Source organism: Neobacillus niacini, from assembly GCF_031456445.1.
Classification (GTDB): Bacteria; Bacillota; Bacilli; order Bacillales; family Cytobacillaceae; genus Neobacillus; species Neobacillus niacini_I.
This window is the reverse complement of sequence record NZ_JAVDUQ010000032.1, coordinates 1-57,671: the sequence shown is the minus strand read 5'-3', so window position 1 is coordinate 57,671 and position 57,671 is coordinate 1. Positions and strand designations below refer to the sequence as shown.

42 protein-coding genes, 2 pseudogenes and 1 riboswitch (1 of these 45 running past the window's edge) are annotated in these 57,671 nt (G+C 38.9%); of the genes and pseudogenes, 29 read left to right on the top strand and 15 right to left on the bottom strand.

Annotated features, from left to right (window positions below; translation table 11 throughout):
* Window positions 1-477 (bottom strand): annotated as a pseudogene (locus J2Y67_RS21445) (transposase); its annotated part reaches 685 nt to the left of the window's first position; the annotation flags it as partial.
* 224 nt (window positions 478-701) lie between these two features.
* Here J2Y67_RS21445 and J2Y67_RS21440 point away from each other — a divergent pair.
* The 4 genes from J2Y67_RS21440 to J2Y67_RS21425 all read left to right on the top strand — a co-directional run bounded on the left by J2Y67_RS21440 (window position 702) and on the right by J2Y67_RS21425 (window position 3,367).
* Window positions 702-1,940: a uracil-xanthine permease family protein gene (locus J2Y67_RS21440; RefSeq protein WP_310177358.1), complete on the top strand. Its 1,239-nt coding sequence runs from the start codon at window positions 702-704 to the stop codon at window positions 1,938-1,940.
* Between the two features lie 164 nt (window positions 1,941-2,104).
* A complete protein-coding gene (locus J2Y67_RS21435) occupies window positions 2,105-2,245 on the top strand; it encodes a hypothetical protein (protein WP_310177355.1) in 141 nt (46 codons plus the stop codon).
* A gap of 368 nt (window positions 2,246-2,613) precedes the next feature.
* On the top strand, window positions 2,614-2,997 hold the full coding sequence (locus J2Y67_RS21430; RefSeq protein ID WP_310177353.1) for a hypothetical protein: 384 nt from the start codon (window positions 2,614-2,616) through the stop codon (window positions 2,995-2,997).
* Window positions 2,998-3,151: 154 nt separating this feature from the next.
* Window positions 3,152-3,367, top strand: coding sequence for a hypothetical protein (locus J2Y67_RS21425; protein ID WP_310177352.1), 216 nt, complete (start codon window positions 3,152-3,154; stop codon window positions 3,365-3,367).
* A gap of 803 nt (window positions 3,368-4,170) precedes the next feature.
* On the opposite strand, the gene J2Y67_RS21420 is transcribed toward J2Y67_RS21425, so the two are convergent.
* Both J2Y67_RS21420 and J2Y67_RS21415 read right to left on the bottom strand, forming a co-directional pair.
* Window positions 4,171-4,317 carry a hypothetical protein gene (locus J2Y67_RS21420; RefSeq protein WP_310177349.1) on the bottom strand — a complete coding sequence of 49 codons (147 nt, stop codon included), beginning with the start codon at window positions 4,315-4,317 and terminating at the stop codon, window positions 4,171-4,173.
* 58 nt (window positions 4,318-4,375) lie between these two features.
* Entirely contained in the window at window positions 4,376-5,503 is a 1,128-nt protein-coding gene (locus J2Y67_RS21415; RefSeq protein ID WP_310177348.1) for a 2-methylaconitate cis-trans isomerase PrpF family protein, read from the bottom strand.
* A 145-nt stretch (window positions 5,504-5,648) separates the two neighbouring features.
* Here J2Y67_RS21415 and J2Y67_RS21410 point away from each other — a divergent pair, with 145 nt between their 5' ends.
* Both J2Y67_RS21410 and J2Y67_RS21405 read left to right on the top strand, forming a co-directional pair.
* The gene (locus J2Y67_RS21410) at window positions 5,649-6,512 is read left to right on the top strand and encodes a LysR family transcriptional regulator (protein ID WP_310177346.1); all 864 of its coding nucleotides are present in this window, start codon (window positions 5,649-5,651) and stop codon (window positions 6,510-6,512) included.
* Window positions 6,513-6,914: 402 nt separating this feature from the next.
* Window positions 6,915-8,231, top strand: coding sequence for a CitMHS family transporter (locus J2Y67_RS21405; protein WP_310177371.1), 1,317 nt, complete (start codon window positions 6,915-6,917; stop codon window positions 8,229-8,231).
* Between the two features lie 66 nt (window positions 8,232-8,297).
* Here the strand turns inward: J2Y67_RS21405 and yyaC are convergent, their stop codons facing one another.
* Entirely contained in the window at window positions 8,298-8,831 is a 534-nt protein-coding gene (gene yyaC / locus J2Y67_RS21400) for a spore protease YyaC (protein WP_310177343.1), read from the bottom strand.
* Window positions 8,832-8,920: 89 nt separating this feature from the next.
* Window positions 8,921-10,063 carry an AbrB family transcriptional regulator gene (locus J2Y67_RS21395; RefSeq protein ID WP_310177342.1) on the bottom strand — a complete coding sequence of 381 codons (1,143 nt, stop codon included), beginning with the start codon at window positions 10,061-10,063 and terminating at the stop codon, window positions 8,921-8,923.
* Window positions 10,064-10,211: 148 nt separating this feature from the next.
* Here J2Y67_RS21395 and J2Y67_RS21390 point away from each other — a divergent pair, with 148 nt between their 5' ends.
* Window positions 10,212-11,084 (top strand): LysR family transcriptional regulator, encoded by an 873-nt coding sequence (locus tag J2Y67_RS21390; RefSeq protein ID WP_310177339.1) that lies wholly within the window; start codon window positions 10,212-10,214, stop codon window positions 11,082-11,084.
* 288 nt (window positions 11,085-11,372) lie between these two features.
* Here the strand turns inward: J2Y67_RS21390 and J2Y67_RS21385 are convergent, their stop codons facing one another.
* From J2Y67_RS21385 to J2Y67_RS21375, 3 genes are all read right to left on the bottom strand, one after another.
* The gene (locus J2Y67_RS21385; RefSeq protein ID WP_310177337.1) at window positions 11,373-11,516 is read right to left on the bottom strand and encodes a YvrJ family protein; all 144 of its coding nucleotides are present in this window, start codon (window positions 11,514-11,516) and stop codon (window positions 11,373-11,375) included.
* Between the two features lie 66 nt (window positions 11,517-11,582).
* On the bottom strand, window positions 11,583-11,801 hold the full coding sequence (locus tag J2Y67_RS21380) for a DUF2922 domain-containing protein (RefSeq protein WP_198312519.1): 219 nt from the start codon (window positions 11,799-11,801) through the stop codon (window positions 11,583-11,585).
* 36 nt (window positions 11,802-11,837) lie between these two features.
* Entirely contained in the window at window positions 11,838-12,056 is a 219-nt protein-coding gene (locus J2Y67_RS21375; protein WP_310177333.1) for a DUF1659 domain-containing protein, read from the bottom strand.
* Between the two features lie 1,143 nt (window positions 12,057-13,199).
* On the opposite strand from J2Y67_RS21375, the gene J2Y67_RS21370 reads away from it, so the two are divergent.
* The 3 genes from J2Y67_RS21370 (at window position 13,200) to J2Y67_RS21360 (ending at window position 18,437) form a co-directional block, all read left to right on the top strand.
* Window positions 13,200-14,030, top strand: coding sequence for a fumarylacetoacetate hydrolase family protein (locus tag J2Y67_RS21370; protein WP_310177332.1), 831 nt, complete (start codon window positions 13,200-13,202; stop codon window positions 14,028-14,030).
* A gap of 923 nt (window positions 14,031-14,953) precedes the next feature.
* Window positions 14,954-15,703 carry an EAL domain-containing protein gene (locus tag J2Y67_RS21365; protein WP_310177330.1) on the top strand — a complete coding sequence of 250 codons (750 nt, stop codon included), beginning with the start codon at window positions 14,954-14,956 and terminating at the stop codon, window positions 15,701-15,703.
* A gap of 213 nt (window positions 15,704-15,916) precedes the next feature.
* Window positions 15,917-16,003, top strand: a riboswitch (cyclic di-GMP riboswitch).
* Between the two features lie 64 nt (window positions 16,004-16,067).
* Window positions 16,068-18,437 carry an EAL domain-containing protein gene (locus J2Y67_RS21360; protein ID WP_310177329.1) on the top strand — a complete coding sequence of 790 codons (2,370 nt, stop codon included), beginning with the start codon at window positions 16,068-16,070 and terminating at the stop codon, window positions 18,435-18,437.
* 209 nt (window positions 18,438-18,646) lie between these two features.
* Here J2Y67_RS21360 and J2Y67_RS21355 read toward each other — a convergent pair whose 3' ends face one another.
* Window positions 18,647-20,416 carry a methyl-accepting chemotaxis protein gene (locus J2Y67_RS21355; protein WP_310177328.1) on the bottom strand — a complete coding sequence of 590 codons (1,770 nt, stop codon included), beginning with the start codon at window positions 20,414-20,416 and terminating at the stop codon, window positions 18,647-18,649.
* Window positions 20,417-20,922: 506 nt separating this feature from the next.
* Between J2Y67_RS21355 and J2Y67_RS21350 the strand changes: the two genes are divergently transcribed.
* The 8 genes from J2Y67_RS21350 (at window position 20,923) to J2Y67_RS21315 (ending at window position 33,452) form a co-directional block, all read left to right on the top strand.
* The gene (locus J2Y67_RS21350) at window positions 20,923-24,252 is read left to right on the top strand and encodes a carbohydrate-binding protein (protein WP_310177327.1); all 3,330 of its coding nucleotides are present in this window, start codon (window positions 20,923-20,925) and stop codon (window positions 24,250-24,252) included.
* Window positions 24,253-25,030: 778 nt separating this feature from the next.
* Window positions 25,031-26,998, top strand: a complete 1,968-nt coding sequence (locus J2Y67_RS21345) for a transporter substrate-binding domain-containing protein (protein WP_310177325.1) — start codon at window positions 25,031-25,033, stop codon at window positions 26,996-26,998.
* Window positions 26,973-28,361 (top strand): sigma-54-dependent transcriptional regulator, encoded by a 1,389-nt coding sequence (locus J2Y67_RS21340; protein ID WP_310177324.1) that lies wholly within the window; start codon window positions 26,973-26,975, stop codon window positions 28,359-28,361. Before J2Y67_RS21345 ends, J2Y67_RS21340 begins: the two co-directional genes overlap by 26 nt.
* Window positions 28,362-28,516: 155 nt before the next feature.
* Window positions 28,517-29,494, top strand: a complete 978-nt coding sequence (locus tag J2Y67_RS21335) for a TAXI family TRAP transporter solute-binding subunit (RefSeq protein ID WP_310177323.1) — start codon at window positions 28,517-28,519, stop codon at window positions 29,492-29,494.
* A 37-nt stretch (window positions 29,495-29,531) separates the two neighbouring features.
* Window positions 29,532-30,626 (top strand): ABC transporter substrate-binding protein, encoded by a 1,095-nt coding sequence (locus J2Y67_RS21330; RefSeq protein WP_310177322.1) that lies wholly within the window; start codon window positions 29,532-29,534, stop codon window positions 30,624-30,626.
* 17 nt (window positions 30,627-30,643) lie between these two features.
* The gene (locus J2Y67_RS21325) at window positions 30,644-31,744 is read left to right on the top strand and encodes an ABC transporter ATP-binding protein (protein ID WP_310177321.1); all 1,101 of its coding nucleotides are present in this window, start codon (window positions 30,644-30,646) and stop codon (window positions 31,742-31,744) included.
* Complete coding sequence (locus J2Y67_RS21320) at window positions 31,708-32,655, top strand: ABC transporter permease (RefSeq protein ID WP_310177320.1); 948 nt, start codon at window positions 31,708-31,710, stop codon at window positions 32,653-32,655. Before J2Y67_RS21325 ends, J2Y67_RS21320 begins: the two co-directional genes overlap by 37 nt.
* Window positions 32,655-33,452: an ABC transporter permease gene (locus J2Y67_RS21315; RefSeq protein ID WP_310177369.1), complete on the top strand. Its 798-nt coding sequence runs from the start codon at window positions 32,655-32,657 to the stop codon at window positions 33,450-33,452. The genes J2Y67_RS21320 and J2Y67_RS21315 overlap by 1 nt, the downstream gene beginning before the upstream one ends.
* A gap of 53 nt (window positions 33,453-33,505) precedes the next feature.
* Here the strand turns inward: J2Y67_RS21315 and J2Y67_RS21310 are convergent, their stop codons facing one another.
* Entirely contained in the window at window positions 33,506-34,147 is a 642-nt protein-coding gene (locus tag J2Y67_RS21310) for a hypothetical protein (RefSeq protein ID WP_310177319.1), read from the bottom strand.
* A 119-nt stretch (window positions 34,148-34,266) separates the two neighbouring features.
* On the opposite strand from J2Y67_RS21310, the gene J2Y67_RS21305 reads away from it, so the two are divergent.
* The 6 genes from J2Y67_RS21305 to J2Y67_RS21280 all read left to right on the top strand — a co-directional run bounded on the left by J2Y67_RS21305 (window position 34,267) and on the right by J2Y67_RS21280 (window position 42,405).
* On the top strand, window positions 34,267-35,676 hold the full coding sequence (locus J2Y67_RS21305; protein WP_310177368.1) for an FAD-binding oxidoreductase: 1,410 nt from the start codon (window positions 34,267-34,269) through the stop codon (window positions 35,674-35,676).
* Entirely contained in the window at window positions 35,669-37,006 is a 1,338-nt protein-coding gene (locus J2Y67_RS21300; protein WP_310177318.1) for a (Fe-S)-binding protein, read from the top strand. The genes J2Y67_RS21305 and J2Y67_RS21300 overlap by 8 nt, the downstream gene beginning before the upstream one ends.
* A complete protein-coding gene (locus tag J2Y67_RS21295; protein WP_310177317.1) occupies window positions 36,960-37,745 on the top strand; it encodes an SDR family oxidoreductase in 786 nt (261 codons plus the stop codon). Before J2Y67_RS21300 ends, J2Y67_RS21295 begins: the two co-directional genes overlap by 47 nt.
* Window positions 37,746-38,461: 716 nt before the next feature.
* Window positions 38,462-40,111 carry a spore germination protein gene (locus tag J2Y67_RS21290; RefSeq protein ID WP_310177316.1) on the top strand — a complete coding sequence of 550 codons (1,650 nt, stop codon included), beginning with the start codon at window positions 38,462-38,464 and terminating at the stop codon, window positions 40,109-40,111.
* A 22-nt stretch (window positions 40,112-40,133) separates the two neighbouring features.
* Window positions 40,134-41,234 carry a GerAB/ArcD/ProY family transporter gene (locus J2Y67_RS21285; RefSeq protein ID WP_310177315.1) on the top strand — a complete coding sequence of 367 codons (1,101 nt, stop codon included), beginning with the start codon at window positions 40,134-40,136 and terminating at the stop codon, window positions 41,232-41,234.
* A complete protein-coding gene (locus tag J2Y67_RS21280; RefSeq protein ID WP_310177314.1) occupies window positions 41,221-42,405 on the top strand; it encodes a Ger(x)C family spore germination protein in 1,185 nt (394 codons plus the stop codon). Before J2Y67_RS21285 ends, J2Y67_RS21280 begins: the two co-directional genes overlap by 14 nt.
* Before the next feature lie 420 nt (window positions 42,406-42,825).
* Here J2Y67_RS21280 and J2Y67_RS21275 read toward each other — a convergent pair whose 3' ends face one another.
* Window positions 42,826-44,874, bottom strand: coding sequence for a sigma 54-interacting transcriptional regulator (locus tag J2Y67_RS21275; RefSeq protein ID WP_310177313.1), 2,049 nt, complete (start codon window positions 44,872-44,874; stop codon window positions 42,826-42,828).
* A 330-nt stretch (window positions 44,875-45,204) separates the two neighbouring features.
* On the opposite strand from J2Y67_RS21275, the gene J2Y67_RS21270 reads away from it, so the two are divergent.
* Window positions 45,205-45,963 carry a gamma-glutamyl-gamma-aminobutyrate hydrolase family protein gene (locus tag J2Y67_RS21270; protein ID WP_310177312.1) on the top strand — a complete coding sequence of 253 codons (759 nt, stop codon included), beginning with the start codon at window positions 45,205-45,207 and terminating at the stop codon, window positions 45,961-45,963.
* Window positions 45,964-46,096: 133 nt separating this feature from the next.
* A pseudogene (locus J2Y67_RS21265) lies at window positions 46,097-47,523 on the top strand (YfcC family protein).
* 192 nt (window positions 47,524-47,715) lie between these two features.
* On the opposite strand, the gene J2Y67_RS21260 reads toward J2Y67_RS21265, so the two are convergent.
* A complete protein-coding gene (locus J2Y67_RS21260) occupies window positions 47,716-49,107 on the bottom strand; it encodes an amino acid permease (protein ID WP_310177311.1) in 1,392 nt (463 codons plus the stop codon).
* Between the two features lie 370 nt (window positions 49,108-49,477).
* Window positions 49,478-51,151 (bottom strand): hydroxylamine reductase, encoded by a 1,674-nt coding sequence (gene hcp, locus J2Y67_RS21255; protein WP_396954116.1) that lies wholly within the window; start codon window positions 51,149-51,151, stop codon window positions 49,478-49,480.
* Window positions 51,152-51,713: 562 nt separating this feature from the next.
* Here hcp and J2Y67_RS21250 point away from each other — a divergent pair.
* Window positions 51,714-53,345, top strand: coding sequence for a glycoside hydrolase family 25 protein (locus J2Y67_RS21250; protein ID WP_310177309.1), 1,632 nt, complete (start codon window positions 51,714-51,716; stop codon window positions 53,343-53,345).
* 102 nt (window positions 53,346-53,447) lie between these two features.
* On the opposite strand, the gene J2Y67_RS21245 is transcribed toward J2Y67_RS21250, so the two are convergent.
* Window positions 53,448-54,218, bottom strand: a complete 771-nt coding sequence (locus J2Y67_RS21245) for a GGDEF domain-containing protein (RefSeq protein WP_310177308.1) — start codon at window positions 54,216-54,218, stop codon at window positions 53,448-53,450.
* Window positions 54,219-54,608: 390 nt separating this feature from the next.
* On the opposite strand from J2Y67_RS21245, the gene J2Y67_RS28075 reads away from it, so the two are divergent.
* Window positions 54,609-54,692 (top strand): hypothetical protein, encoded by an 84-nt coding sequence (locus tag J2Y67_RS28075; protein WP_396954115.1) that lies wholly within the window; start codon window positions 54,609-54,611, stop codon window positions 54,690-54,692.
* 307 nt (window positions 54,693-54,999) lie between these two features.
* On the opposite strand, the gene fabF is transcribed toward J2Y67_RS28075, so the two are convergent.
* Window positions 55,000-56,235 carry a beta-ketoacyl-ACP synthase II gene (gene fabF / locus J2Y67_RS21240; RefSeq protein ID WP_310177307.1) on the bottom strand — a complete coding sequence of 412 codons (1,236 nt, stop codon included), beginning with the start codon at window positions 56,233-56,235 and terminating at the stop codon, window positions 55,000-55,002.
* A gap of 122 nt (window positions 56,236-56,357) precedes the next feature.
* Between fabF and J2Y67_RS21235 the strand changes: the two genes are divergently transcribed.
* On the top strand, window positions 56,358-57,209 hold the full coding sequence (locus tag J2Y67_RS21235; RefSeq protein WP_310177305.1) for a helix-turn-helix transcriptional regulator: 852 nt from the start codon (window positions 56,358-56,360) through the stop codon (window positions 57,207-57,209).
* Window positions 57,210-57,671 lie beyond the last annotated feature (462 nt).

Sequence of the window (57,671 nt, the reverse complement as noted above, 5' to 3'; positions counted from 1 at the left end):
TTCCTTCGCTGTTCTTCTTTACTCCCCATTGGGGGTCTTGGGGAATCTGAGCGCGAAGTTCGTCTAAAGGAACCTCTAACTGATCTTCTATTTTCTTTTCAAATAGAGGCAGACTCGCTTCAAGTTCTGCTTTTTCAACTAACCATTGTTCCCGCTCTTCCTTTGATTTGCGACCACGTTTCTTGGGTTCCGTTATAGGTTTTTCCTCCTTCGGAGGAGCTTGGTCTTTCGCTTCAAAGTGTGTAGCATCGATGGCAGCCGTATCATCCATAATAAATCCTTCTGTGATAGCTTGATGAAGAAGTGTTTCTTGCGCTCCTTCAAGACATTCGATTCGCTGATGATGGTAATGATTCTTGAATATGCACCTTCTGAAGGAACTGAATCAGATACCAAAAAGCCGCAGTCAAGACGAAAAATCATATCATTCCTTAACCGCTTAACTAGATTTTTAATGAATGGAATCCGCTCTGTAATTAAATTGATTCAAATATAAAGGAAAATTAGTAAAAATATTTAAATCACTAAAAAGTATGGTGATGGGAATGACAACTGTACATATAAGATAGTATGGGGCATATAGTCTTGAAAATTTTTATAATCACATAAAAGTAGAAGGATGCTGCGTTAGTGAAAGAAGGGACCATTTGTGGTCCCTTTTTCATGCAAAAAGAGGATATTTTTTGGGGGTAAACAATATTTTGAATACTTATTCTAAAAGTAATTTAAGGAAATATATCATTAAAGAACGAATAAAGGGGGGAAACGGATTGAAAAAATTTTTAAGCGCAATACCGTTATCATTACAACATTTGTTTGCGATGTTTGGTGCAACCGTTTTGGTGCCAGCCCTCACCGGTCTTGATCCAGGAAGTGCCCTTATTGCCAGTGGTTTAGGAACCTTGATTTTCCATCTTATTACACGAGGAAAGGTTCCTACGTATCTAGGTTCATCCTTTGCCTTTATTGCTCCGCTTGCGTTGTATGTGGGGAAGCTGCATTCACCGGGTCAAGCCGTCGCAGGTCTTATCAGCGTGTCCATTGTTTATGCCATTGTATCATTGATCATTTCCATTGTCGGCTTTGAAAAAGTCCGCAAGGTAATTCCTGCAGTTGTCGTCGGACCGGTTGTAAGTATTATCGGTCTTTCGCTGGCAACCACGGCTGTGACCAATATGGCTTCGGCCCATTGGGATGTCGCGATCGTCAGCCTTCTTGCAGCAGTCATCGCAACGCTCGCAGGCACAAAGGTAATCCGTCTCTTGCCGCTTATCATCGGTCTTGCCGTCGGGTATGCTTATGCCGCGGTGCGAGGGTTTGTTGATTTTCAAACTATCGCCACTGCACCGAATTTTGCGCTTCCGCATTTCGTCATGCCGGAATTCACCTGGGTTGTCATTCTTGGAATGGCGCCGATTGCTCTGGTGACCATCATCGAAGACCTTGGACATATGTTTGTGCTAAATGAGATTATCGGAAAAGATGTGACAAAGAATCCAGGATTTTCGAGGATCCTATGGGGGAATGGCATTGCAACATTAGTCTCCGGTTTCATCGGCGGACCTGCACAAACCACTTACGCTGAAAACCTCGGGGTTCTAGCCATCACACGCCAGTTTTCCAGCAGGATCATTCAGGGCGCTGCTGTTCTTGCGATTCTTCTTGGCTTGTTCGGTAAAGTGGGAGCTGTTATCCAATCCATTCCAGTTGCCGTGATGGGCGGCATATGTATCTTGTTGTTTGGGATGATCGCCGCAATGGGGATTCGTCACCTCATTGAGGAAAAAGTGAGCCTGGCTAATATGAAAAATTTGGTTATTGTCGCGATCATCTTCATCATCGGAGTTGGATATGCGCATAATGGTATCGCCTACGCTACCATTGCCGGATTGCTTATTTATTGGATCGTTCCTGATTTTACGATAAAGAAAGAAGAATGAAAATGAAAAAGCCATTTCAAACATTTGCAGCGGAAGGCGCGAAGCGAGAGATTGATAGGTTATTGTATTAAAAGAAAATGTAAGAAAGGAATTGCAACTGAATATAGTGAGGGTGGACGGGTTGTTAAACTTCTTTTCCTTCTTTAGGAAAGGAGGTGATCAACATGGAAACATTTCTTGAAATTCTGCGAGAAGTTCTAAAAGGGATAATGCGTGAAATAGGCGCTTATTTCTTTCGGAAAAACGTTCTAGAATACAGGAAAACCACCCCGCGCCGCAAGCAAAAGGGTGGTTCTCAAAAATAATCAACATCAACAACCACCACCACCCTGACGGTAGAGGTTGCAAGGAGAAGTGTTAGCGCACTTCTCTTTTTTTATTATATTTCCATTATAAACAAAAACATTCCGTTTTAGAAGGATAAAGTAAATATTGGAGTCAGCCCCTTACTTCTTTACTACGTTTGCCCCTTCATCCGGTCCGGCAGAGGACCATGGGGATGGCTCTGTCGGCTTTTGGAGTCCAAGAAGTGAATAAAAGTAGACTAAGAGAACCGTCCGTGTGAACCCCGCTGTTCCTCCGTCATATTAATTAAGTATAGATTGTCCACACCTTGCAACAAATCCAATCATAGTTTATCTATAAGAATAAGATAGGAAGAAGAGGGTCATGGATGGAGAACGATAATGAATTAAAACATGAACCAAGTGGAGAAATCGACCGATTTTCAAGATTCATGTTTGGAAACCATCACCAAAGAGGCACTTACAAATGGAATGAGAGCGCCACACAACAAATTCCAGAGCACAGTGAGCAGGCATCCTTTAATCGAAAGGATGATTGGTTGATTGGTTTTCGAGAAAAAAGGCCTCCCACGTTCCCGCACACCAATCAAAATCAGATCGAAAGTCTTCTTAACCAAATTGATTTGATGCAGCTGATGGAAACCGCCGATCTGATTGTGGCTACGTCGAAACAATTTGAACCTTTGTTTAAAGAAATCTCCCCTTATTTCCACCGTTTAGTGAAAAAATTCAAAGCATTTAAAGATGGATAGCTTTTTGTGTACAACTTCCCCCCAAAAAGGGGGGGGTGAAATTTCCTGGAATTGTAAATGTTGAGTAAAAGTACTATTAACTTTGCGTTGATATTAAGATTTTTATCCTTCTTTTGATTAAGATAAAGATATCTTAAAAAAAGGAGTGTACGGAATGATTATTAAAATTAACCAATCCTTACCTAATGAAAATGGAGGTATCACTCCCAATATGTTAGGAAAAGAATTCGAAGTGCTAAAGGAAGATACAAATGGTGTATGGGTACGGGATGGGAAACTAGAAACTCTAGTTCTTTTCGAAGAACTAGAGATTGTAAAAATAAATAAACAAAAAGAACAGTTATTAAGAGAATTTTTAATTGAACAATAGCTGAATAATTATTTTGGGGAATTAAATCATATAAAAAATTACATTTTTGAGTCCTTCCCAGAGGCTCTTTTTTATTGGCTCTTTTCGTAAACTTTGTTGCTCAAGGAATAAAAAGTGTTCCATTTAGAGGCTTTTCGGACAGCTTCGATGTAGCCAATGGCAATCGTGTCTGAATCAGGGGTTCATTCGGACAGCTTTGGTGAAGCCAGGGGCAATCGTGTCTGAATCAGGGGTTCATTCGGACAGCTTTGGTGAAGCCAGGGGCAATCGTGTCCGAATCAAGGGTTCATTCGGACAGCATTGATGCTCCCAAGGTCAATCGTGTCTGAATCAGGGTTCATTCGGACAGCTTATGTGCTCCCAAGGTCAATCGTGTCTGAATCAGGGGCACATTCGGACAGCTTGGGTGCTCCCAAGGTCAATCGTATCCGAATCAAGGGCGCATTCGGACAGCATTGATGAATCCAAAGAAATGTAGACCAAGAGAACTGCCCCTGTGGAATTAGAAGATTGGGAATAATGCACGAAGAAGCCTGGAAGGTGGCAAACACCCGAAAGGTTTATTGGAGGATTTCAGCTAGCGAAACACTACATAAAGGAATTATAAACAAAACGCTCACCAAATGGGGTCTTAAAGACCTTAACCATTTATATGAGCGTCGATACTTAAGCTATTGAACCGCCGCTGTATACGGAACCGTACCTACGGTGGTGTGAGAGGTCGGGGTCAATTACCCCTCCTACTCTATGAATTAACATTGATTTAAATAATGTTAATTAGGAAACTGCCACTCTGCTATTTTTTATACAAAAGAAGGAAGATCATAATAAACAATTTCAGAAAGAATTTTGTTACCTTTTATTTTTTTAAAAGCTTCTTTTGCTTCCTTTTCGTTCTCATATTCAAACATCGTAATATTTTCTTTTAGGTAGAGAGTGATGACCCACATTTGAAAGCCTCCAAATTATTTTAAGTTGAATTTGAGAATTAATAAAAACCAAGTGTGATTATGCAATTTGATAGGTAATCTCGTAATTATTTTTTGTATAAACGTAGCCTTCTAAAATGGTTCTGGCAGTTCGAACCACTTTAATCGCCTGTATGTAACCGGCTAGAAAATCTACTTTTGTCTCCATAATGCCTGCAGGGTGGGCTAATCGAAAAACTTCCTGTTTAATGTCTACCATATCTGATAATATGGTTCCCTCTAGAAAGGCCCCATAAGTTGTACAAATGGCTCCAGTGATAGCAAGAGCTTGATGCGGCTTTTGCATGGACATCATTCTAATCATCAAATCCATGTCTAAGGCATTCCTTTTATTTCCGTTCGCATCTATGTGGTCCATAGGTGGAGCAATTATTGTTAATTTAGGGACAGCCGGAGATTTAATCGTTGCGGACTCCCGATCAGCAAATCCACACATTTCGGCTGCAATTTTTCGAACTTCCTCTAACTCAGTTAATTTTTCCTGTGTAAAGTCAGATGGTAATTCATTTCCAGACAGACCAAAATCTTGTGCTCTGATAAAAACGAGTGGATTGGCGGCGTCAATAATCGAAACAGGAAATAACCTATCATTTGTTTTAATCATATCAATCGGTTTACCTGTGGGAAAAATTTTCCCGGTTACAGCTCCTTCAGGGCGTCCGAAGGAAAGGTAGATGGGGGATCCTGTACCAGGCACTCCTGGTATGGAACAGATTCCTTCCGTTTTTACTTTCCCGTTTTCAATTTCCACTTCAGCTGTAATGATTTTTTGTGTGTTTGTGTTGTAAATTCTTACTTTTGTAACTGGCTCTTTAACCGGGACTAGTCCTTGTTCAATGGCATATGGCCCTACCGCAGATGATATATTTCCACAATTTCCTTTAAAATCTACCATTTTATTATCAATGCTTATTTGTGCAAATGTGTACTCGACATCAAAATCCGGTGAATCTGATTTTTTGATAATTGCTGCTTTACTAGTTAGAGAATTGGCTCCTCCCAGACCATCAATCTGTCTGCGGTCTGGACTGCCCATTACATCAAGTAAGAACTCTTCCCAATTAGCATGGTTTGAAGGCATATGTTCATATTTAAGGAAAACGCCTTTACTTGTTCCACCTCGCATCAAAACTATTGGTACTTTCATTGCAATTTACCACCTTTATATTAAAAATTTAACACTATCGGTTCCTTTGAAAATATAGTATGATAACTCTATTCATAAGTGAAATACATATTTTTTGTTAAAAAGGCAAAAAAAAACTTATAATCCAACAGAAGAGGTGGTTGGTATGGACGAAAAAGACTGGGCCTTTTTAAAGGTATTATATGAAGAAAAAAATATCTCCCGTGCTGCTGAGCGTTTATATATTTCTCAACCAGCTTTAACTTACCGGCTTAAAAATTTGGAAAAAGAATTTGGAACAAGTATATTTTTTAAAATAAAAGGTGGAATCGAATTTACTTCTGAAGGGATACATTTAGCCGAATATGCAGAAGAAATGATTAAAAAGCTCCAAAAAACGAAGGATTATATGTTAAATATGCAAAATGAGGTAAGAGGCACACTTAGGCTGGGGGTATCCAGTAACTTTGCACAATATAAACTTCCTAAAATATTAAAACAGTTTTCTACCAAATTTCCTCATGTACAATTTAATGTGAATACAGGATGGAGTACAGAAATTATGCATCTTCTTGATTCCGCCAGTGTTCAATTAGGTATATTACGGGGTAATTATGAGTGGTATGGAATCAAAACCCTGTTGCATAAAGAAAGACTTTGTTTAATTTCTAAAAGAGAAGTAGAACTGGAAAACTTGCCTAATCTCCCGTTTATAAATTATAAAACAGACAGCTCCTTAAAAGGATTGATAAATGGCTGGTGGCATGACCGATTTTCAGATCCTCCATTAGTAACCATGGAAACAGATCGGCAGGAGACATGCAAAGAAATGGTTAAAAACGATCTAGGTGTTTCCATTTTGCCGGAAATATGCATGCAGCCATCGGATAACTTGCATACTTACGGTTTATCCTACAAAAATGGAGAACCGGTATTACGAAATACATGGTTAATGTATAATGAGGATTCATTACAGTTAACCTCTGTTAAAAAATTCATTGAATTTTTAAACAACGATGCTAATCTTTAGTAAAGGCTACTTTCGCATAGATTGTTGTTTTTCGTATAAGTTTATCAACCCGTATAATAAAATGCTTCGGGACATCTTTTCGTAAGAACATTTACGAAAATTGCCTAGAAACTTAAGTATTTGACCCTTATTAGCTCCAAAAGCAACAAAGTTTACGAAAAGAGCCTTAGTAAAAGAGCACAATCAAAATTCATATGATTGTGCTCTTTTATTTTTGTTAAAAAACAGATTATAAAAATTTTTTTAAAAACTAACAAGAAAACTTTTATTTTACTTATCATAATATTTATATTATTTTTAAAACAGTAAATATTACAACATTTGAACAGAGGAAACAGTTATATAATCTGCCGATTGTTGTTATACGAGATGTAAGCGATTACTATTTTAGGGGGGATTATTATTCTTACTTTTCTTGGAATTTCTATGGTCGTTGTATTTACGTATTTAATTATGTCCAAGCGGCTATCACCGGTTACTGCTTTAACGATTGTCCCGATTGTTTTTGCCATCATTGGCGGATTTAGTTCCAAGCTTGGGGATATGATGCTGGCAGGATTAAAAGTAGTTGCACCTTCTGCTGCATTACTGCTGTTTGCCATTTTGTTTTTCGGAGTTTTGATAGACGCAGGCTTATTTGATCCACTTATTAAAACTATGTTGAAAATTGTTAAAGGTGATCCTATTAAAATTGCGATAGGAACGGGAATAATCGCCATGACGGTAGCGCTTGATGGTGATGGTACCACGACTCATATGATTACAATTTCTGCAATGCTGCCGCTGTATTTGAGACTTGGTATGAATCCTATGATTCTTGCAACCATTTCTATGCTTTCAGTCAGCATTATAAGCGGCCTAACGCCATGGGGAGGGCCGGCTACAAGAGCTATCGCATCTTTAGGCCTGGATGCAAATGAATTCTTTGTACCGATTATTCCAACCCTGCTTGCTGGAATAGCATCTATACTTTTTACTGCCTTTTTACTTGGAAAAAAAGAGCGCAAGAGAATCGGTGTTGTTGAGATTAAAACTGCTCCTGAAATGAAAATGGCTCTTGGTGAAGCAGCTGTAGCGGCCGCCATACAATCTGATATAAAGCGACCTAAATTAATATGGCTCAATCTTCTTTTAACAGTAACTATCATGGTTATTCTTATATTGGGTTTATTACCGGCCCCAGTTTTATTCCTAATCGGCTTTGTTCTTGCTTCTATTCTAAATTATCCTAATTTAGAACAGCAAAGGGAGCGAATCCAGGAACATGCAGGAAATGCGATCGTTGTTGTCTCATTAGTATTTGCAGCAGGTATTTTCACTGGAATTTTTGAGGGAACCAAAATGGTCGATGCAATCGCCCATTCGTTAGTGGCCCTCATTCCGGAATCCTTAGGTTCCTCCTTACCTTTCGTCGTTGCCTTAACTAGTATGCCGTTTACATTTGTTTTATCGAATGACGCATATTATTTCGGGGTTTTGCCTATCTTGGCTGAAGCTGGAGCTACTTATGGAATTAGTCCTTTAGAAATTGCCAGAGCTTCCGTATTGGGACAACCTGTTCATTTTTTAAGCCCTCTTGTGGCATCGACTCTTTTACTAGTGGGAATGGTTAAAAAAGATATAGGTGAGCTACAAAAGTATGCATTTAAATGGGCTTTATTTTGTTCTTTAATCCTTATCATTATTGCTATCTTAACTGGAGCTATCACCCTATTTTAATATTTTTAACGAAACGGGGCTGTCCTAAAACCATTCATCTTTGGTTTTTAGGACAGCCCCACTTTATTAAAAGGTTTCGCAGTTCTCGCCTACAGCTTGAGTAATAATTTTAACAATTGTTTTTGCAAGGTTCATAACAGTATAGAGGCGGGTATCATTTAAGAATTGCGTGGATGGCATCGGATCGAGATAATTGACTATCCCAACAATATGATAGTCTCCCACTACGGGCAATACTTTTTTAAGGGCACTTCCTGGAAAAAGTGGCCCTTCATTGAATAAAACACGACCAACTTGAGTTTGATCGCCTAAGCTAGCATCCACACAAATAATGAGCGGCCTTTTAAATTTCTTATTAATTTCTTTTAACGTATCTTTTAAATTAAATGCATGAACAGGTTTTTCTAATGTACCGTAAACACCATAGGGCACCAGATGTTCATTAAGCATCGTCCCGACCAAAGGGCCCAATGAATCACCTACAGAACGGTCTGAACCAATGCAAAGAAAGACAATATCTTCATTATTATATCCGGAAGACTGAATCATTTCTTTCAATTTTAATATTAAATCTTCTAGATTTTTTTCATTTGGATCCACAGAAAGAGCTGCTCCTTTTGCTTTTTAATTGGCGGTGAAATATAAATTTCCTTTATATCTATTATACAAACAACATTGATCTTAATATATTAAAAATTATGCGGATGTTTAGATAATACTTGTTTATTTTGCTCTCTATAATTTAACAATCGAAAAACTTGCGGTAAAAAAATACAAATAAAAAAGATCCGAAGGACCTGTACTGCTACAACAAAGGTAGAGTCTCCGCCTAGGACAACAGAAGTTGTTGTCATTTCAGCAATCCCGCCTGGTGCGAATGCAAGAATAGAGGTTATAAGTGAGATCCCTGTTATTTTAGCAACTAAAATGGCACAAATAAACATCGAACCAATCAGACCAACAGTACTTAAGAATGAAACTGTTATCGTCCGTTTTAAACCTATAAACATACTTTTGTGAAAACGTGAGCCGATACTAGCTGCAATCATAATTTGTGACAAAATGATTACTTCATGTGGCCACCATGAAATTATATCTCTGCCCATTAACAATGAACTGAGAGATTGGACAATGGCAACACCAACCATGCTTCCGATTAGCCAAGGGGCAGGAAGCTTTAAATATTTGCCTAAAAGGGAGCCAATATATGCAAATCCAATTAATACAAATGTCCAAAGTAACGATCCGATATTAAAGTTAGAGTCAGTCCTAACAGAAAAGGTGGGATGATTCGCCAGGTTTCCAAAGAAAGCCCAGGAGGAAGCAATGATAGGAATTGTTAGTATCACTAAAAAAACACGCATTGTTTGAATAATGCTGACGACAGCAGTATTAGCCCCTGCCTCTTCAGCAATCCCAGGCATGGCAGACAATCCGCCCGGTGCAGTTCCGAAAAAGCTGGTCAGCATATCGCTATTACTGTATTTCCAAAGTACGAAGCCGGAAAGTAAAGAAAAAAAGATAGAAAGAAGAAGCATAAGAATAATGGCAATCCAATTTTCTTTAAAAACATTCAAAAAAGTCAGGTTTATTTTTTGCCCCAGTTCAATCCCTAAAATAAGCTGCCCCATAAATAACCAGTATTTTGGCATGCCCTTTTGATTGGAATCACTCCTTAAAAGTGATGGCTTCCAAAATGAAAGGAAAGCAGCAGTCAAAAACGAGCCAATCATCCATCCAATGGATAGACCCGTCAACGAAATAAGAAATCCTCCCAAGCTACTTATTGATATAAAACAAACACAACGTAAAAAGGATTTTTTTCTATTCATAAAAACCAGCCTTCTCTCATCAAAAATACACTGCCATTAAAGATTACGTACAATAAATATAGTATAATCAAAGCGATAAATAAAATATCGAAATAATATTGTAGTCCATAATAAAAAATTATTCCTTGAGAGGAACGAGGCGATACGGATGGACGAAAGAGACTGGATTGTTTTGGAAACCCTTTATCAAGAGAAAAATATAACAAATACAGCTAAAATATTGCATATTTCCCAGCCAGCTTTAACCAATCGTTTAAAAACAATGGAAACCCACTTTGGAGTCAAAATCGTTAATAGAAACTGGCGCGGAGTCCAATTTACCCCACAAGGTGAATACCTTGCAAAAAGTGCTCATGAAATATTATTACGAATCCAAAAGGTTAAAGAAACTGTTCTTAATATGGAGGATAAAATATCAGGTACATTACGATTAGGTGTATCTACTTTCTTTACGGATTATAAACTTCCTGGGCTTTTAAAAATTTTTAAAGATAAGTTCCCTGATGTTGAGTTCAAAGTAACATCAGGATTTAGCAGCGATATTGCCCATCTAATTTACAATCATGATATTCATGTTGGTTTTTTAAAAGGGGACTATAGCTGGAAAGATCAAAAGAAACTGCTCTTAGAAGAAAGTATTTGTATTGCTTCTAAAGAAGAAATTGATATTCACAACCTGCCTAATTTACCTAGAATTGATTATCGGACTGATCCATTATTCAAAACCGTCATTGATAATTGGTGGACTGAAAATTACTCCCAGCCTCCTTTAGTCAGCATTAATGTGGATAAAGCTGATACATGCAAAAAAATGCTTGGTTATGGCTTAGGTTACGCTATTTTACCAAGTATGACTATAAGTGATCTCGGCAATATCAACAAAATTGAAATTAAAAACAAAGATGGAGAAAAAATCATACGCGACACATGGATGTTCTACCATGAAGAATCCTTAGAATTGAATGTAGTAAAAGCCTTCGTCGAATTTGTTGATGAGATTGACCTGCAATGTATCACCTGACCATGGGGACTTTTGGTCCAAGAAATGAATAAAAGACTAAGAGAACCGTCCCTGTGGAACTCTTGTGGCATTCTTGGCTTTCTTAGGTTCGCAGATAAAATGCTTCGGTACGCAGATAAACGCTGTATTTACGCAGATAAACTCCTCGGAATCGCAGATAAAATCGAATTTAACGCAGATAAATCATAGGAAGTGCCCGGTAGTGTACAAATATCATTTTAGTAGTTCAAAATAGAGACCATGGGGACGGTTCTAATAAAACGATGAGAACCATCCCTGTGGAATTTCCTATATTTGCCCCTTCATCCGCTCCGGCAGGCTTTGAATGGACTGGACCACCATATCAAGCTTTGCCTCAATCCGATAAAGCAAATAGAGTGTCACAACGATTGGAAACCCGACTTCACTAATGATCGGAATGATTTGCTCCATTTTCGGCTACCTCCTTTCATTCTATTAAAAGAGACCGGTTTCTAAAAGAACCCGGCCCCTCCTTTACTAAACAAGCTCATAATCTGTAATATTACGTTCTACTACTCTTGCTCCCTTTGACGAAACAAGATCCCCGCTTCCTGTATAGAAAGCACCTGAGCTTACGATTTGATCCATTGATTGCTTCACAACTGCCTCATCAATCGGTTCCTTTGGATTATCAACGGTAATTCGGGCAATTTTTCCGGTAGCCGTTACAAATTGTAATTCCAATGTTTTAGCCAATTCCTTCACCTCCCATCCTCAAAATTGAATGACTCATTAGACAAATAAATCGGAACTGTCGTTTTTCTCGATGCGGCTTAACGTGTCGTTACACAATACAAAGATGGCTTGTGCTGCCTGATAGAGCTGATCTGCTGTTGCCTCTTTTTTGACATTGCTGAAGGTCTTGGATCGTAAAATTGGATTTCCTTCACCGTCCACGCCTGTTTCAAATACGATACGAAGCTTCGTCGTAGTTAATCGCGCCTGTGCCATTGTTTATCACCTCCTCCTTACACCTTTTATATATAGAAAAATCGAGGAAAAGGACATGGTGCTGGAAAATAAAAATCAGGTGCCAGGTACCATCCGGAATTTAGGGAGTGTTTCATCATGAGGGCGCAAGATTTGACAAACTTTTTACTGAAGGGAAGAAGGAAATCCTTATTTAACCATGATTTTCTCAATTCTAATCAAACGTTTGATTGGGAAGGATTTTTGTAGAAACCAATCAAAAATTGATACTTTTCGAGAAGATTGTAGATTAATAGAAAAAACGAGGAAAATCCATCGACAATTATTTTTCAGAAAAACAGGACCATGTTCGTTTTTCAAAGGGGTTTGAGACCTATTTAATCAATCGTTTGATTAAATAGGGAGATGTCGAAGATTGTTGTACGGAAGGAATTTTTGTTCATTGAAGTATGGAAGTATAGCTACCTAGGACATCCGAAGAAATCGTAAGACTACCTAATGAGGTGGAAGATCCGTGCAGAAAAATAGGGTAGGTTGATTTGGGGCCTTTTGGGGGTTCTTTTTTTTATAGTGCCTGCCCCTTTCAATTGTCTATCTACTTTATGTTCCATTCGGTATGGTTTATGTTCCCTATTCCGGATATATGGACCAAACGAATGATTATATGTGCCAAACGACGTTTTCCTTGCCAATAAGTTAGGTGAATGCCTGGGATAGGTGTTTTTTCCTTTCAATTGTGTCTTAGATAACTAATTTTTGAGGATCTGGCCCCGTTTTGAACCCCTTTTTCAATAGATTTTTTACTATATGTTCCATTCGCTATGGTTTATGTTCCCTATTCCGGATATATGGGCCAAACGAATGATTATATGTGCCAACTCGTTTTCCTATTCAAAAAGCCAGACACTTGGATTATCAACGGTAATATGGTGTAATTTGGGGAAATTGGTAATGCTGGAAAAATGTGCGCAGATTGAGAACAATTTATTGATTTTTAATCGTTTAATTATATAATAGCTAATGTAAGTACGCGTTGCGCGAGTGCGTTGACGATCCTTTTGCGATGGAGAGGTTACTTAGGATCGTCATGCCCGATTACATAGCATCTACCTAAAACAATATGCTTCATGATGGAGCTCGGATTTGTATTTTAGGGGAAGTGCAATGATTGAATCAATAAATGGAGTTGATAGAGTAGTGAAGGTTCTACAAAAAACTCAAACCATCGTTCGCTATGAGAATTCGAATGGTAACGTACATTACGGAATGGTTGAGGATGATGAAATTTTACAATTGTCCAGTAATTTCGCTGAGATTGCGAACAATGAACTGAAATATGATGGTGTAAGGGTTAAATTAAGTGATGTAAAAATTTTGGAGCCCGTAGCTCCATCAAAAGTGATTAATTTTGGCTGGACCTATGCTGGACACGCTAAAGAGACTGGTGGGGAGGCCAATCGCAAAGAACCCTTTTTGTTCTTAAAACCGGCATCTTCCTTGATTCCAAATGAAGGGGATATCATTCTTCCGTCAAGTGATTTAACCCAGCAGGTGGAATTGGAGGGGGAAGTCGCCCTTGTCATTGGGAAACGTGGCAAAAATATAAAAGTGGAAGAGGCAATGGATTATGTTTTTGGCTGTACGATCTTTAATGATGTAACGGCAAGAGATCTTACCAAAAAGGATCCCCAATTTACACGCGCAAAAGGCTTTGATACTTTTGGTCCATTGGGTCCGTGGATTGTGACAGGTATTGATCCAACGAATTTACGCATCGTTACAACTTTGAATGGAAAAGTCGTACAAGATGGGAATACGAATCAGATGTCGCTTTCCATTCCTTTCCTGATCAGTTGGATTTCACAGGTTATGACACTGGAGCCAGGGGACGTATTGGCTACTGGTTCACCTTCTGGCAGTTGTCCAATGAAGGCTGGCGATGTTGTAACGGTAGAAGTAGAGAATATTGGTAAACTACGTAATTATGTAATCTAGCAAATGAATAACGTAAGAGTTGCAAGGAGAAGTGTTAGCGCACTTCTCTTTTTTATTCTATTTCCATCATAATCAAAAACATTCCGTTTTAAAAAATTGTAGATTACTAGAAAAAGCTGAGAGCAGTTTCTTGGCATTTTTAAAGAAGGATACCTGATTTTCAGAAGCTAAAATGCGAAGTGGAGGGTAAATGGCTAAAAGCAGAGGGTAAAAGGGGGGAACCGGAATGTAAACGCCCCGGAGTGGTGGGTAAAGAGCCAAAAGCGGTGGGTAAACGAAATTAGGTTAAAAAGGAGACCCAATTTAGTGTTAGAAATTTACTGAAAAAGGTAATTTCTCTCTTAAAAAGGTAATTTTAAAAGAAGGATACCTGATTTTCAGTAGCTAGGATTGGTTGCGGGGTCACACCCCACGTTCTCGTTATCCAAAGCAGAACCGTCCCTGTGGAAGTTCTGGAATTACCAAGATGGTGGATTTTTTGGTATCCATGCGAGCTTTGTTAGAATTTAAATAGCAGATACAATAGAAGGTGATGCAATAAGAAGATTCTTGTTCCATTAAAGGCAGGAATGGTTAACGAGTTTGAAATACTGAAGAAAGCGAAAGGAATCAAACGACTGTCCAATTCCAAACAGCAAGAATTTGTCTCGAAAGCATAAAGCTGACTATGGGGACGGTTTTGGAAAGACCACGAGAACCGTCCCTGTGGTATTTTTTCAATGAAGTTAACAAAAATTTAAGTTAAATTAACATTAGCTTAATTATAAGTAATTAAAATATTGAGTATCCAATTAAAGAAGGTGCAGCAAATGTATAGTCAGATAAATCGACCGTTAGCTTCAACTATAAGAACGAATCATTTTTATTCCTTTTTAAAGTTTCTAAATAACAGAAGAAAGAATGAAATTTTATATTATAAGAGGTTGAAGGAATTACAAAGGATTATCAAAAATCATGCTTTGAATACGTACTTTCAGCCGATTCTTAAATTAAACTCAGGAGAAACAATCGGATATGAAGTTCTAAATCGTCCTGCTGTAACAGCCTTATTTTCGGATACAGAAACGTTTTATGATTTTGTTGGACAATCTAATCAAGTGTTTTTATTTGAATGTTTTTGTAGAAATATATCGCTGAAACGTTTTATTGATCGATATAAAGAGAATAGGCAACAGAAAGCCCCATTGCTTTTTATCAATATCCACCCCCATGTTTTACTCGATTCTAATTATCAAAGTGGGGAAACCCTTCAACTTTTATCCAGCCTTGGAATTGAACCCGAACAGATCGTTTTTGAATTGACTGAGAAAAGTGCTGTTACAGAGTTTGAACTGTTTGAAAAGGTCCTTTCCAATTATCGTTCACAAGGGTTTCGAATCGCTATCGATGATGTCGGTTCTGGATATAATAGTCTAAAAACATTAGTTTATTTAAAGCCTGAATTTATTAAACTAGATAAGTCACTCATTCAAAATATTGATCAAAATAAGGAACAACAGCAATTGGTGAAATTAATAATAGAATATGCAAAACAATCTTCTACTGAAATTATTGCAGAAGGAATAGAAAAAATGGAGGAATTGGCTTTTATACAGGATCAAGGAGTGCACTACGGTCAAGGATATGCTTTGGGTAAACCAAATCAGGAAGTAAGGACAGGGAGAATCCCGTGAAACCATGGGGACGGTTCTTTCGGCTTTTTTGGTCCAAGAAATGATTAAAATAGACCACGAGAACCGTCCCTGTGGAACCTCTGTGGAACCTAAAATGATTTTTGTATTGAATTTCATCCAAATATATCCTATTGTAAAGATAAGACCTAATACCTAAAATAAGGCGGGTATAAAGGTATGCTTTAGTGCATTAGGGCTGTGACAATCTAACTGAATGAAAAAAGGCAAATTCATTGAAAAATGAAGACGCAAAGCTATAGGGGCTAACATCAAATTTGATTATGCCAGCCAGTTACCGATTCTAATAGTTTTAAGACCAATCGGTAGAATGGATTGGTCTTTATTTATGTGAGAGTAATAGGATATGGTGGTGAAACGAGCAAGGATGTTACGTACGTATGAGAGCTTACAATTAGAAAGAGAGCTAAAAAGGGCAATGGAGCGGAAAGAATTCCGCCTTTATTATCAACCAAAACTTGATTTAGTAACAGGTAAAATCATAGGGGTAGAAGCATTAATCCGTTGGGATCATCCAGAAAAAGGTTTAGTTCCCCCATTGGAATTTATTCCTTTAGCAGAAGAGACCGGATTCATTATTGAATTGGGAGAATGGGTATTGACCACCGCTTGTTTACAAAATAAGGCTTGGCAGGAGGCGGGATATTTACCTCTTCTCATGTCTGTTAATCTTTCCGCGCGCCAACTTTATCAACCGAATTTTGTTCAGCGGGTTAATCAAATTTTAAATGAAACAAAGCATGCTCCCGAATGTCTTATTTTTGAAATTACAGAAGGAATTATGCTAGATGCCTTTCATGCTCCGAGAGTAATTAAGGAATTGAAAAGTATTGGTGTCCAAATTAGCTTGGATGACTTTGGCACAGGATTTAATTCCCTTCAATATTTACATGAACTTCCAATTGATAAAATTAAAATTGATCAATCTTTTATTCGCAATTGCACTTCAGATTTAAACGATGCAACGATTGTAAAATCCGTTATTGAGCTGGCTCACCAATTAAAAATGGGTGTTATAGCCGAGGGAATTGAAACGAAGGAACAATTAAATTATCTTCAGCAAAATCTTTGTAATATTGGGCAAGGGTACTTATTTAGTAAGCCTTTACCGCCAAAAGAATTGGTGAAGAATTTTAATCAAATCGAACAGGTGATGATTCGAGATGGAGTCCCTCCAGAAAGGAACTATCAGATCCGAATCAAGGAAAGTATGGAAAACAATCGTCAGGAAATGCTTAATCGCGTGAAAATGCAGCAAGGTCTGTTCTTTAAATTTAAAAAAATGGAAGGTAAATTTATCCATACTTTATGTGATGGTAAACTTTTATATCGAATGGGTCTTACTCCAAACCAAGTGATTGGAAAAGAACTAAGTGATTTTCTACCTCTCTCCTTTGCTGAGGATTTAGATAGATATTATCGGAAAGCTTGGGACGGTGAGGAGGACGTAACCTATGAGAAGGAAATCAATGGTATTTACTATATCACCTCATTGAGCCCGATTAGAAGGGGAGGTTTCGTAACAGAAGTTATTGGGGCTAGTATCAATATTACGAAACTAAAACAGGCAGAAGAAGCATTAAAGGTAAGTGAATCTAAGTACCGTATTATAACCGAAAATACCCAGGATCTTATTAGGGTGATCAATCTAAATAATAGAATCGAGTATGCATCTCCTTCTCACGAAACGGTATTGGGGTATCCACCTGAAGTATATCAGGGACATTTAATTTTTGAAATGATGCATCCCGACGATGTTGTTCGAGTTAAAAACCAATATGCTGATATGGCTTTATCTAGGAATCCCATGCAAACGGAATTTCGGTTAAAATATGCGAATGGAGGTTGGGTTGATCTTGAGATTAAAGCAACCCCAGTTTTCCATAATGATAAAATAAAACAATTTGTTATTGTGGCACGTGATATTACAAAACGAAAACAAGCAGAGGAACTGATTCGAAAATCTGAAAAACTTTCCGTCGTTGGACAGTTAGCTTCAAGTATTGCTCACGAAATACGGAACCCGCTTACAACCATTAAAGGATTTGTGCAGTTGCTGCAAAAAGAGGTCGATCTTCCTGTTTATTTTGATACAATGTTTTCCGAGATTAAAAGATTAGAAGAAATTATCCAGGAATTTTTAAGTTTGGCTAAACCAAATGTATGCAAAATAAAAGAAATATCCTTAAACATTCTTCTAAAACAAGTTCTTTCCCTTTTCGAATCTCAATCTATTATGAATGATATCCAAATTACGAAGGAATTTGATTTGAATTTGCCGCTTATTCAATGTGATGGGAATCAAATGAAACAAGTTTTTATTCAAATTCTTCAAAATGCTGTAGAAGCTATGCCAAATGGTGGGACGATTAAGGTGCAAATGTCGGGTCACGGGACTGACTTCGTCAAAATCAGGTTTAATGATGAAGGGTCTGGTATTTCTAAGGAACGGATGAGAAAGATTGGAGAGCCTTTTTACAGCACAAAGGAAAAAGGAACGGGAATGGGCTTAATGATTAGCTATAAAATTGTTAAAGACCATGGGGGATGGATCGAGATGGATAGTTCGATTAATCACGGAACAACGGTTGAGGTTATTTTACCAATTAAAAATAGTAATTCCGGAATTAGAATGGATGAAAGTAAAAATCTCCTACTAGGAAAAAAGGATGATACAATAGAGAAAATTACGGATGCCCGCTATCTTGTTAAGTAACTATAAGATATTCTTTCTTCAGTAAAATGTATAATGGCAATTAATAATGGGAGTATCTTTTATGAGGATAAAAAGAGCCAAAATACGCAAGTAGTGTATTGAACTTGCATATTTTAGGCTCTTTAATTTTTTACTTTATTGTGTTAAAGCCCCCGTTACACTCAGTACTTAAATGAACTATAAGTAGAAAGATTATTTTTAACAGAAATCTACAACCTAAATTTACCCACTAGATTTGTCAAACGGTTTGCACATGCCACCACTTCAAAAATCTCATTTGTAATACCTTTGATTTCAGCATATTGTTGATGAATAGATGTAGACGATTCTAATGTCCCCTTAGATACTTCGTGAGTAGCAGCGGTAATTTTTTGAACAGAGGACACAATTTGCTCTCCATTATCCTTCAAACGGTGGAAATTTTGAGCCATATTATTGATGGCTAACACCATGCTATCCATTTTACTATTAATTGTTTTAAAGCTACCACCTGAAAGAAGGATATTGTTTCTACCTTCTTCTACTTGGAATGAACCAACCTTAAGTGATTCTGAAACACTTTTGGTTTCATTTTGAATTCTAGTAACGATGTGTATTATTTCTGAAATATACGACTGGACATCTATTGATAATTTACGCACCTCATCCGCTACAACAGCAAACCCTTTTCCGGCATCTCCAGCTCTTGCAGCTTCTATAGCCGCATTTAATGCTAACAGGTTTGTCTGGGACGCAATAGATTTTATTACTTCTACTAATCTATTGATTTCAGTACTGTGTTTTTCAAGGTTAGTGACTTTCAATACAGATGATTGTACCATTTCATGAATAGACTTCATCTCTTCAATTGACTGGATCATCAAATGATTACCTTTAGCAGTATGTTGAAGAACTTCTTTTGAAGAGCTACTTATATTAAGACCACTTTGATTAGCATCCTCTAGTTCACTGTAAAAAACGTTAAAGCTGTTCAATATTTCATTTGTAGAAAGTGCTTGTTGCTCTGTATTAAGTGTAAGAGATGACATCGTATGGGAGATGGAGTTGCTTTTTTCCTTAACGTCAATTACATATTTTTCTGCTTTTTCACTCTTCGCTAGAACTTCATTAGATACTTCTATTATGCCTATAACAATTTCTGATAGATTTTCCTTCATTCGATTTACAGAAGATGTTAATTCCCCAATTTCATCATTACCTTCATATTGTATATTTTCGACTGCAAGCTCTCCATTTGCCACTTTTTTACTAACTGAAACAACCTTAGCTAAATTATTCCGAATAGACTTTGTCAAAAAATATAGTACAATCCCACTCAATAATGTTGATATTGCTACAGTGAGGATAAGAAGGATAATTAATGAATTCGTATGACGTTCGGCATTTTTTATAGAAGCATCTCTTTCTTGGTACACTATGTTCCTAAGTTGGTTCAAACTATTAAGATTCTCTTCCCTTAGAGTGGAAATTTTTTTCCTTGCTTTTGTATAGATGTCAATATCTAGCCTCACAACTGCAGGTGTTACTTCGCTATTAAAGATCATATCAATTTGATCATTTCGCTTGCGAATGTCTTCAAGCAACTTCTGTGTATTTTTATTTTGAATCCTTTCTTGGAATTTACTTATTTCATCATCAAGTATCTTCCTTTCCTTTCGATATCCTTTTATATCTTCTTCTTGTAAAAAAGTTATGTAGTTAGCAATATAGATATCCTTAGAACGAATGAGGGAACCCATTTCTGTTATTTTAACTGCGCGGTCGCCTTTTTCATCAGTATCATGGATATCATTCACAACAGATCTAATAACGAATCCAACCATTACGGTGGAGACAATAAAAAGAAAAATGGTAAATCCAAAGGTAACAAACAGTTTTTGGCTAATAGAGAAATTATTCCACGAAAATTTCTGCTTACTTACAATTTTTAATTTATCCAATCTTAAAACTCTTTGAATTTTAGCTATGTATTGGTCCATAAGGACTACCTCCGAAAAAATAGTATATAATACCCTTGTATTTTATATATAACCAGGTATAAATTGCTATTAACTCTTGACAAAATTAACAATACTTTTACAAACATAGCTGAAAAATTGCCTCAATGACCAAAAATAAGCACCGAGGTTAAAAGTAAAACAAAATAAATTAAAAGATGTATTTCTATTACTGACTTCTTTGTAAAAAAACTAATGAAGGAGTGTGTCATCCACTGATTGTATATGGAGAAAAATTGGTTTAAAAAACGAGGCTCCGTCTGGAACCTCGTTTTTATGCATAGATCCGATCGTTTATCGGGATAATTTTTTCTTCAAATGGGAAGGGAAGGGACACATTGTGTTTTTTAAGCTCATTCTCTATTAAATGGTAAAAGTTGTTTGTTTTACGAAACTTTTACAATTCGCAGGGGTTGAATTTACAATCGATTGTTATGATAATGTCAAAAATAGTAGAATAAAAGGAGATGATTATCACGGCCACCTTAATGAAGTTCAAAAAGTTTTTTTCAACGATCCTTGCGATTGTGGTCATTCTTAGTAGTGTTGTTCATGCGCTGCCGGTGCATGCAGCAAGCGACGGGTATAGTTTGATAGAAGCAGAAAACTTTAGTTCCAAGTCGGGTAACTACCTTAAAGTCGAACCTTGTCCAGATGGTGGACAAAGTGTTGGAGGTACGAATGACAATCAATATTTAGCCTATAAAAATATTGATTTTGGCAGCGATAATCATGGCGCTACGAAATTTAGTGCCAGACTTTCAGTTAAAGGATCAAATGCAGGCGGAAATATTGAAATATGGATTGACGGTCCGACCACAGCGAACGGTACAAAAGTAGGAGCACTTACAGTCCAACCAACCGCACCGGACAACTGGAATGTCTATAAAACGATGTCAACCGATATTACTGAAGTTACTGGAATTCATGATGTATACCTTGTATTAAAGGTGGCGGCAGGAAAAACCTATGTAGCCAATATCAACTGGTTTCAGTTTTCAAAAACGTTAAACAGTATTGACATTACAACACTGCCAGCAAAGACTGTTTACCGTCTCGGAGAGAGCCTTGATCTCACGGGCATGGCAGTTACCGGTACATACATTGATGGTTCGACAAGGCAGGAGGAAGTCAGAGCTTCCGATGTAAGCGGCTTCAACAGTTCTGCTGCAGCAGCCAGCCAGACACTTACCGTCACAGTACGCGGTAAAACAGCAACATATACAGTAGAAATAAAGCCGAAGAACCTTACAAGCATTACAAAACCTGCTGCGATTACAGATGTGGTAAACGGAACAGCGCCTACAGCGGTGGCCCTGGGATTGCCCAGCACAGTAGTACTGGTGACCGATGGCGGAAATGTCGATGCTCCTGTGACATGGAATATAGCTGATTCAGGCTACGATCCGGTCGTAAAGACCGAGCAGAGTTTTACCGTAACGGGAATAGTAGATCCGCCAACAGGGGTTGCAAATCCGAATCATCTGGCATTGTCAACAAGCATCAATGTAACGGTTCTTGCTTCAACAACACCTGAGAAGGATACCAGCTATAAATTCAGCTTTATGTCCATTTCTGATACCCATGCAAATGTACAAGGTGATAAAAACGATGTAACACTTAACAATGCATTGCAAGACGCAGTTAGTAATAATGTGCAAAACGTTAGCGTTGTTGGCGATCTTACCGAATATGGAACAGATGCACAATATAACACATTTATGAACACAATGAATAAATATCCCCAGCTTGACAGCAACTATGTACTTGGGAATCACGATGTAAGATGGCTGGGAGGATTTGAAACTGCTAAAAACAGATTTTTGACACATACTGGTATGCCAGGTGTTTATTATGATAAGTGGATAAACGGATACCACTTCATATATTTGGCAACGGAGGCTGATGATAAAGACAGTGCATATATTTCGGATACCCAGATGAAGTGGTTAAGCGATAAGTTGGCGGAGAATGCAAGTATAGACAAACCGATATTTCTCTTCCTTCATCAGCCACTAGATAATACCGTATATGAGGAATATCCTTGGGATCCTTATCAAAGTGACGAGGTACAGGATCAAAAATTAAAGGACATTATTGGAAAATATCCTCAAAGCGTTTTAATAACGGGACATATACATTATCCTCTCACGTTACCGAGTACTTTTTATAACAAGCAGTACTTTACAATGATGAGAGATGGAGCGATTAAGGATTCATCTCAAGGCTTGATTTTAGATATTTATGCAGACAGGGTGGTGATAAATGGAAGGGACTTCTCCAAAAAGAGTACGGTAACCACCTGGACCATCAATAATTATACTAAGGATGCACTTGTAGCGGACAAACAAGTGCCTGCCGCACCAAAAAATATTACAACGAAAGTATTAACAGACAAAATGGCCATGCTATCATGGGATGAGGCTGCAGATAATTTTAAGGGTAATGTAGGTGTTACAGGCTACGATATTTATAATGGGGATACTCTGATTGGATCCACAACAGGTCGTACGAACTTTAAAGTGACAGGACTGAAAGCCAATACGACCTATCAATTTACTGTAAAAGCCAAGGATGCGGCAGGAAATGTTTCAGCTGCCAGTAGCCCATTAAAAGTGACCACTTTGGCCTTCGATCCTGCACCGGTAAATGTGGCTCTGAACAAGAAGGTTACAGCCAATGGAAGTGTGGCGGGATTCGAACCGTCCAAGGCAGTAGATGGATCGGCTGAAAGCGGCAGTAAGTGGTCTTCCAATACGACCGGAGACAAATGGCTGATGATCGACCTTGGACAGAATTATGATATTAGCAGATGGGTAGTTAAGCATGCGGGAGAAGGCGGAGAGGCCATATCGCTGAATACAAAAAATTATAAGCTTCAGGGAAGCCTGGATGGAACTGCTTGGACAGATCTGGATTTAGTAACCGGAAATGTTTCAAACATTACAGACAGGTATATAACGAAATCTACCGTAAGATATGTAAGGCTTTATATTACAACGCCGCAAAATTATGCAGAAACGGGAACGGCCAATATTTATGAATTTGAAGTCTATGGGCGGGAAAACGATGTTCAGCCGCCTATAACAAAGGTAACGACGGATGGAGTTACCGGTGACAGTGTATGGAATACAAAGGATGTGAACCTGAAATTCACTGCAGAGGACGATTCAACCGGAACGGGTGTTAATCGTATCGAGACAAGGATAGATGGCGGCGAGTGGACAAACAAGACCGAATGGACGCTGACGGATGAAGGGATGCACACGGCCGAATATCATGCCATCGATAACGCCGGGAATGTGGAAGCGGTGAAACAGCTTGACATTGGGATTGATAAGACGGCGCCGGCCATTACCGTATCCGTACCGGGGGATGAGAGCATTGAGGATTCTGGGGAATTGACGCCTCAGTTTACATTGACCGACAATTTGTCGGGTGTCGACAACAGCAAGACGACGGTGACACTCGATAAGGATGCTTACAAAATCGGAACAACGATTCCGCTGTATATGTTGCCGCTTGGTTTGCATACCCTTGTTATCTCCTCCAGTGACCAAGCCGGCAATCAGGGGAGCAAAACCGTTCGCTTTAAGACAGTGGCCAGCATCGATTCGTTAAAGGAGTTGGTGACACGCTTTGTCGATAGCAAATGGATTGACAATGACGGAATTGCCAATAGTCTGCAGGAAAAATTGACGAACAACGATGTGAACAGCTTTATGAATGAAGTAAAGGCGCAAAACGGGAAACACATTTCAAATGAAGCAGCAGCCTATTTGCTGCGAGACGCTCAATATGTGTTGTCACAAAAATAGAGGATAAGGATTCAATCATTAAATAAAACAGACGACCCATTCGATGGTCGTCTGTTTGTTTATGTGCGCCCGGCACGGGTGCAGTCTATAGGGTGAAAGTCTCGATCCGTGAAGGCAGAAGTAGCGGTTAGCTTAACGCAAGGGTGTTCATGGCGACATGGAATCTGAAGGAAGCGAGCGGCAAACTTCCGGTCTGAGGAACACGAACTTCATAAGAGGCTAGGTATCATTGGATGAGTTTGCATAATAAAACAATGTCCCTTCTGCCGAAGGTGATACGTAGTCAATGAAGCAGATAGATGGAAGGAAAGGTTGCTCTTACCCGGGGAGACCTGATTAAAACGCCAAGACACTTGGTAACCTATCTAGTGCTAGATAGCTGAATAATCAGGAGTCAGATTTTATGATATCGACACTTTTTTGCCGGATATCAACACAAAATTGAGTTATATCAACACTTTTTGGTAGGATATCAACACAAAATAGAATTATATCAACACTTTTTAGTAGGATATCAACACTAAATTGGATTTTATCGACAATTTAAAAAATCCCCTTGGATTGCGGACAGCTAGGTGAAGCCAAGGGTAATCATGTCCGAATCAGGGGCTCAATCGGACAACTTGATATAACCTAAGGCAATGGTTCAGAGAACTTGCTATCATCTGCAAATTTCCATATGATTAAATTATTATTCTGAATTTTCTCATCCAAATGAGGTGGTGTTATCCAAAAACAGGTCAGGTTATTTTTTATCATCATTAGTCTCCTTTTATTTATGTCATTATCACAACGTATCGTATTTGCTGAAGATAAAACCTATAAAATCGCCGGGGAATGGGATCTTCCTCCTTTTTCTTATAAAGATCAGCAAGGGTCACTGACAGGCATAAATATTGAATTAATGGAAAAAATCGCAGATGAAAATGGGCTTACTTTTGAATATATACCAATGGAGATGCATGAAGCGGAACAAGCATTAAGAGATGGTAAAGTAGATGCGATAGCAGGGGTAACCTATACCACCGAAAAGGATAAAGTATTCGATTTTTCTCAACCCTACTTTACGATGTCAGATTCGTTAATTATCCCAAAAGAAAGTAAGGACAAAATTAAAAGTATTGAAGATATAAGGGACATGCATATTGTCCTGCAAGATCATACTCCTGTTCTAAGCACGTTATTAAATTTAAGGAATACGAATCTTACTTTGGTGCCAAATCAATACTCTGGTCTTTTGACGCTTCTAAATGATCGGGCGGAAGTTTTTATTGGGAATGAATTTACAGCTTCCTACTTTTTAAAAGAGTTTGGTCAAGAAGATCATTACCTCATTCTTGATGAAGTAATTAATCCGGCCGATTATGCGATTGCAGTAAAGGAAGGGAATGAGGACCTCCTTCCCATCATTAATCAAACACTTACAAAATTAAAGGCTAAGGGAGAAGTAAGTAAATTAATTGATAAATGGGTTAGTCCAGAAACCGAAGCCAAAATTGCCCGTTTGGAACATTTTGTCTTCCTTTTATTTATATTTCTTTTGATTGGTGCCCTTATCTTCATTGTGATCTATATTTGGAATCAACGGTTAAAAGCAGCTGTAAATATTCATACAAAAGACCTCCAACTATTAAATGAAGATTTACAAAAGCAACGGCAACGAACTGCTGATAGCAATGCATTTAAAGATCAAATTTTAAATAATATCGACACGGGCATCGTCACTTTCGATATCGATTTTAAGATCACGAGCTGTAATAAGCGGGCATTGGAAATTCTCGAACTTCCCGCCCATACGAAGTTCAATCTCCAGGATTCCCCTATTTTTTTGAAGCTTTTTGAGCATTATCGTTTTGGACAAGCTTTGCAACAAGAGGGTGCTGACTATTATCGCTTTTTAGAAATAAATGATAACGGAGAACGAAAGGTAATCTATTATTCTCTAAATAAGATGTTTAACTCACTTGAAAACCAGGCAGGCTATTTGCTCTCGATGAACGACGAAACAGAAAAAAAGAAACTCGAACAAAAGCTCATTACACAGGAGAAGCTCCACGCGCTTGGCCAGTTAGTAGCGGGTGTAGCTCATGAAATTCGGAACCCGTTAACGTCCATTAAAACTTTCATCGACCTGATTCCAAGGAAATACGATCAACCCAAATTTCAAAAGGTACTTATGGAGCATTTACCGGAGGAAGTAAACAGACTTAATAGGATTGTTACAGACTTAATTGATTATGCTCGTCCCAGCTTACCGAATATTCAACCCTGCACGGCCCCCCAGTTGACATCCTTACTGGCTATACTACAAGTAACCATGGATAAAAACAGGATTGATTTTGAACAATGCATAGAAGCTGACCTTGTTTTTAATATTGATCCGCAGCAAATTCGCCAGGTCCTTCTTAATCTATTATTAAATGCCATTCATGCAGTGGAAGAAACAGAAGTGAAGAAAATTAAAATCATCATGGAGAAAGAGGATTTCGAGAAGGGGAGGATTGTCATTCGAGATACGGGTAAGGGAATGGAGCAAGGGGAACTCAACCATATCTTTGAACCATTTTTTACGACAAAGGGAAAAGGCGTCGGTTTGGGGTTGACCTTATCCTACAATTTAATAAAAGAGAACAATGGAGATATTCAAGTAAACAGTATTCCAAATAAAGGAACGGCATTCACAGTTTTATTGCCTTTATATACAAAGGAGGAGATTCGGATTGAGGCCAAGAGTACTGGTTATTGACGATGAACAAGCCATTTGTACTTCACTTAGCTTTGCTCTTGAAGATGATTATTTTATTATGACCACAACGGATCCGGAGGAAGGCATACTCATAGTGGAAAGAGAACGGGTAGATATTATTCTGCTAGATCTTCGTATTGGGCGTTACAATGGGCTGGACGTTTTGCAAAGAATTAAACAAAAAGACCCATCGGTGGCGGTCATCATGATGACCGCTTATGCTTCCATTGAAACATCCATAGAAGCAATCAAAATGGGTGCCTATTATTATATTGAAAAACCGATTAATATCGAAAACCTATCATTGCTTTTATTAAGGGCCTCTGAGTTTAAACAAATATCGAATATGCTAGAAACACTCCATGAAGAGCTAGAGGAAAGGAAGGGCTATAAAGACTTCTTAGGAAATAGTAAGGCGATGAAATATGTATTTTCGATGATCGATCGTATTAAAGATATCGACTCTTGCGTCATGATTACGGGTGAAAGTGGAACGGGGAAAGAACTTGTTGCAAAAAGGATTCATTTTTCAGGGAAGCGTAAGGATGGACCATTAGAAATTTTGAATTGCGCAGCCATTCCTGAATCATTACTTGAATCTGAATTATTCGGTTATGAAAAGGGAGCGTTTACAGGGGCAACACAGTCAAAGGAGGGAAAGTGGGTCGCAGCAAATGGAGGAACTCTATTCCTTGATGAAATTAGTGAGATGCCTCTGCCCCTTCAAGCTAAATTATTGCGGGTCATTCAAGAACGTGAAGTGACACCTCTCGGATCGAATAAGAAAATCTCATTAGATGTTCGTATTTTATGTGCTGCTAATAAAAATATGGCACAAATGGTCCAAGAAGGGAAGTTCCGAGAGGATTTGTATTTCAGACTGAACGTTATTCCGATTAAAACACCGCCATTAAGAGATCGAAAAGAGGATCTTCCGCTGTTGATTGATTATTTTTTGCAAAAGTATTGTAAAGAAATGAACAGAGAAAAGAGATCTTTATCTGCAGCTGCCCGCAGACTTTTACTTGACTATCACTATCCGGGTAATGTTCGGGAGCTGGGAAATATAATTGAATACGCAGTAGCGCTCTCTATTCATACCGTCATTGATGAGGGGGATTTGCCCTATTACATGCTAGAGCAAAAGAAAGAGCATGGAGGTATTTTAAATGATTGTGAGAATAGTATCGTCATTCCGATCGGTCTATCCATGAAGGAAATTGAGAAAAAGGTCATTTCTGGAACCTTGAAACATTGTGGAAAACACCGCCAAAGGACTGCCCAGACATTACAAATTTCTGAAAGAAGTCTCCGGGATAAAATAAAACTATATGAGATTGAAAAACAGCTAATGAATGAATAAATTTGGTAATACGGCAAATTTTGCTGTAAAAGGCGGCAGAATTTGCCGCTTTTATTTTTAAGAAAGTTATTAATATTATGAAAACGCTTTTAAATTCAATAATCTGAAAATTGGCACGGTAATTGCATATTATCTGTGTGAAAGGAGGACAGTCATTGAAAACAGGGACACTTATAAAAATCTTGGTCCTTTTAATCTTTCTTTTGATTGGGTGTATGAAAGTAAAACAGGAATTATTTCCCACCGGGGTTCAAACCGTTCCTCCACCTTCAGAGGAACTCACTGGCCGTCAAACTCCATTGGTTATTGCTACGGGTGATATGTCAGGTGTTTATTTTCCATCGGGAGAAGCTATGGCTGACTTATTTCGAAAGTACAATGGAAAAGCAACTGGAATACAAGTGACGAACGCTTCGATTCAGAATACAAAACTAGTGAGTCAGAAACAAGCAGAATTAGGATTTAGTACGGTCGATGCCCTTGCATTGCCAGAAACGAAAAAAAGGAAGATTCTCGCCCTTACTGGACTTTACTCTAATTTTATCCATATTGTCACGACCGAAAGTGATATTCATACTTTAGAGGATTTACGAGGAAAAAGAGTAAGTATTGGAACAGTCGGGAGCGGAACAAAGCTGATGGCTGAGAGGATCCTAAAGGCTGCCAATCTAGCAAGCTATGAAATGGATTTATCTACTCTTTCCTTCACACAATCGGCGGATGCATTAAGAAATGGAACGATTGATGTTGCTTTCTTTTCTTCCGGTTTACCGAATCCAGTGATTTCGGAACTTGATTCAAAGATGAAAATTTCACTTATTCCTATTCCAAAACCAATTGCCAAAAGCCTTCATGAGGAGTTTGGATTTTACACACCAGATGAAATAAGCGGTCAAACTTACGCTGGCATCAAGCGTACACCTACATTAGCAGTAAAAAATGTACTTTTTACATACCCGGATTTGCCTAAACAAGAAGCTTACCAAATTGTAAAAACATTATATGAACATTTACCGGAATCGCAAAACGCCCAACCAGAAGCAAGGGAAATCAATTTATCTGAAGCAACTGCAGGAATTCCAATCGATTTCCATCCGGGAGCAAAACAATTTTTCAAAGAAATCATCCATTAAAATACAGCTACAAACAAAAAATAGGGGGCAAGAGAATATGAAAAAGATCCTTACATTAATTTCAATCGCTTTACTAATTGTTTTATCAGCTTGTGGCGCTCCTAATCCACAGAAGGCCGGAGGGACTACGAAAGCGAGTAAAGATGGAGAAAAATCCATTACCATTGCAGGAAATGGCGGGGTTATTGAAAAAACCATTCGTGACGTCATTGCTCCGAAGTTCAAAAAGGAAACAGGCATCACGGTTAACTTTGTTCCAGGACTTTCTGGAGAAATTTTATCTAAGGTAGAATTACAAAAAAAAGCTCCACAATTTGATATTGCCATGTTTGTACCAACAGATGTACAGCGTGCAAATGAAAAGGGGCTTATCGATAAAGTAGATGCGTCTAATGTTCCGAATATGAGTAAGGTGGATTCGAAATTCATTGCGGTTAAGGATGCAGGCGCTCCAATATTTGGATTGGTCATTGCCCCTGCCTATAATACAAAATCGTTTAAAGAGAAGGGCTTGAAACCGATTGAATCATGGAACGACTTAGTATCTGGCCAATATGAAGGAAAAACAGCGTTTGTGGATATTACAAATGACTGGGGCTTTAACACATTGAACGCACTGGCGATGGCAAACGGCGGCGGTACAGATAATGTGGAGCCAGGGATCAAAAAAGCAAAAGAGCTTGCCGGTTACTCAACGACTTTTTATAAAAATTCAACGCAAGTTATGCCAGCGCTTCAGCAGGGTGCTGCTGACGTAACCGTAATGGGAAGCTATGCCATTGGTGAATTAGCGTTATCAGGCGTTCCCATTAAAATGGTTGTACCGAAAGAAGGAGCGCCGATTCAAGCCTTCAGTGGAACTCTTGTGAAAAATGCTCCTCACCAGAAGGAAGCACTAGAATTCCTCAACTATTTAGTAAGTGCTAAATCACAAGCTTTAATTGCAGAACAGGGGTTTTATCCAGTTGTTAAAGGTGTGGAGTTTCCAGATAAATTCCAAGAGTCGATTGGGCTAAAGGATACAGACAAAACCTTTAAACCTGATTTTGCTGCATTCGCGAAAATTCGGGCTGATTGGTCTGATCGTTGGACGAAAGAAGTAGTTCCAGAAATCGGTAAAAAATTGAAATAAGATCGGAGGGACTTACCATGACTGCCATTCCATGCGATGTAGAGATAAGGGGTGCAAGAAAGCAATTTGGATCAAATGTAGTACTGAATGATATTGACTTAGAAGTCAAACAGGGGGAGTTGTTAACACTACTCGGACCCTCGGGCTGCGGGAAATCGACGACATTGAATTTAATTGCAGGCTTTCTGGAAGCAGATCAGGGGGATGTTTATATTAAAGGGAAAAAGGTCACGAAAGTTCCCCCCTATAAGCGCGATTTAGGTATGGTCTTTCAAACGTATTCCCTGTTTCCACATATGACGGTGCAGGATAACCTTAGTTTTGGTTTGAACCTAAGAAAAGTGGCTAAATCCGAACAAAAAAAGAAAATCGATCGCGTTCTGGAACTGGTGAAAATGTCCGGGCTTGAACAACGTTATCCAAGGGAATTATCGGGAGGACAAAGGCAGCGTGTCGCAATCGCAAGAGCGCTAGTAGTGGAACCAGAATTACTGCTGCTCGATGAACCACTTTCCAATCTGGATGCAAAATTACGACATGAACTGCGCGCAGAAATTAAGCGTTTACAAAAGGAAATAGGGGTCACCACGATCTTTGTTACACATGACCAAGAGGAAGCTTTATCGATGTCGGACCGGGTAGTGGTGATGAACGCAGGGAAAATTGAACAAATCAGCACACCGACCGCGATCTACAATCATCCAGATACTGAATTTGTATTTCAATTCATTGGAAAATCGAATTCCTTTGAAGGAAAGGTTGTGTCAGCCGAAGGCAGGAAAATTTCGGTGAAAGTCGGTGAAGAAATCTTGCATGTCGATTCGGAAAATATGATTGGCGAGAATCGTTCCTTGAGAGCAGGGGATGAGGTGAGACTTTATATTCGCCCTGAGAATGTTCACATTTCCTCGACGAGGGAAACCTCCTCACCAAACTTGGAACTTCAGCCGGCTAAAATCATTCAGCTTAATTACCTTGGTACTTCATGGGAAGTAGATGTTTCGTTACAAGGGAAAACGATTCAATTATTAACAAATTCCTATGACTCAACTTGGCAAACTGGAAGTGAGGTGCATGTTGGATGGAACCCGTCAGAAATTATGCTGATCAAGAAGTAAGTGAACAAAAAACGGTAAAGGCGGAACCGCAAAAAAGGACGAAAGTGAAAAAAAGAAGAACTTGGATTGCCGGGCTTCTTCTTTTAGTCCCGATCCTGTTATTCATCTTTGGATTCTTTGTGGTTCCGATGCTGTATATTTTGTATTTAAGTTTTATTTCTACTGATAGTTTGAATGGTGCGGATGCCGCTTTTAGCTTACAAAACTATATCACTTTATTTACCGACCACTATTACTTATCTTCGATGTGGTTGACGGTGAAAATCAGTTTCTATTCTGTGCTTGTTTCCCTTATCCTGGGATATCCAATCGCGTTAACGATGGCGAAAAGCTCACTGAAAGTTCGGGGATATATTACTTTATTAATTGCTTCCCCTCTTTTGGTCAGCATTGTTGTACGTAATTTTGGATGGTACTTATTATTATTACCGAACGGTACGATCAATTCACTTTTAATGAATCTGGGCCTTATTCATAAGCCGCTCAATCTATTATTCTCTGAAATTGGTGTTGTCATCGGTCTTTCAAACGCCTATTTGCCTTTCATGGTGTTAGCGATTGTGACGAGCTTGTATAATATTGACCCATCATTAGAGAAAGCGGGAGCCATTCTCGGTGCTAGTCCACTGCGGAGCTTTTTTTCGATTACCCTTCCTCTTAGCTTGCCTGGGATTGTATCGGGCTGTGTGCTTGTCTTTAGTTTATCGATGAGTGCCTATGTCACTCCTTCTTTAATGGGAGGCGCGAATGTTCCGATGATGCCAGTGGTTGTATACGATCAAATTAACAACCTGCTGAAATGGACATTTGGTTCAGCATTGTCGTACGTACTCCTATTCATTACGCTTCTTTCCGTTTTCATCTTTACACGAGCATTTGAAAAAAGTAAGTTTCGGGAGGTGTTCCGTTGATGAAAGCACTTGGAAAGTTCCGAGTGATCCTTGCGACGATCGGGATCATCTATATATTACTTCCATTAGTTGTTGTCATCCCTGCATCTTTTACAAGTGCAAGTTATCCAAGCTTTCCACCAAAAGGTTTTTCTCTGCAATGGTATACAAAGATTTTAGAACGCACTGAATTCATTGAAGCCTTCTATAATAGTTTGCTATTTGCTTCCTTAGCAGCACTTTTTGCTGTTATATTCGGGACGCTGGGGGCACTTGCGATTGCGAAGTATGATATTCCTGGAAAGCACTATATTACATCCATCTTGACAGCGCCGTTAAGTGTACCCCAACTCGTATTGGGGATTGCCCTCTTAATCTATTTCACACCGATGATGCTTGCAGGTACATCAACAGGCTTTTTGATTGCACACACGATCATTTGTATCCCGTATGTTATTCGCTTGGTACTAACAGGGTTAAGCGGATTTGATTACAATTTGGAAAAAGCAGCAGCGATTCTTGGGGCAAATCCATTCATTGTATTTTGGAAGGTGACACTGCCGCTCATCAGACCGGCCATGATATCCGGAGGGTTATTTGCATTCTTGACCTCTTTTGATAATGTCACAGTCTCATTGTTTATGATTTCTCCAGATATGCGAACACTTCCAATTGAGATTTTCTCAACGATGCAAGATGCTTATAATCCAATCGTAGCTTCTGTGTCAGGTGTGGTTATTTTCATTTCTGTTATATTAATCGTAATACTTGAAAAAATTCATGGGGTTGGAAAGTTATTCGGTGGCGCCCAGCATTAGGAAATTATGCCGGCCATTTTGCTTGTTAAAGCAAAACAGCCGGCTGTTTCAGTTCAGGAAGAATGATCTTTTAAATAGCCTATACATCGATTCGCAGTTGCTTGTGGAGCAGTAAGAATAGGAACAGAGGTCTGAACCTGATCGGCAATATGATCCATACTGTATTGAGAAAGGACAATTACATCCACTCTTCCGTCCATTTGCTGTATCATGTTTCGTACCCTTTCGTCATGTTCATCGATCCTTCCCTGAAAAAGAAGATGGATTATTCCTGGATCTACTAAAGATTCAATGATACAGTCCGATTTTTTTTCTCTTAAATAACTCATTAAGGCAACTGGTGTTTCTTTAACGGTGGAAATTAGGCCAATTCGTTCATAGGCAAGTGCTTCATCCAACATGGCTTCATCTGACCGAAAAAGTTTAACAGCATGCATTGGCTGCAAGATCAATGTGATGTTATTAAAGGCTGAACAAGTCAATTGAATGCAATTTGCTTCAGATTCAGCAGCAAGGTTTACCAATGCCGAAAATCTGCGAATAATTTCTGGGGTTAAGCCCCCGGATTTTTCCATCATGGAAAGCAAATGGGTGTCCATAAAATGTTGCAGCTCAATTTCAGGGGCTGCTTTCTGAAAAGCTTTTTCAATCGGCTTTAAGGCTGTGGTTGTTGCATGGATTAAGGCTACTTTCAATATTTGTCATCCTCTTTCATTCTCATTTTGTTCATTATAACTATATTTCTATTATTTTTGCATAAAGTACTTTGAATATTCTGTCGATATATTTTTTAGAAAGGGAGGTTGGGGTCGTGATCGATGCAGTAATCGAAAAAGAAATACGCCAAGTGGTCCATGACAAACATCGAGTACTTACAAATGAAGCGGATCTTGCCAGTTATTCCTATGATGCCTCTTTCGGCGTTTTTCCCCCGGATGTTGTTGTGCAGCCAACTTCTACGAATGAAGTGGTCGGAATTGTCAAACTGGCCAATAAACATAAAACGCCGATTTATCCAAGGGGAAAGGGAACGAGCTTAAGCGGAGGCCCATTACCTGTTCATGGAGGGATTGTTCTTGATTTTTCTAAATGGACAGATACTTTAATGATTGAACCAGATGATTTAGTCGCCATTGTTTCCCCAGGAGTCATAACGGCAGATATTAATAAAATGGCCAATCCATTTGGTCTTATGTATCCTCCTGATCCGAGCAGCTCCCATGTGTCAACCATTGGCGGAAATTTATCGGAAAACGCAGGTGGCCCGCGCGGCCTTAAATATGGGGTTACGAAAGATTATGTGCTCGGCCTTGAAGTGGTTACGGCTGACGGTGAAGTCATCCAAACGGGGGGAAGAACGGTAAAAAATGTAACAGGCTATGACTTAACGAAATTCATTGTTGGTTCTGAAGGGACGTTAGCGATTATCACTAAAGCGATTTTACAACTAATCCCTAAACCACAGTCTACCGGAACGTTAATGGTCCTTTTTGATGACCTCGTCATTGCCGGAAAAGCGATTTCCAGCATCCTGACAGGTGGGATTTTACCATCAAAATTAGAAATTATGGATCAAGCATCTGTTATCGCTGTAGAGCAATTTGAGCCATCCGGATTACCCACCGATATCGAAGCGCTATTATTAATCGAATTGGACGGACATCCTGCTGCCATAGAAGCAGAAGCTAAAAAGGTGAAGGAAATTTGTTTGGAAATTGGCGCCAGAGAAGTGAAAATAGCAGAAACAAAGGAAGAAGAAGCCGAACTTTGGAAGGCGCGAAAACTGGTTTCTCCAGCCATCCTTCGAAAAAAGCCAACGAAGATTTCAGAAGATGCTACGGTTCCGCGCAGTAGGATTCCAGACATGTTTCAACGTTTAAAGGAAATAAGAGATCGGTATAACATCGATTTAGTTGTATTTGGCCATGCTGGAGATGGGAATTTGCATCCCAATATTATAGCGGATAAACGTGATACCGAAGAAATGAAGCGAGTTGAAAAAGCAGTCGAGGAGATTTTTAAAGCTGCAGTGGAAATGGGTGGCACATTATCAGGAGAACATGGGATTGGAACGATGAAGGCCCCGTTTATGGAAATGGAGCTAGGTACAACCGGTTTATCCATGATGAAACGGATGAAAGAAGCCTGGGATCCTCATAATCTCTTAAATCCCGGAAAAATATTTCCTGAGCCTGGACAAAGGTTTGTGTTAACAAATGAGTAGAAGCCATGTATTAGCCTATGAAGAAACATTTGCCTGTGTCCAATGTGGCTATTGTTTGCCAAAATGCCCAACCTATGAGACGACAGGTGTGGAAACCCATTCACCGCGGGGGCGAATTCATTTAGTGAAATTATTAGCAGAAGAAAAAATTTCGATAGAGGCTGCAGCTTCATCGATTGAATTATGTTTAGGCTGCAGAGCCTGTGAAACAGCTTGTCCGACCAATGTTCAATACGGAACCATTTTGCAATCTGCTAAGGAATTAATCGCAAAAGAGAAGCCTGCTTCCAAAATGGAAATGCTGCTCCTTGAAAAAGGATTGCCGAATAAAAAGTGGCAAAAGGCTGCTGGAAGAGGGTTAGAATTCGCACAAAAAACAGGAATGGTATCTTTAGCGAGAAAGTCAGGCATTATGAAGGCATTCCCAGAAAGTATTCAGGCAATGGAATCCATTACCCCCACGATCAAGATGCCGACAAAAAAGGAAAGAGAATATAGAGTATTACCTCCGATTGGGAAGAAGACCTATAGGGTTGGATTTTTTGTGGGCTGTATTATGGATGTGATGTTTTCAAAAATCAATGATGACAGTATGAAAATGCTGCAGCTTGCCGGCTGTGAAGTCACCTTGATTGAAGAACAATCATGCTGTGGAGCCCTTTTACATCATAGTGGGAAAAAAGAAGAGACCATCGCTCTTGCTAAAAAAAATATAGCAGCCTTTGAACACTATGATTTTGATTTTATTGTGAATAGTATCGGTGGCTGTGGTGCGATGTTAGTGGAGTATCCAGAATTGTTTGAGGCACACTCAGAATGGCATTCTCGTGCGGAAAAATTTGCCGCGCGGTGTAAAGACATTAGTGTCTTATTGGCCGAGAGTTCATTGCCATTTACCAAAGAAATTCGAAAAGTCGTAGCCTACCAACCTTCGTGTCATTTACAGCATGTTCAAAAAGTGGTGAATGAGCCTCATCAATTAATCAAGAAGATTCCGGGGATTGATTATCGCATTTTTGAAAAACAGGACATGTGCTGCGGATCTGCAGGAATTTACAATGTCGTCCACTACAATGAAGCGATGGAAGTGTTGGATCAAAAGATGAATCATATTGAAAAAGTGGAGCCGGATCTCATCGTCACAAGTAATCCTGGCTGCCATTTACAGATGAAATTAGGTGTGGTGCGCGAAGGGAAAGCAGAAAAAATTAAAGTGGTTCATCTTGTTGAACTGCTAGCAGAAGCCTGTGAGATCAATAAAATTGGATATGGGGGAGAAAAAAATGAACTTGAATTTAGCAGGAAAGACAGCGATTGTAGTGGCATCTAGCCAAGGATTGGGAAAAGCCATTGCGGCCCAACTCGTCATGGAGGGCGCTAATGTCATGTTAACCAGTCGAAATAAAGAAAAGCTGAAGGAAGTTCAAGAAGAGCTTCAGTCGTTGGGAGAAGGAAAAGTTGTCTATTTTCCCGCGGATATTACCAAAGCGGTGGAAATTGAAGCATTAGTCCAGCATACCAGGGAAACCCTAGGTAACATTCATATTTTAATTAATAACTCTGGAGGACCACAGGGGGGAGGTTTTGAGGACTTTCAAGATAAAGATTGGTATAATGCCTTCGAATTGAATCTATTAAGCTATGTGCGACTGGTACGAGAAGTTCTGCCAGATCTAAAGAAAGAAGGCGGTAGAATCATTAATATCGCTTCCTCTTCTATTAAACAACCCATACCTGGCTTAATTTTATCCAATACCTTTCGTTTAGGCGTTCTTGGACTTGCGAAAAGTCTTGCTGAAGAACTGGCTCCGTACAATATTTTAGTCAATACCGTATCACCTGGTAGAATTGCAACAGACCGAGTTGCCTTTCTAGACCAGCTTAAGGCAGATAAGCTAGGCGTTTCTCCTGATGAGGTTGAGGAGGCTTCCAAAAAGAACATTCCTCTTGGTAGATATGGTAAACCCGAGGAATTTGCAAAAGTTGTAACTTTTTTAGCTTCAGATGCGAACACATACGTTACAGGAAGTTCATTGCTTGTAGACGGTGGTATGGTGAAATCTGTTTAAGAATCATTGGCTGGAGATAAGGCTCCAACATGGTATGTTCCATTCTAGAGGGGGATGGAAGTTTGAATCAATTATTATGAACCCAGCTACATTTCGGGCAGGCTTCGCCTCTACATGAAGATATCAACACTTTTTCGCCGGATATCAGCACTTTTTGGTAGGATATCAACACAAAATTGAATTATATCAACACTTTTTAGTAGGATATCAACACAAAATTGGATTTTATCGACAATTATGAATCCCTGGATTCTAATCAAACGTTTGATTGGAAAACCATTTTGTCGAAACCGATCAAAAATTGTAGATTATTAGAAAAAACTAGGAAAATTCATCGACAATTATTTTTCAGAAAAGCAGGACAATGTTCGTTTTTCAAAAGGGGTTGCGACCCATTTAATCAAACGTTTGATTAAATTAGTAAAGGTCGAAAATTGGTATAAAGTTAACCATGAGAACCGTCCCCATGGAACAGATCATTTAAAATAAAGTTCGATTATTTAAAATAAAGGTTGATTAAAAATCCTGTGTTGATATGCAGGATTTTTTTTGTTCCACAATCGAGCCAGATCATTGAACAAGACGTTTAAAATGAAATTTACATAGTTAGATTTATTGCCAAAAACCATATTAAGTAGAAAAAGATAACTAAAAATCAGCTGCAAAGGAATAATAAGTATAAATAATTTCAAAAAAGGATGAGGGCGATTATAGACATGGGACAAAGGCTAATGTCGTATATCCCTGACATGGATAAATGGGTAGGTGCGCTCATTTCTTTTATTATTCCATTCGGTTTTTTTTGTTTGTTCAATTGGCTAAAAAGTTACCAATTTCCAAAGAAAAAAAGGGGAACACCAGAGGACTATTCCGGATTGATAAATGATAATGAGGTCTTTAAATTGACAGATGACTTGCGAAATAATCTACAGGTGATGAAAGAAACCATCGGCCATAGTTCAGATGTGGTTTTCCGCCAAATTCAGATTGGTACCTCAGGTCGGATGGCGGCTGTTGTTTATGTGGATGGCTTGGCAGACAAAAAATCCCTCCAAGAACAAATCATCAAGCCGCTATTGCAAGATCAAGACTTAGGGAAACAGACCATGATGAACGTAGATCGAATATTAAAGGACATTAAAGACTCCGTTATTCCGATTGTAGAAGGAAAGGTGGTTCGCAGTTTAAAGGATTGCATTCCCGAAGTTCTGTCTGGAAATACGGCTTTATTCATTGACGGTGTTGAAGATGTCCTTATCCTGGGTTCGAAAGGAGGAGAAAGCCGGGCAATAGAAGAGCCTGTTGCGGAAGAGGTGGTGCGGGGACCAAGGGATGGCTTCATTGAGAATCTTCGAACAAATACGGTACTGATTCGTCAGCGAATCAAAGATCCCAATTTGACGATGATCAATTATAAGATTGGTCGCCGTTCGCAAACCAACCTGGCGCTTATCTATATCAAAGGATTGACTAATCAGGACCTGGTAGAAGAGGTAAAGAGGAGAATCGAGCAGATTGATATTGATAATGTCCCTGAGTCAGGATATATTGAACAGTTAATAGAGGATAATTACCTATCTCCATTTCCGCAGATGCAAAATACAGAGCGCCCTGATCGTGTGGCAAGTGCTTTAATAGAGGGCCAGTTTGCCCTATTGTTGGACGGAACCCCTTTCGCCCTAATTGCTCCTGTTACTTTTTCCATGATGATGACTTCACCGGAGGATTATTATCAGCGATGGTTACCAGCTTCACTGTTACGCTTAATGCGATATGGGGCTGCCTTTATGGCATTATTTCTTCCTTCCCTCTATATTGCATTAATATCCTACAATCACGGACTAATTCCAACAAAGCTTGTCATGTCCATCGTTGCAGGACGAGAAGGGGTTCCCTTTCCCTCTATCGTGGAGGGGCTGATTATGGAGGTTACCCTTGAAATCCTTCGGGAAGCGGGACTCCGCTTGCCAAAGCAAATAGGGCAGACGATTGGCATTGTCGGTGGTCTCGTTATTGGCCAAGCAGCAGTAGAAGCGGGAATCGTAAGCCCGATCATGGTAATTGTGGTTGCTTTAACCGCAATCTCGTCTTTTACCTTTCCACAATATGGAGTGGGAATCGCCATTCGGATCCTTCGATTCGGGATGATGATGGTGGCTGCTCTATTGGGTCTTTATGGAATTATAATGTTTTATATTTTGATTATGGCTCATCTTGTAAAGTTAAAAAGTTTTGGGGTCAATTACCTGTCCCCTTTTGTCCCGTATTGTCCGATAGATTGGAAAGATTCGATTATAAGAATACCACTTAAAATGATGAATCGAAGACAGGAAACCAGCAAAGCGCAAGATCATAAACGTCAGTAGATGGGGGGAGCAAGTTTATTTCATGATTAGGAATCCAAAAGATCAAATTACAGCGGCACAAGCTGCTGTAATTGTATCGAATATCATAATTGGAGCGGGGATTCTTACTTCACCCCGTGCAATAGCACAGGATGTGGGGACCCCCGATGGATGGATCTCCGTCATTTTAAGTGGAATGCTCGCCTTGCTGGCTGGGTACGTCGTTGCCAAACTGAGTCAGCGTTTTCCAGATCAGACCTTCTATGAATACAGTCAAATGGTAGTCGGAAAGTTTTTGGGGCGAATTCATGGAGGCATATTTACTTTTTATTATCTTCTTTCTGCCGGTTATCAGCTGCGTGCAATGGGGGAAATGATCCGTATGTATTTATTGGATAATACTCCTATCGAAGTTATTATTATTTTTTTTATGAGTGTAGCAACATATCTCATGGTAGGAGGCATTAACGCAATTGCCCGTCTATTCGAGCTTTTTCTTCCTTTTATTATTCTCATTCTTTTATGTTTAGTTGTGTTCAGTTTAGGCGATTTCAAGCTGGAGAATATTCGTCCCGTAGCGGGAGATGGAATTATGCCCATATTCAATGGGATCAAAACATCCGCTTTTTCTCTAAGTGGTTTCGAAGTCATGCTGCTCTTTACTGCTTTCATGAAAGAACCTCAAAAAGCAGTGAAATCTACACTTATTGGAATTGGTATGGTTATCCCCTTGTATGTCCTTATCGTTGTGATGTGTATCGGAACGTTAGGCGTCGATGAATTGAAGACACTGACCTGGCCGATGATGGAAGAAGCTATGTCCATTGAATTAACGAGAGGAGTCTTGGAGCGATTCGAAGCTTTATTTTCCATTCTTTGGGTGATGACGATGTATACTACCTTTGTTCCAGCTTATTATGCCGCAAGCCTTGGGCTGGGACAGCTCTTTAATATAAATTATCAAAAATTCATTTTTGCATCATTACCAGTGGTTTATCTGATAGCGATGTATCCGGAAAATTTGGATGATGTTTTTGCTTTAGGCAATTTTATCGGATACTCGTCACCATTTTTTATGGTTGTCATGCCGTTCTACTTCTGGATCATCGCGAGGATAAGGAGGAATGGCATTGAGAATTACTAAGAAAATTGGTATTTTATTTGTAATTTTTTCTCTTATACCCCTTTCCGGTTGTTGGGATCGAAGGGAGATTGAGGATATTGGAATCGTGCTCGGATTAGGATTCGATAAACCAGTAAAGGAAATAAAGAAACAGGAGCATAGGTCAGGAAAGGGTCAGAGAGTGTCCATGATCCATCAATTTGCAATCCCGAAACAATCTGCTACAAACAAAGAAGGCGGAGCACAGAAAGATTATCTCAATCTCATCAGTGAAGGGGACCTTGTTTTTGATAACTTGCAAGATATAACAATGCGGATGTCACGTCCTCCCAGCTATGAGCATTTAAAAGTCATCGTTATCAGCGGGGATGCAGCTCGGACGAACGATTTGAATAACATTACTAATTTCCTGCTTCGGAATACAGAAACAAGAAGAACGACTAGAGTTGTAATATCCAAAGGGAAAGCCAGTGAAGTCTTTGAAAAACAGGATATCGTCACAAATCCGACTTTAAGACTAATGGAATCGATCAAAAATTACAAAAAAGTAATGCGTATGTCCACAGAATTAAAGTTAGGTGAAATGTCAGGATATCTTGCTGCGAAAAGAAGTTTTGTGGTTCAACGGGTGACCACTTCCAAAAAGGAAATGAAAATTAGTGGCGCAGCGGTCATCAAAGGTAACAGCGGCAAAATGGTCGGTTGGCTGGGAGAGAAGGAGATTGAGGGATTAAATTGGTTAAAGGGGGACAAGGGAAAAAGGGGGATCGTTGAAGGGGTAGATCCAAAGAGTAAAGAGATGTTTGTATATGAGTTTCGTAAAATGAAAAGTAAAATCAAACCAAAAGTTACGAGGGGCCAGATTTCCTTTACTGTTGATATTGAAACAGAAGGAAAACTTCGGGAAGATTGGGTGGATCCGGGAAATGCCTTTAAAACTGATTTTCTAAAAAGAGTAGAACAGGCAACAGAAATCGCGATTAAGAAAGCAGCTAAGAGGGCACTTCTTAAAACGCAGAAGGAATTAAAAGAGGATGTGGTTGGCTTTGATAAAAGGCTAAGTATTGAATACCCCCGGGAATGGAAAATGGTAAAGGGAAATTGGAGTGAGCGATTTAGTGAGATTCCGGTAAATGTAAAGGTAAGGGTGAAAATACGTGAATTTGGAACAAAAGGAACAAAAAGAGCATAATAACACTCACATTTTGGCTGGAATTTATGTTGTATTATTTAAATAACCGGTGTGATGTATACCGAACGGAAGTATGAGAGCTGTCGGGGGGTTAGTCACCCCCTCCTACAAGGCTTCTATGCCTAGAGATAAATATACAGTATTCCAAGCGATAATAGCAGAAACAATTAATGTTAACCACGCGCCCGATAAAATTGGCCTTTATCCGATCGATCCCTTACCTCACCCAATTGTTTGATTGCAAATTATTATTAGATGACAGAATGTAGGTCAATCATATTTTTGGGATATCCCAAAAATGTTTTTATAACCTTTTTGGACTCCAAGAACGGACTTGCCCTTTATAGAGTTGCTTAAGCTATGTCTACTTTGCCCCTTGCTACAGCAACGCTGGTACTGGGCCCACACCGATGAAAGTAATCAAAGGTTACGTTCCAAGTTTGTGGTAAGAATCTCCCGACCTTTTCTTGTTAGATTAATTCCTGCCCTCCCTCTTTTTGTTTGCAAATACCCTCGACTTTTTAGAGAATTCAACCGGTGTCTAACCTGTGCCTCAGATAATTTCATTTCGACTTCTTGGCTTTTTTCAGAAATAATCCTTCTTCCGATTACCTTTCCATTTTCTTCATAATTCATGATGAGGTTAAGGATGAAAAGTGATTCTCCATCAAGAGCGATTGAACCTGAATAAAAGGGCGGTATGCTCTCTATCGGGCCACTATCTGTTTTCCTTTGTGGAGGTTTTTGAAAATAATGTTGATTAGGCAAATCATTCTTCGTTATTTGGTTTCCGGTACGGACAGCAAGCATATAATCTATGGTATTTTTAAGTTCTCTTACATTTCCATACCATGGATACCCTTGAAGTTCTTCAATTAATTCTTGTTCAATTTTGACTTTACGGTCCGATAGGGCAACAAAATGTTTAGTCAATAATTCAATGTCATTTCGACGAGCCCTTAATTCGGGAAGGTGTATAAAGAGTACCTTAAGCCTATGGTATAAGTCCTCTCTAAACACATTTTCTCGAATCATTTTCAGTAGATCCTTATTGGTGGCTGCAATAATCCGAACGTCTATGGGGATAATTTGGCTTCCACCCACACGCATGATTTCTTTTTCCTGCAATACTCGAAGTAGTCGTGCTTGAAGTTTAAGACTAATATCTCCAATCTCATCCAAAAAAATAGTGCCGCCATTTGCTTGCTCAAACAATCCCATTTTTCCGCCCTTTTTTGCTCCGGTAAACGCTCCGTCCTCATAACCAAACAGTTCGCTCTCGACTAAATCATCCGATAAAGCACTAAAGTTAACGGCAAGAAAAGGACCGCTATTTCGATAAGAAGCATTATGAATGGCACTTGCAAACAACTCTTTTCCGGTACCACTTTCACCTTCAATTAAAACAGTTAAATCAGTTTTAGCTAACCTTTTGGCAATTTGTTTCGTTTCTTGGATGGTGGAGCTAATCCCAACGATATCATGAAAGTTATATTTTGCTACGTATCCTTTTTTAACAAATTCTTTTCTTAATTTACGTTCAATCTCAATGGTCTTAAGGGCATTTCTAAAAGTAACAATAATCGATTGATCATTTATATGCAGACGTTCCACGATCATGTCCAAGCCGTTTACAACAAATATACTGCTTTCTTGTTGCCTATTTGAAAGGATAAAAGTTACCAAATCAATATTATCAATAATGGAATCAATAGGATGACCAATAGCATTTTTGCTTTTTATTTTAAGCATATTTTCCAGGATTTCATTAAAAACAACAATCCTTCCATTATAATCAATAGCTAGTATCCCATCACCAACACCATCAATCACTTGGTGAAGTTGTCGATGAGCTTTAGCTAGATTCTTCGTTAACTCTACTATTTTTCGATAATACCTCTCAGAAACATGGTTACCGTATTCCTCCATTAAACGGAATCGCTCCAGAATGGACATGATCGTAGTTATATCTATTAGTCTATGACCAATATTAATCACTTTTTCTACAAAGTTGGGGATAATTTTAAGTTCGCCAGGTGTAATTGCAAGCTTGATCCTTTGTATATTCGTTTTTCCAGGATAGTATGGGATATATTCAATATGGTTTAGCCCCAATTGACGCATGGTTTCAATCGATTCATATACGGTTTCAGGATGATCATTCACATACAGGGCTTGTGTTCCTTCTGGCAAAAATAAAAGCTGATCCACGTTTTCATAATTTAATGTTCGTTTTGTTATGATTACTTCGCAGTTGTCCCCAATAAAGCCTTTGACCTCTTCTTTCATCATATTAGAGAGTAAAACGATTAATGTTGAATGAAATACTCTTGGAATACCTTCTTCTACAGAAAAACTTTCAATATCTATAAAATCACTTACCATCTCCGCTAATTGTTGATGGAGGGCTTTTCGTGTTTCTTTGAAGCCGGTAATCAATACAATGTGGTTGTTTTCAAACTCGTTCATAGAACACCTCTTTAGTTGAATTTAATTGGTCTAAAGTTGGTTATTCAATTTGGTTATTGCATAGCCAAATAATAACCAATTATAATACATATCAACATAGCAAGCACTAGTAAAATAACAAAATATTTAAAACGATGGGAATAATCATTTGAATTTTAATGTTGGTACGATATTTGCAAGTATAAATAGTGTGTAAAGAAATGATGAAATTAGTAGAGTAGTAATCCGCATATTCGAATTCTTTACCATTTTCTGCGAAAAAGGAGGGAGAGAATATAAAATCACTTAGTGAAAGACAACGAAACTATTTAAAATATGAGGTGTGAGGAAATGAAACCACTAATTGGCGTTACCGGGTATTATGTTGACCATAGCGAAATAGGGAAGGAGGGCTTACGGGGGCTGCCAGGTCAAGATATGGCAATATTCTCTTATGACTACATCCGTTCACTTCAACGGGCGGGTGCAACGGTTGTTCTACTTCCAATCGAAGAAGTTGACAAAATAGATTCCACACTTAACCAATTAGATGGATTGTTATTGGCTGGCGGCGCAGACATCAATCCATTTTATTACGGTGATATTCCCCAATCGTATATAGGCACTGTAGAGGAAGAGCGAGATCACTTTGAATTAAATCTGGCAGGGCAGGCTTTAGAAAGAGATATTCCTATTCTAGGAATCTGTCGAGGATTACAGGTGTTGAATGTTGCAGCTGGTGGGTCTCTTTATCAAGACTTGGAACATGAGATGGGTCCTGAACATTTCCATGCTCGGGAACAGTTTCGTAAATGGCAAGGCTCCCATTCTGTAAATCTTCTTGAAGGGAGAAAAATTTATGAGGCGATTGGCGAAAAATCCTTAATGGTTAATTCCTTTCATCATCAAGCAGTGAAAACGCTGGGAAGAGATTTTGAAGTGAGTGCTTGGTCCTTTGATGGTGTAATAGAGGCCATTGAATCCAAAGCCCATCATTATGTAGCAGCAGTTCAATGGCATCCAGAAATGATGTCGGAAAGGGATGTGCTGCAGCAGCGTTTATTTAACCACTTTGTGAATGAAATTAGTAAAACGGCGGTTACATCCTAGGGGGTTATAAGTAAAAGAATCGATGGAATTCAGTTACCTCTTAAAGATTTGTAATATGACGGCCTGGTACGCTCGGCAATTGAGGTAACCAGTCTGTCGGTTGCCAAAAATTTATTGAAAAGGGGATCGGTATATGAGTCAAATGTCAGAAAAAGTACTTTCATTCGAGCCAGGAGAAAAAAAGGAAAAAAGGGAACGGAAAATAAACGTATTTGCACTGTTACTTGTCTTTTTAGTCATTGCAACCATTATTACACATATAATGCCTGCTGGAGAATATGCACGTATTGAAAAAAATGGGTATACATCAGTAAATCCAAATTCATTCAAATGGATTGCATCAGCGCCGGTTGGATTCTTTGATATGTTAAAAGCTATTCCTACAGGGATGGTAGAAGCGGCTAATATTATCTTGTTCTTATTATCGGAGGATTTTTTGGTGTATTAAAGGCATCAGGTACGGTTGAGGCTCTTGTTTCAACGTTGGCAAAAAAACTTGCGAACCGTGAAAAGTTGATGATTCCTATTATCATGCTATTCTTTGCACTTGGCGGATCATTAATGGGAATGGCTGAGGAAACCTTGGCTTATGTACCTCTGTTTATCCCACTGGCTCTTGCGATTGGGTTTGATACGATAACAGGAACTGCGATGGTGTTGGTAGGCGCGTCCGTTGGATTTACAACCGCAATTATGAATCCGTTTACAGTGGGGCTTGCGCAAGGAATAGCAGGTCTTCCTATGTATTCGGGGATGGGGTTCCGCCTGGTTTTATTCGTAGTCTTATATCTTATTGCTGTTACATTCGTCTATCGTCATGCTATGAAAGTTAAGAAAAATCCATCAACGGGGATTTTCGGGAAATTTGATACAAGTAGGTCAGACACCCTATTAACAGCGAAAGTACAGTTAACAACAAGACATAAATGGATTTTAACAGCATTTTTTATCAATTATGTTATTCTTGTACTCGGTGTTATTAAGTACAAATGGTATATAACAGAAATTGCAGCCTTATTTATTATCTTAACGATAGTAATAGCAATCCTTGGCAAGATATCGATTGATGATACCGTAGAATCTTTTACACAGGGGTCGGCATCTTTAATCAGCGGTGCTTTAATCATTGGTGTATCGCGCGCCATTCTGGTCGTATTGAATCAAGGGCATATTATAGACCCCCTGCTTCACCAAGTATCGGAAGGAATGAAACATATTCCTGCTTTTTTAAGTGTTGTCGGAATGTACAACTTCCAAGCGGCTATTCATTTCATTTTAGCATCAGGTAGTGGCCATGCGATGTTGACCATGCCTATAATGGCGCCGCTTGCAGATTTATTGCACATTACACGCCAAACAGCCGTATTATCCTTTTCCTTCGCGGATGGTATTGGAAATATTATTTTTCCGACAGGTGGTACGCTAATGGCTGGGTTGGCCATTGCAGGAATCTCCTGGACAAAGTGGGCAAAGTGGATTCTCCCTTTGATTCTAATTGAATACTTAATTGGTTTCATAGCGGTTATCATTGCTCATGCTATCGGTTATGGTCCATCCTAATATCGGACGGTTAGTTTTTAAGGACCACGGGGACGGTTCTGTCGGCTTTTTTGGTCCAAGAAATTTGTAAAATAGACCAAGAGAACCGTCCCCCTGGTTGTGCCCCTGGTTGTGAGGTCGCGCATTTTACTAAAGGAAAAATAAAACACACTTGGAGAGTATCTCCAAGTGTGTTTTGCATGATATGTTTGTTTATTCCTTGCTCAATGCTGAATGTCTTTTTCCATAGCTAAAGTAAATAATTAAACCGATAATTAGCCATACGACGAAACTGATCCATGTAATCGATGGAAGTTGAAGGACTAAATATCCACAGGATAGGAAGGCTAGGATCGGAATCCATGGCACAAACGGAACACGGAAGCCTTGCTTTGGCGGACCTTGTTTTTTGCGTAGAAATAAAATGCCGATCGAAACGGACATAAACGCAAATAGTGTGCCGATATTCGTTAATTCAGCTAGCTTACCAAGTGGGATTAAGCCGGAAAAAATAGAAACGAGGACAAAGGTAATCCACGTATTTACAACCGGCGTTTTCGTTTTCTTATCTATTTTTGAAAAAGCCTTAGGAAGCAGTCCATCTCGGCTGATGGAATAAAACAAGCGGGTTTGTCCATAAACCATTACGATTAGAACAGTTGTAATCCCAGCAATGGCTCCAAGGGAGATGAAACCAGCTATCCAGTCTTGATGAATGTAACTAAGTCCAAATGCGACAGGATTTTTTACATCAAGTAATTGATAGGGAACAATTCCTGTTAATACCGCTGATACCGCAACATATAGAATCGTACAGACGATCAGTGACGCTATAATTCCAATTGGCATATTGCGCTGTGGGTTTTTTACTTCTTCCGCTGCTGTTGAGACTGCGTCGAAACCAATATAAGCATAGAAGGCTGTTGCAGCTCCAGCTGTTACCCCTGAGAATCCGAACGGCATAAAAGGAGTCCAGTTAGCAGGTTTCACATACCCTGCACCGACACCAAGAAATAGGAGAACAACCAATATTTTTATAATAACCATGATGGCATTGAAACGTGCTGATTGTTTTGCTCCTCTTGTTAACATGAATGCGACGATCAGAGTGATCAAAATTGCCGGTACATCTATATACGTGCCATGTGCCGGGTCGTATGCGCTCGAGATTGCTTTAGGAATGTGGACCCCAAATCCAGCAATTAAACCTTGAAAGTAACCCGACCATCCGCTGGCAACAGAAGCACTAGCAAATCCATATTCGAGAATCAAATCCCAACCTAGAATCCAGGCGATAATTTCCCCAAAAGTGGCATAACTATAGGTGTAAGCACTGCCTGATACGGGTACCGTAGAAGCAAACTCTGCATAGCAAAGGGCAGCGAAAACACAGACGAGCCCAGAAATAATAAAGGATAGGATAAGGGCAGGGCCTGCATGTTCGGCTGCGGCTACCCCTGTCAGAACAAAAATTCCGGTTCCAACAATTGCGCCAATCCCGAGCATGGTTAAGTCAAAGGCGCCTAACTCTTTTTTTAATGAAACCTCTTTTCTTCCTGACTCTTTTATTAAATCTTGAATGGATTTTTTTCTAAACAAATCCATATGATATTTCCTCCTCAAATCAAAATCAACTAAATATTCTGATAAAATAAACAAATAAGAATCATAGCGGATTTTGTCGAATTTCACAACGAGATTAATAATATAATTTATTTTGTAAAAAATCAATATTTTCTAAAGATAAAATTTCCTCAAATAATAACCCAAGAACTCTATCTTATATTATTGTCATCAAATGTTCACAATTTTGGGACCATGGGGACGGTTCTCCCGGCTTTTTGAACCAAGAGAGCCGTCCCCGTGGAATCCCGTGGAATCCTGCTTCGATATAAACGGATAAAGGGAAAGTCACTGAGACTTTCCCTTTATCATTCATTTTATCCTTAATCCTAGTCAGGACCCGAGTCTATTATTAAACTAATATACTTTCTTGAATTTCAATTGAGCTGCTCATGAACATTTCCATGTCGTCTTTTGTATTTGAAATGCCACCTACACCAAAATTCTCAATTAAGAAGTTCGTTACGTTTGGTGATAAGAAAGCTGGTAATGTTGGTCCAACGTGAATGTTTTTCACACCTAAGTAAAGTAAAGATAAGAAAACGATAACCGCTTTTTGCTCATACCATGCGATATTGTAAGATAACGGTAATTCATTTACACTTTCTAATCCGAATGCATCTTTCAGCTTCAATGCAGTCATGACTAGAGAGTAGGAATCGTTACATTGACCGGCATCAAGTACTCTTGGAATTCCGTTGATATCACCTAAATCGAGCTTATTGTATCGATATTTTGCACAACCGGCTGTTAAAATGATCGTATCTTTTGGAAGCTCTTCGGCAAACTCTTTATAATAAGTTCTGCTCTTATGGCGACCATCACAGCCAGCCATAACAAAGAATCGTTTAATATCACCGTTTTTCACAGCTTCTACAACTTGATCAGCTACTTGAGCTACTTGATTATGTGCAAATCCTCCAACAATTTCCCCTTTTTCAATTTCTACTGGTGGTTGGCATTTCTTTGCATGCTCAATAATAACGGAGAAATCTTTTGTACCATCTTCATTCTTAGGAATATAGGTTACACCCGGGACAGCAGTTGCCCCAGTTGTATACATTCTTCCTTTATAAGATTCCTTTGGTGGTACAATACAGTTGGTTGTCATTAAAATCGGACCGTTAAAGCTCTCGAATTCACGAGTTTGTTCCCACCATGCATTTCCGTAGTTACCGACAAAGTGATCATATTTTTTGAATGCTGGATAATAGTGCGCTGGCAGCATTTCACTATGTGTATACACATCTACTCCCGTGCCTTCGGTTTGTTTTAATAACTCTTCCATATCTTTCAGGTCATGACCGCTAACTAAAATTCCTGGATTTTGACGTACACCAATGTTTACTTTCGTCATTTCAGGATGGCCATACGTTGATGTATTTGCTGTATCTAAAAGCTCCATGGCATGAACGCCGTACTTTCCACATTCCATTGAAAGTTCAATTAATTGTTCCATACTTACTGAATCATCTGTGATCTTTGCAAGTGCTTTTTGCGTAAACGCATTTAGCTCTTCATTTTCATAGCTAAGATTTGCCGCATGCTCTAAATAAGCTGCCATTCCTTTCAAACCGTAAGTCACTAACTCTCTTAATGAACGAATATCTTCATCTCTTGTAGCTAAAATACTAACTTCTTGAGAGGCAGATTTCATTTCAAGCTGGATATTTGTTTCACCATACCAAGTGACAAAATCGCTATTGTTGTCTAAAGTGTACCCTGTATTTCTGATTGCCGCTTTAATTTCTTCCCGGAGCTTTAATCCTTCTCTTACTGTATTAAAAAATTCATTTTTATCCCAATTTGCATTTGTAATCGTCATAAAAAGACCATTTATGATAAACTGATCTGTTTTCTTTTGATTCATCCCGATTTCACGAGCCATTGTATTCACAATTGCTACTCCCTTAATCGTGTAAATCAATAAATCTTGCATATTTGCTAAATCATCTTTTTTTCCACATACTCCAACAACTGTACAACCTGTTCCTTTTGAGGTTTCTTGACATTGAAAACAAAACATACTCATTTATAATTTCCTCCAGTGAATGATTTTCGATTTCTAATTCTTCTACAATTAAACATTTTCTCTTATTTAGTGTGAATGATTGAATAAGGATCATAATCTATTAACAATATAATCAACTAATTTATATTGTTATATTAAATCTATTCATTTTAAATTTGGAGTTCTTTATGACTCTGTTCACAAACAAGTCAAAAAGCTTTGAACACTTCGTGTCAAAAAGGACAAGTTCCAACCCTTTGTATCTTTTTTGAACATTAGTTGTCCTGCTATCAGTCCCTACATTTCTAATTGCCAATCTAATTTGTTCTAATCTCTTGTTAACTATAGAAGAAACCCGGCATTCCTGATTTTTGCAGGGCAATGGGTTTTCTATTTGTGTAAAAATTTTCAAGAATGCCCTCTCATGTCTTTTTAATATCCTAATAAAATTCCATGTATCTAGGTATATTTTCTTGTTTATCTGCCTTTAAATGTTTTCTTTCTATTTTTAGGTAAAATTTCATAGATTCATTGTTTATAATAGTATTTGATTAATAGAACAACAGGGGGGAACAGATTGAAAAGATTAGTTTTTTGGGTGTTTGCGAGTTTCTTATTATTCTCACTTGGTTTTACGAAGCCCGCTTTCGCCGCCGCATCCACGATGTATACGTGGACGCCGTCAAATCTCTATAAAACAGCAACCGGAACGGCTTATTCTGCCCAAATTAACAGCGGCACAGCAGTAACGGTCTACAGCAAATCGGGGAGCCGCTACAAAGTAAGTACGGGTGGCAAAACAGGGTATATCCAAGCGTATAATTTAACGGGCAAATTGACGAAGAAGCCCGTCTATTTATCTTCCAATTTGTATACAACATCTTCTCACACCAAGTATACAAATGTGGTAGCAGTCAACAAGACAGTGTATGTTAAAGAAAGCGCAAATGGTATGTACCACGTCCATGTAATCGGCACAAATCAAAACGGCTGGATATATCAAAGCCATTTTATCAAGCCATCAACTAAATATACATGGACACCGTCCAGATTATACACCTCTGCAACGGGAACATCGTATAAAAAGACGGTTAACAGCGGGCAGTCTGTATTAACTTTTAACGAGTCAAACGGCCGTTACCAGGTCAAAGCAGGCAACAGCACCGGTTATATCATAGCCTATAACCTAACCGGCACGCTGACGAAAAAAACGGTCTATGTACTTTCCAACCTGTATACGACTTCTTCTCACACCAAATATACTAATGTGGTGGCAGTCAACAAGACAGTGTACATTAAAGAAAGCGCAAATGGTATGTCCCACGTCCATGTAATCGGAACAAATCGAAACGGCTGGATTTATAATAGCCATTTTACCAAACCGTCCACAAAGTCAAGCAGTGGAACAACAAGTACAACACCGCCGAGCAGTGGAACGACAAGTACAACACCGCCAAACAGTGGAACAACAAGTGATACAACGTCAAGCAGTGGAGCTACAAGTGATACAACGTTAGACACAACGGAGTCTTCCTCAACAAGCAGCAGTACTGCATCGGATTCCGCGTCAGGCACGTCTACTGCAACGTTAAAAGGATTGGATGTCAGCCACTATCAATCACTTACACAGACAAATTTTAACAATCTTAAAAGTGAAGGATACAGTTTTGTCATCATTAAAGCAAGCGAAGGAACAACGTACATAGACCCGCAATTCTATACATATTACAAGTATGCAAGAAATGCCGGATTATCGGTCCATGCTTATCATATGATCGGCAATTCCACAACAACGGCTGCGCAGCATATGGCGGAAGCCGAACATTTTTATGATGTATTGTCCCAGACAAAGGAGAAAACCGGTTATACATTTACTGGGTATGCTTTTGAGGATGTGGAAAATACTTCTTCAAACGGTATGACAACAACTTGGTGGGAAAATTACGCCCCATCATGTGTCGGCTACTTTTTAAATGAAATGCTGGGGCTCGGGCAGACGAAAGTTGGAATTTATGCAAGTTATTGGTATTGGACAACCTATCTGGATAATAATACCGGAACTTGGCCGAGCAATACAAAAATCTGGCTGGCCCACTACAACACCACACTTGGGACAAATGCGAACATTTGGCAGTACACAAGCACTGGAACGATCGACGGCATTTCCGGCTATGTCGACCTTGATATCAGTTATGACAGCGATTTTTAATCCATCGATGAAGACCATGGGGACGGTTCTCTCTGCTTTTTTGGACCAAGAGAACCGTCCCCGTGGAATTCCCGTGGAATTCCCTGTGGAATTCAAATCCCATTAGCAACTCTTTGCTTCATCATCGCCCTGATTAAACATATAATAAGTGTTTTTCCCCAGTGATTTAGCTTTATACATAGCTAAATCGGCATTTCTTATTAATGTTAATGCATCTAATCCATTTTCGGGAAAAAAGGCTAAACCAATACTTATGGAAGTTTCGATTTGAATTTTATTGATGGTAAAGGGCTTATTAATTCCCTCAAAGATTCTTTTAACAATGTTTAAAACGGCGGGTTTATCCGTATTTGGTAAGAAGAGTAAGAATTCATCTCCCGCATACCGTGAAATCGTATCCTCTTTACGTAAGCAGTCTAAAAGTCGATTTCCCATTTCCTTTAATAAGAGATCACCAACTTCATGTCCATAATTGTCGTTGACCTGTTTAAATCCATCAAAATCTAAAAAAATGACAACACCCATTTTATTTTCTTTTCCTAAACTTATCAGTGAATCCGTTAATTTTTCTTCAAAATATCTCCGATTTGTCAGTCCAGTCAAGGGATCATAGTAGGATAGGGCTTTGAACTTTTCTTCTGCCCCCTCTAATCGAATCCTTTGTTTCATTACAATAAAGAGGAATGGCATAAGGATCAATGTAGTACTAATGGTACCAATGAGCTCTTCAGTTCCAACCACCGGTATTTTCCAAAACCAATGGATAATCCTAAATAGAATGTTAAATTCGAAAACTTTTAATGCCAGTAAACCGATTAAGATAAAAATTATTTTATATGACCAATTTAAATATTTATTTTTTCTTATTTCCAAATAAGTCATCTCCAATTTAGTAAATCCCTTTAACAGATTACTAAATCCCAATGTTTACTTCAAATGATGTCTACTGGTAAAAAACCTTACTCAAGAAATCCGGTTAGTTAGATAAACCATTTAACATATTCTCTAATTATTCTTGCGGCCATGGTGACGGTTCCCACGGCTTTTTTAGGCTAGAAGAACTTATTTTAAAGGGCCTGAATCGTCGGAAGAAGTAAACAACGGGTCATCGCCGCTAGAGAGACAGTATCAACGATACGGTGAAGAAATTTGTAATGGAAGTGTCCCATTTGAACCACTAATTGGTGAATCTCCTTTAACGGATAGACAGCGGCAATTACTGCATAGTATCTCTAGCAAGGAGGACTAAGTAATCGTGTCCAAATGAAAATTATTCGCTTGGCCAGGACGATTGCCGACTTAAAGGGGGAGAAATTCAAATCGGATGAGGCTCTTACGGAAGTTTAAGATTAAGAAAAATAAGTAAGTTAAAAGAAAAGGTGCTTCATCCAATAAAGGCAGGGGAGAGAAGTGAATGGAATGATCAGTGAGCAGTGGCGGGTTTATTGTGATTACGGCAAATGAAATGTACAGTTTTTACCACTGAATGACAGACTGTTTTTCCACTTCATACATTTGAATTATTTAAAAATGTTTTAGATGTTATACAAGGTTAATTAATTTCCAGAAGAGCATTCTTCAACAATCGGGCTATTTAACGGAATAAATCTAACCGTTTCATAAGAAACGGTTAGATTTACGAGAGAAAGTTTATTCACTCGTATTTCCTTAAAACAATTGCCGCATTATGACCTCCGAAACCAAATGAGTTAGACAGACCGGTATTTATTTTCACTTGGCGAGCAATAGATGGTACATAGTCGAGATCACATAATGGATCAGGATTTTCTAAGTTAATTGTTGGAGGAATTATACCTTCCTTTAAACTCATTGCTAAAGCAATTGCTTCAACCCCGCCTGCTGCCCCTAACATATGACCAATCATAGATTTATTAGCTGTTACTGGAATCTGATAAGCTTGTTTACCAAACAGCTGCTTAATAGCCATCGTTTCGGAGATGTCTCCCACTTTTGTACTTGTTGCATGGGCACTAATTACATCAATTTCTTCAGGCGATATATTTGCATTTTTTAAAGCTGATCTCATTGCAAGATAGGCCCCTTTACCTTCCGGATGTGTAGCTACGATATGGTGTGCGTCTGAACTTGCACCATATCCAATGACTTCTGCATAAATCTTTGCCTCTCTACCTAAAGCATGAGATAAAGATTCTAAGATTAGAATTCCAGCCCCTTCTGACATGACAAATCCATCTCGATTTTCATCAAATGGACGACTAGCTTTAGTGGGATCATCGTTTCTTGTTGATAATGCTGTAGCATTGCCAAAGCTTGCTATTGATAAGTCTGTTATAGCTGCTTCTGTTCCACCTGCGAACACAATGTCAACTTCTCCAGAACGAATTAGTCTAAAGGCTTCACCAATAGCTGTATTTCCAATTGCACAAGCAGAAACGGGCGACAAAGAAGGTCCCATTGCGTTCCACTTGATGCTAATTTGTGCTGCGGCAGCATTAGAAATCATGGCAGGTACTAGGGTCGGGCTAACTCTTCTTGGCCCCTTCTGTCTAAGCACATCAATATTTTCAATCAAGGTTTCAATTCCACCTATACCTGAACCTACATATACGCCTAGCCTTTCTACATCTATACGATCGAGGTCTAACTTAGAATCTGCCCAAGCTTGTTCAGCTGCAGCCAAAGCAAATTGAGAAAAACGATCTAAACGTCTAGCTTCGTTCTTTCCTAAAACTTTATCTGCATCAAAGTCTTGGACGATACCTGCAATTTTTGTCTTATGATTCGTAACATCAAATGTATCGATAGTGGATATACCAGATTTCCCGTTAATCAAATTGTTCCAAAATGTTTGGGTGTCGTTTCCTATAGGAGACACTATCCCCATACCGGTAATCACAACTCTTTCCACTTTTTATCCCTCCAAATCAATCATTTACTTGTATTTTACATCTCTTTTATCCTATTACAAGTTATAGTTTATCCTGGTATAATTACTAATAGGTTAAATTGATAAGTTGAGGAGTTTTAAAAATGAATGATAAAACTAGGCTTGAAGCTTTGTCGACATTCTTAAAAGCTAAGCGTGCCCAAATTAAGCCAGAGTCTGTTGGTTTACCTGCCGGAACCCGGAGAAGGACACCTGGATTACGAAGAGAAGAGGTTGCACAATTAGCAGGGGTAAGTACCACTTGGTATACATGGCTAGAGCAAGGAAGAGATATAAAAGTTTCTTCAATCGTACTTGATTGTATTTCTACAGCTCTACAATTAAATAATGATGAAAGAGGCTACTTATATGACCTGGCATTAGAGACAAAATCAGAAATTACAAATCAAAAAAAGAATCAATCAGAGCTTAGCCCTTCTTTAAAGCGAATACTAACTGAATTAACCTATTGTCCGACTATCATTACGGATCGACATTGCCATATAGTGGGCTGGAATCCTGCAGCTGCTCATGTTTTTTTAGATTTTGAACAAATACCGAATGATCAAAGAAATTTGATTCGTTTAGTGTTCACTAGAAAAGAATTAAAAGCATTGGCCGTCAATTGGGAACATTTTGCGAAAGGTTTTCTTGCTATCTTTCGTACCTATTATGGACACTATTTAGGCGATGAATGGTACAACCAATTTATTAAAGAAATGAGTCATTCACATTTAGAATTCCAGGATTTATGGCAAGAAAGTCAAGTAAGTAAAGCTCCAGAAATGATCATTGAATTCAGACATGCTAAAGCAGGCAAAATGTTGTTTAATTTAACTTCTCTTCAGGTTCAAGGTGATATGGATTTAAGGTGCAGTATCTATACACCAGTAGAGGAAACAGATACAGAAAATAAATTAAAGCGATTAATGGAGAGGGTTTCGGTTGAAAATTAGTAAAGTAATTTTGTTATTCCATAATGTGCGCGTTTATGGAAGATCATAAGCCTAATTCAATCGGGTCAATTTAAACAACATTGTTTTTATGAGCTCAAACCTGGTACATGTGATAGTGTTTATAACGGTTAAGCTAAGACCGGGATGGTTCTCCCGTTTTTTTTTTGAACCATAAGAACCGTCCCTTTGGCCAGACCCCTTTGGCCAGACCCCGGTTTTGTCGCCTATCGGGCTTATTGGCGACACTTTCCACTTGTTTCGCCCTGATTCTGTCGCCTATCAAGCTTATTGGCGACACTTTTCACTCGTTTCGATCCGGCTTTGTCGCCTATCGGGCTTATTGGCGACACTTTCCACTTGTTTCGATCCGGTTTTGTCGCCTATCGGGCTTATTGGCGACACTTTCCACTTGTTTCGCCCTGATTCTGTCGCCTATCAAGCTTATTGGCGACACTTTTCACT

Coding starts and splice junctions, on each gene's coding strand:
- J2Y67_RS21435 (WP_310177355.1), top strand. CDS start 2,105: ATGGAAACATTTCTTGAAATTCTGCGAGAAGTTCTAAAAGGGATAATG.
- J2Y67_RS21430 (WP_310177353.1), top strand. CDS start 2,614: ATGGAGAACGATAATGAATTAAAACATGAACCAAGTGGAGAAATCGAC.
- J2Y67_RS21425 (WP_310177352.1), top strand. CDS start 3,152: ATGATTATTAAAATTAACCAATCCTTACCTAATGAAAATGGAGGTATC.
- J2Y67_RS21420 (WP_310177349.1), bottom strand. CDS start 4,317: ATGTGGGTCATCACTCTCTACCTAAAAGAAAATATTACGATGTTTGAA.
- J2Y67_RS21415 (WP_310177348.1), bottom strand. CDS start 5,503: ATGAAAGTACCAATAGTTTTGATGCGAGGTGGAACAAGTAAAGGCGTT.
- J2Y67_RS21410 (WP_310177346.1), top strand. CDS start 5,649: ATGGACGAAAAAGACTGGGCCTTTTTAAAGGTATTATATGAAGAAAAA.
- J2Y67_RS21395 (WP_310177342.1), bottom strand. CDS start 10,063: ATGAATAGAAAAAAATCCTTTTTACGTTGTGTTTGTTTTATATCAATA.
- J2Y67_RS21390 (WP_310177339.1), top strand. CDS start 10,212: ATGGACGAAAGAGACTGGATTGTTTTGGAAACCCTTTATCAAGAGAAA.
- J2Y67_RS21385 (WP_310177337.1), bottom strand. CDS start 11,516: ATGGAGCAAATCATTCCGATCATTAGTGAAGTCGGGTTTCCAATCGTT.
- J2Y67_RS21375 (WP_310177333.1), bottom strand. CDS start 12,056: ATGGCACAGGCGCGATTAACTACGACGAAGCTTCGTATCGTATTTGAA.
- J2Y67_RS21370 (WP_310177332.1), top strand. CDS start 13,200: ATGATTGAATCAATAAATGGAGTTGATAGAGTAGTGAAGGTTCTACAA.
- J2Y67_RS21360 (WP_310177329.1), top strand. CDS start 16,068: ATGGTGGTGAAACGAGCAAGGATGTTACGTACGTATGAGAGCTTACAA.
- J2Y67_RS21355 (WP_310177328.1), bottom strand. CDS start 20,416: ATGGACCAATACATAGCTAAAATTCAAAGAGTTTTAAGATTGGATAAA.
- J2Y67_RS21350 (WP_310177327.1), top strand. CDS start 20,923: ATGAAGTTCAAAAAGTTTTTTTCAACGATCCTTGCGATTGTGGTCATT.
- J2Y67_RS21345 (WP_310177325.1), top strand. CDS start 25,031: ATGTCATTATCACAACGTATCGTATTTGCTGAAGATAAAACCTATAAA.
- J2Y67_RS21330 (WP_310177322.1), top strand. CDS start 29,532: ATGAAAAAGATCCTTACATTAATTTCAATCGCTTTACTAATTGTTTTA.
- J2Y67_RS21325 (WP_310177321.1), top strand. CDS start 30,644: ATGACTGCCATTCCATGCGATGTAGAGATAAGGGGTGCAAGAAAGCAA.
- J2Y67_RS21320 (WP_310177320.1), top strand. CDS start 31,708: ATGGAACCCGTCAGAAATTATGCTGATCAAGAAGTAAGTGAACAAAAA.
- J2Y67_RS21315 (WP_310177369.1), top strand. CDS start 32,655: ATGAAAGCACTTGGAAAGTTCCGAGTGATCCTTGCGACGATCGGGATC.
- J2Y67_RS21300 (WP_310177318.1), top strand. CDS start 35,669: ATGAGTAGAAGCCATGTATTAGCCTATGAAGAAACATTTGCCTGTGTC.
- J2Y67_RS21295 (WP_310177317.1), top strand. CDS start 36,960: ATGAACTTGAATTTAGCAGGAAAGACAGCGATTGTAGTGGCATCTAGC.
- J2Y67_RS21290 (WP_310177316.1), top strand. CDS start 38,462: ATGGGACAAAGGCTAATGTCGTATATCCCTGACATGGATAAATGGGTA.
- J2Y67_RS21285 (WP_310177315.1), top strand. CDS start 40,134: ATGATTAGGAATCCAAAAGATCAAATTACAGCGGCACAAGCTGCTGTA.
- J2Y67_RS21275 (WP_310177313.1), bottom strand. CDS start 44,874: ATGAACGAGTTTGAAAACAACCACATTGTATTGATTACCGGCTTCAAA.
- J2Y67_RS21270 (WP_310177312.1), top strand. CDS start 45,205: ATGAAACCACTAATTGGCGTTACCGGGTATTATGTTGACCATAGCGAA.
- J2Y67_RS21260 (WP_310177311.1), bottom strand. CDS start 49,107: ATGGATTTGTTTAGAAAAAAATCCATTCAAGATTTAATAAAAGAGTCA.
- hcp (WP_396954116.1), bottom strand. CDS start 51,151: ATGTTTTGTTTTCAATGTCAAGAAACCTCAAAAGGAACAGGTTGTACA.
- J2Y67_RS28075 (WP_396954115.1), top strand. CDS start 54,609: ATGAAAATTATTCGCTTGGCCAGGACGATTGCCGACTTAAAGGGGGAG.
- J2Y67_RS21235 (WP_310177305.1), top strand. CDS start 56,358: ATGAATGATAAAACTAGGCTTGAAGCTTTGTCGACATTCTTAAAAGCT.